Annotated in this window: 47 protein-coding genes; 12 read left to right on the top strand and 35 right to left on the bottom strand. The window is 47.1% G+C overall.

The window, feature by feature from the left end; all coding sequences use genetic code 11:
• Positions 1-108: 108 nt before the first annotated feature.
• The 13 genes from ACTRXG_RS13615 to ACTRXG_RS13675 all read right to left on the bottom strand — a co-directional run bounded on the left by ACTRXG_RS13615 (position 109) and on the right by ACTRXG_RS13675 (position 13,171).
• A complete protein-coding gene (locus tag ACTRXG_RS13615; protein WP_022795222.1) occupies positions 109-1,185 on the bottom strand; it encodes a bifunctional 3-deoxy-7-phosphoheptulonate synthase/chorismate mutase in 1,077 nt (358 codons plus the stop codon).
• A gap of 205 nt (positions 1,186-1,390) precedes the next feature.
• Positions 1,391-1,822, bottom strand: coding sequence for a YtxH domain-containing protein (locus tag ACTRXG_RS13620; RefSeq protein WP_474262993.1), 432 nt, complete (start codon positions 1,820-1,822; stop codon positions 1,391-1,393).
• A 16-nt stretch (positions 1,823-1,838) separates the two neighbouring features.
• Entirely contained in the window at positions 1,839-2,252 is a 414-nt protein-coding gene (locus ACTRXG_RS13625) for a DUF948 domain-containing protein (RefSeq protein ID WP_022795220.1), read from the bottom strand.
• 210 nt (positions 2,253-2,462) lie between these two features.
• Complete coding sequence (murC, locus tag ACTRXG_RS13630) at positions 2,463-3,773, bottom strand: UDP-N-acetylmuramate--L-alanine ligase (protein WP_474262991.1); 1,311 nt, start codon at positions 3,771-3,773, stop codon at positions 2,463-2,465.
• A 180-nt stretch (positions 3,774-3,953) separates the two neighbouring features.
• On the bottom strand, positions 3,954-4,595 hold the full coding sequence (locus ACTRXG_RS13635; RefSeq protein WP_474262989.1) for a hypothetical protein: 642 nt from the start codon (positions 4,593-4,595) through the stop codon (positions 3,954-3,956).
• A 25-nt stretch (positions 4,596-4,620) separates the two neighbouring features.
• Positions 4,621-5,721, bottom strand: coding sequence for a nicotinate phosphoribosyltransferase (locus ACTRXG_RS13640; RefSeq protein WP_474285479.1), 1,101 nt, complete (start codon positions 5,719-5,721; stop codon positions 4,621-4,623).
• A gap of 106 nt (positions 5,722-5,827) precedes the next feature.
• Complete coding sequence (locus ACTRXG_RS13645) at positions 5,828-8,416, bottom strand: DNA translocase FtsK (protein ID WP_474285480.1); 2,589 nt, start codon at positions 8,414-8,416, stop codon at positions 5,828-5,830.
• A 99-nt stretch (positions 8,417-8,515) separates the two neighbouring features.
• A complete protein-coding gene (gene ytpR / locus ACTRXG_RS13650; protein WP_474262982.1) occupies positions 8,516-9,154 on the bottom strand; it encodes a YtpR family tRNA-binding protein in 639 nt (212 codons plus the stop codon).
• A gap of 63 nt (positions 9,155-9,217) precedes the next feature.
• Positions 9,218-10,018: a DUF1444 family protein gene (locus ACTRXG_RS13655; RefSeq protein WP_474285481.1), complete on the bottom strand. Its 801-nt coding sequence runs from the start codon at positions 10,016-10,018 to the stop codon at positions 9,218-9,220.
• A 121-nt stretch (positions 10,019-10,139) separates the two neighbouring features.
• Positions 10,140-10,475, bottom strand: coding sequence for a thioredoxin family protein (locus ACTRXG_RS13660; RefSeq protein ID WP_091616835.1), 336 nt, complete (start codon positions 10,473-10,475; stop codon positions 10,140-10,142).
• Between the two features lie 37 nt (positions 10,476-10,512).
• Complete coding sequence (locus ACTRXG_RS13665; RefSeq protein ID WP_474285483.1) at positions 10,513-11,523, bottom strand: PTS sugar transporter subunit IIC; 1,011 nt, start codon at positions 11,521-11,523, stop codon at positions 10,513-10,515.
• A gap of 62 nt (positions 11,524-11,585) precedes the next feature.
• Entirely contained in the window at positions 11,586-12,095 is a 510-nt protein-coding gene (locus ACTRXG_RS13670) for a DUF84 family protein (RefSeq protein ID WP_474285485.1), read from the bottom strand.
• Positions 12,096-12,097: 2 nt separating this feature from the next.
• Positions 12,098-13,171, bottom strand: a complete 1,074-nt coding sequence (locus ACTRXG_RS13675) for a M42 family metallopeptidase (protein WP_474285486.1) — start codon at positions 13,169-13,171, stop codon at positions 12,098-12,100.
• Positions 13,172-13,324: 153 nt separating this feature from the next.
• Here ACTRXG_RS13675 and ACTRXG_RS13680 point away from each other — a divergent pair, with 153 nt between their 5' ends.
• Entirely contained in the window at positions 13,325-13,630 is a 306-nt protein-coding gene (locus tag ACTRXG_RS13680) for a PepSY domain-containing protein (protein ID WP_298785361.1), read from the top strand.
• Positions 13,631-13,731: 101 nt separating this feature from the next.
• Here ACTRXG_RS13680 and ACTRXG_RS13685 read toward each other — a convergent pair whose 3' ends face one another.
• The 6 genes from ACTRXG_RS13685 to ACTRXG_RS13710 all read right to left on the bottom strand — a co-directional run bounded on the left by ACTRXG_RS13685 (position 13,732) and on the right by ACTRXG_RS13710 (position 20,179).
• Positions 13,732-15,747: a PTS fructose transporter subunit IIABC gene (locus tag ACTRXG_RS13685; RefSeq protein ID WP_474285488.1), complete on the bottom strand. Its 2,016-nt coding sequence runs from the start codon at positions 15,745-15,747 to the stop codon at positions 13,732-13,734.
• 13 nt (positions 15,748-15,760) lie between these two features.
• On the bottom strand, positions 15,761-16,699 hold the full coding sequence (gene pfkB / locus ACTRXG_RS13690) for a 1-phosphofructokinase (RefSeq protein WP_474285489.1): 939 nt from the start codon (positions 16,697-16,699) through the stop codon (positions 15,761-15,763).
• On the bottom strand, positions 16,696-17,451 hold the full coding sequence (locus ACTRXG_RS13695) for a DeoR/GlpR family DNA-binding transcription regulator (RefSeq protein ID WP_474285491.1): 756 nt from the start codon (positions 17,449-17,451) through the stop codon (positions 16,696-16,698). The genes pfkB and ACTRXG_RS13695 overlap by 4 nt, the downstream gene beginning before the upstream one ends.
• Before the next feature lie 260 nt (positions 17,452-17,711).
• Positions 17,712-18,569, bottom strand: coding sequence for a YtnP family quorum-quenching lactonase (locus ACTRXG_RS13700; RefSeq protein ID WP_474285492.1), 858 nt, complete (start codon positions 18,567-18,569; stop codon positions 17,712-17,714).
• A gap of 46 nt (positions 18,570-18,615) precedes the next feature.
• Complete coding sequence (gene trmB / locus ACTRXG_RS13705) at positions 18,616-19,257, bottom strand: tRNA (guanosine(46)-N7)-methyltransferase TrmB (protein WP_474285493.1); 642 nt, start codon at positions 19,255-19,257, stop codon at positions 18,616-18,618.
• An 85-nt stretch (positions 19,258-19,342) separates the two neighbouring features.
• Positions 19,343-20,179 carry a phosphotransferase gene (locus ACTRXG_RS13710; protein WP_474262962.1) on the bottom strand — a complete coding sequence of 279 codons (837 nt, stop codon included), beginning with the start codon at positions 20,177-20,179 and terminating at the stop codon, positions 19,343-19,345.
• 345 nt (positions 20,180-20,524) lie between these two features.
• Between ACTRXG_RS13710 and purU the strand changes: the two genes are divergently transcribed.
• Complete coding sequence (gene purU, locus ACTRXG_RS13715) at positions 20,525-21,394, top strand: formyltetrahydrofolate deformylase (protein WP_474285495.1); 870 nt, start codon at positions 20,525-20,527, stop codon at positions 21,392-21,394.
• Positions 21,395-21,401: 7 nt separating this feature from the next.
• Here the strand turns inward: purU and ACTRXG_RS13720 are convergent, their stop codons facing one another.
• From ACTRXG_RS13720 to thpR, 4 genes are all read right to left on the bottom strand, one after another.
• Positions 21,402-22,325 (bottom strand): hypothetical protein, encoded by a 924-nt coding sequence (locus ACTRXG_RS13720; protein WP_474285496.1) that lies wholly within the window; start codon positions 22,323-22,325, stop codon positions 21,402-21,404.
• A 106-nt stretch (positions 22,326-22,431) separates the two neighbouring features.
• Complete coding sequence (locus ACTRXG_RS13725; protein ID WP_474285498.1) at positions 22,432-23,121, bottom strand: LrgB family protein; 690 nt, start codon at positions 23,119-23,121, stop codon at positions 22,432-22,434.
• Positions 23,114-23,482 (bottom strand): CidA/LrgA family protein, encoded by a 369-nt coding sequence (locus ACTRXG_RS13730; RefSeq protein WP_474285499.1) that lies wholly within the window; start codon positions 23,480-23,482, stop codon positions 23,114-23,116. Before ACTRXG_RS13730 ends, ACTRXG_RS13725 begins: the two co-directional genes overlap by 8 nt.
• 16 nt (positions 23,483-23,498) lie before the next feature.
• Positions 23,499-24,041, bottom strand: coding sequence for an RNA 2',3'-cyclic phosphodiesterase (gene thpR, locus ACTRXG_RS13735; RefSeq protein ID WP_474262954.1), 543 nt, complete (start codon positions 24,039-24,041; stop codon positions 23,499-23,501).
• A gap of 103 nt (positions 24,042-24,144) precedes the next feature.
• Here thpR and cysK point away from each other — a divergent pair, with 103 nt between their 5' ends.
• Entirely contained in the window at positions 24,145-25,080 is a 936-nt protein-coding gene (gene cysK / locus ACTRXG_RS13740) for a cysteine synthase A (protein ID WP_474285501.1), read from the top strand.
• Between the two features lie 429 nt (positions 25,081-25,509).
• On the top strand, positions 25,510-25,728 hold the full coding sequence (locus ACTRXG_RS13745) for a DeoR family transcriptional regulator (protein ID WP_091616630.1): 219 nt from the start codon (positions 25,510-25,512) through the stop codon (positions 25,726-25,728).
• A 48-nt stretch (positions 25,729-25,776) separates the two neighbouring features.
• Here ACTRXG_RS13745 and ACTRXG_RS13750 read toward each other — a convergent pair whose 3' ends face one another.
• The 6 genes from ACTRXG_RS13750 to ACTRXG_RS13775 form a co-directional block, all read right to left on the bottom strand.
• Positions 25,777-27,228 (bottom strand): xylulokinase, encoded by a 1,452-nt coding sequence (locus ACTRXG_RS13750; protein WP_474285502.1) that lies wholly within the window; start codon positions 27,226-27,228, stop codon positions 25,777-25,779.
• On the bottom strand, positions 27,218-27,964 hold the full coding sequence (locus ACTRXG_RS13755; protein WP_474262948.1) for a pseudouridine synthase: 747 nt from the start codon (positions 27,962-27,964) through the stop codon (positions 27,218-27,220). The genes ACTRXG_RS13750 and ACTRXG_RS13755 overlap by 11 nt, the downstream gene beginning before the upstream one ends.
• Complete coding sequence (locus ACTRXG_RS13760; RefSeq protein ID WP_474285503.1) at positions 27,951-28,628, bottom strand: hypothetical protein; 678 nt, start codon at positions 28,626-28,628, stop codon at positions 27,951-27,953. Before ACTRXG_RS13760 ends, ACTRXG_RS13755 begins: the two co-directional genes overlap by 14 nt.
• Before the next feature lie 106 nt (positions 28,629-28,734).
• Positions 28,735-29,886 carry a putative lipid II flippase FtsW gene (ftsW, locus tag ACTRXG_RS13765; protein ID WP_474262944.1) on the bottom strand — a complete coding sequence of 384 codons (1,152 nt, stop codon included), beginning with the start codon at positions 29,884-29,886 and terminating at the stop codon, positions 28,735-28,737.
• A 121-nt stretch (positions 29,887-30,007) separates the two neighbouring features.
• Positions 30,008-31,612, bottom strand: a complete 1,605-nt coding sequence (locus tag ACTRXG_RS13770; RefSeq protein ID WP_474262942.1) for a putative polysaccharide biosynthesis protein — start codon at positions 31,610-31,612, stop codon at positions 30,008-30,010.
• Positions 31,613-31,759: 147 nt separating this feature from the next.
• Positions 31,760-32,164, bottom strand: a complete 405-nt coding sequence (locus ACTRXG_RS13775; protein ID WP_474262940.1) for a secondary thiamine-phosphate synthase enzyme YjbQ — start codon at positions 32,162-32,164, stop codon at positions 31,760-31,762.
• Positions 32,165-32,295: 131 nt separating this feature from the next.
• Between ACTRXG_RS13775 and ACTRXG_RS13780 the strand changes: the two genes are divergently transcribed.
• Entirely contained in the window at positions 32,296-33,591 is a 1,296-nt protein-coding gene (locus ACTRXG_RS13780; protein ID WP_474281571.1) for a BaiN/RdsA family NAD(P)/FAD-dependent oxidoreductase, read from the top strand.
• Between the two features lie 22 nt (positions 33,592-33,613).
• On the opposite strand, the gene leuS is transcribed toward ACTRXG_RS13780, so the two are convergent.
• On the bottom strand, positions 33,614-36,034 hold the full coding sequence (gene leuS, locus ACTRXG_RS13785) for a leucine--tRNA ligase (protein ID WP_474285505.1): 2,421 nt from the start codon (positions 36,032-36,034) through the stop codon (positions 33,614-33,616).
• Between the two features lie 366 nt (positions 36,035-36,400).
• On the opposite strand from leuS, the gene mnmL reads away from it, so the two are divergent.
• Genes mnmL through ACTRXG_RS13800 form a run of 3 tightly spaced genes read left to right on the top strand, consistent with a single transcriptional unit; the run spans position 36,401 to position 38,571 of the window.
• Positions 36,401-37,369, top strand: coding sequence for a tRNA modification radical SAM protein MnmL/YtqA (mnmL, locus tag ACTRXG_RS13790; RefSeq protein ID WP_474285506.1), 969 nt, complete (start codon positions 36,401-36,403; stop codon positions 37,367-37,369).
• The gene (gene mnmM, locus ACTRXG_RS13795; protein ID WP_474285507.1) at positions 37,366-38,001 is read left to right on the top strand and encodes a tRNA 5-(aminomethyl)-2-thiouridylate-methyltransferase MnmM; all 636 of its coding nucleotides are present in this window, start codon (positions 37,366-37,368) and stop codon (positions 37,999-38,001) included. The genes mnmL and mnmM overlap by 4 nt, the downstream gene beginning before the upstream one ends.
• A gap of 6 nt (positions 38,002-38,007) precedes the next feature.
• A complete protein-coding gene (locus ACTRXG_RS13800; protein WP_091616611.1) occupies positions 38,008-38,571 on the top strand; it encodes a beta-class carbonic anhydrase in 564 nt (187 codons plus the stop codon).
• A gap of 42 nt (positions 38,572-38,613) precedes the next feature.
• Here the strand turns inward: ACTRXG_RS13800 and ACTRXG_RS13805 are convergent, their stop codons facing one another.
• Together ACTRXG_RS13805 and ACTRXG_RS13810 are read right to left on the bottom strand one after the other, a co-directional pair.
• A complete protein-coding gene (locus ACTRXG_RS13805) occupies positions 38,614-39,672 on the bottom strand; it encodes a tetraprenyl-beta-curcumene synthase family protein (protein ID WP_474281565.1) in 1,059 nt (352 codons plus the stop codon).
• 32 nt (positions 39,673-39,704) lie between these two features.
• Positions 39,705-40,481, bottom strand: coding sequence for a lysophospholipase (locus tag ACTRXG_RS13810; RefSeq protein WP_474262929.1), 777 nt, complete (start codon positions 40,479-40,481; stop codon positions 39,705-39,707).
• 124 nt (positions 40,482-40,605) lie between these two features.
• Here ACTRXG_RS13810 and ACTRXG_RS13815 point away from each other — a divergent pair, with 124 nt between their 5' ends.
• Complete coding sequence (locus ACTRXG_RS13815; RefSeq protein ID WP_322526227.1) at positions 40,606-41,127, top strand: gamma carbonic anhydrase; 522 nt, start codon at positions 40,606-40,608, stop codon at positions 41,125-41,127.
• Between the two features lie 16 nt (positions 41,128-41,143).
• Here ACTRXG_RS13815 and ACTRXG_RS13820 read toward each other — a convergent pair whose 3' ends face one another.
• Positions 41,144-41,269: a hypothetical protein gene (locus tag ACTRXG_RS13820; protein WP_474285509.1), complete on the bottom strand. Its 126-nt coding sequence runs from the start codon at positions 41,267-41,269 to the stop codon at positions 41,144-41,146.
• A gap of 174 nt (positions 41,270-41,443) precedes the next feature.
• Between ACTRXG_RS13820 and ACTRXG_RS13825 the strand changes: the two genes are divergently transcribed.
• Positions 41,444-42,343 carry a helix-turn-helix domain-containing protein gene (locus ACTRXG_RS13825; RefSeq protein WP_474263001.1) on the top strand — a complete coding sequence of 300 codons (900 nt, stop codon included), beginning with the start codon at positions 41,444-41,446 and terminating at the stop codon, positions 42,341-42,343.
• A gap of 46 nt (positions 42,344-42,389) precedes the next feature.
• Here ACTRXG_RS13825 and ACTRXG_RS13830 read toward each other — a convergent pair whose 3' ends face one another.
• Both ACTRXG_RS13830 and ACTRXG_RS13835 read right to left on the bottom strand, forming a co-directional pair.
• Entirely contained in the window at positions 42,390-43,034 is a 645-nt protein-coding gene (locus ACTRXG_RS13830; RefSeq protein ID WP_474285510.1) for a FusB/FusC family EF-G-binding protein, read from the bottom strand.
• Positions 43,035-43,201: 167 nt separating this feature from the next.
• Entirely contained in the window at positions 43,202-44,074 is an 873-nt protein-coding gene (locus ACTRXG_RS13835) for a LysR substrate-binding domain-containing protein (RefSeq protein ID WP_474285511.1), read from the bottom strand.
• A gap of 108 nt (positions 44,075-44,182) precedes the next feature.
• On the opposite strand from ACTRXG_RS13835, the gene ACTRXG_RS13840 reads away from it, so the two are divergent.
• Together ACTRXG_RS13840 and ACTRXG_RS13845 are read left to right on the top strand one after the other, a co-directional pair.
• Positions 44,183-45,175 carry a YeiH family protein gene (locus ACTRXG_RS13840; protein ID WP_474285513.1) on the top strand — a complete coding sequence of 331 codons (993 nt, stop codon included), beginning with the start codon at positions 44,183-44,185 and terminating at the stop codon, positions 45,173-45,175.
• Positions 45,176-45,256: 81 nt separating this feature from the next.
• Positions 45,257-46,126 (top strand): DMT family transporter, encoded by an 870-nt coding sequence (locus ACTRXG_RS13845; RefSeq protein ID WP_474285514.1) that lies wholly within the window; start codon positions 45,257-45,259, stop codon positions 46,124-46,126.
• Positions 46,127-46,221 lie beyond the last annotated feature (95 nt).

The raw sequence follows: 46,221 nt of genomic DNA on the forward strand, positions 1-46,221 counted from the left end.
GGCTTCTTTTTTCTTTCGATGGCACAACAAAGGCCTCCGAAATCCATTTTCGGAGGCCTTTGTCTACAATCTGAAGCACAGGAAGCCCTGTGCTTTTCTTGTACTGAATTATGATTTGTATAATCCGGAAGCCCGTAAAGAATCCAGGAACGATTCAAATTGAGCAAGATCCATTTGCTGAGCGGAATCAGAAAGAGCAACAGCTGGATCAGGGTGTACTTCAGCCATGACTGCATCTGCACCGATAGCAAATGCTGCACGTGCTGTTGGTTCAAGCAGATCTCTTCTGCCCGTAGAGTGTGTCACATCCACCATTACTGGAAGGTGTGTTTCTTTTTTCAGAATTGGTACTGCAGAAATATCAAGGGTGTTTCTCGTTGCTTTTTCGTACGTACGGATGCCGCGTTCGCAAAGAATAATATTTTCATTCCCTTTAGCCAGAATGTATTCAGCACCTTTAATCAATTCATCGATAGTCGAAGACATGCCACGTTTCATTAAGACAGGTTTGTCTACACCGCCCACTTCTTTTAACAGTTCAAAGTTTTGGGAGTTTCTCGCACCGACTTGAATAACGTCGAGGTAATCCAGTGACATCTCTACATCCTGCGGGCTCACAATTTCGCTGATTACTACCATATCCAGTTCATCAGCTACACGGCGCAGAATTTCAAGGCCTTCTTTACCAAGTCCCTGGAAATCGTACGGGGAAGTTCTCGGCTTGAATGCCCCGCCGCGCAGAAGGCGAATGCCCTGGCTTTTCATGAATTTAGCTACTTCATATACCTGTTCGTAGCTTTCTACGGAACAAGGACCTGCAACAAGACGCTGAGAACCGTCTCCGATTTTCTCGCCCTTCAGGTCAACAATTGTATCTTCAGGCTTTTTCTTCCGGGATACCAGCAGTTCTTTACGATTATCGTCCTCCTGAAGCTCAAGCCCTGCCTGGAAGATTTGTTTGAAAATATGCTGAACCGTAGAAGTGTAGAAAGGCCCTTCGTTATGTTCTGCAATATGATCAAGCATATGGCGCTCACGTACCGGATCGAACCGCTTCTGTCCAGACTTGCTTTTTACGTCCCCGATTTCCCGGACCAGGCGTCCACGTTCATTAATCAGTTCCAATAGCTTTACGTTCACATCATCCAATTGTTCTCTCAGGGCATCTAACTGTTCGTTACTCATACTCTCCACTCCTTCAGTCAATTACTTATCTTTTCGATTACGCCCCATTATAAACGAAGAATTCTGTTCTGTCAGCCCTTTTTTCTTTATTTCTTAAACGCTTTTAAGTGTTAAAGTATTTTTACCTTTAGAATAAGCTTTACGTCTATATTTAATTAAAAAAACATATTAAAAACCGCTGCGTTTGACGCAACGGCCTTAACTTTTACGTATTATTGCTGTTATTTTCTGTTGAATCTTTATGCAGATCGCGTACATCTTTTTTTACATCTTCTGCCGCTGCTTCTTCACTTTCATCAATACGTTCATTAAGTTCTTTGGCCAGCTCTTCAGCAGACTTTTCCTCGTTTTCTCCCGAGCTTCCTTTCACTCTTTCATATAAATGAGAAGACTGGGCAGAAACATTTTTGGCCAGCTCGCTGGACTTATCTTTAGCACGATTTGCCCAATCACTGCCTTTTTCGTACGCCTCGGAAGTTAATCCGCTTGATTTCTGTTTTACTGACTGGGTGCCTTCAGAAAGATCCTGGCGCCATTCTTCCCCGGACTTTGGAGTAAGAAGCAGCGCTGTTGACGCCCCTACAATACTTCCTATAATCGTGCCAATAATAAAGTCTTTTGTGTTGTATGAAGCCATTCTTTATCGTCCCCTTTTATTTTGTCCGTTTTTTCCAGCGGGCATACAAATCAATAAAGGCATTCCCCCACTGAATCACCTGGGTGACCTGCTCTGATTGTTTTGAAGAATAATTGGAAACGGAATCGGCTACACGGCGGAATGAGTGGTTAACATTGTCCACCGATTCCCCGACATTTTGCAGCGACCCTACAAAACCATTAATACTTTCTGTTTTAGTCTGCACGTCTTCCATAATAGTATTAGAACGGTTAAGCATAGCCTCTGATTCCCTGGTAATGCCCTGTACCTGCTGCTCTACTTGTTCCATTGTATTCCCTACGCGCTCCATCATTGTGGTAGCTGTCTTCAGCGTTTTCACGAGGAAAATAATTAGAACGGCAAAAGCGATCGCTGCAATCAGCGCGCTTATGTATCCTAAAATAGCCATATCACAATACACCTCCTGTCGCCATTTTACCACTATTTGTTTGGTTTGAAACTCCATTCTTCATAGAGGTTCTTTCTATCCCACTGTTCCCTTTCCTGGTAAAAAGTATGCCTCTTGGATGAAAAAACAATCACCTGGATGCCGGTTTATCCTCTTTTTTGATAGTAATACCAAAAAAACGGAAAGCTTTTGCTTCCCGTCCTTTCAATTTTACTGTTTGGAGGATTCAAGGTGAGCTTCATAGGCACTTTGAAACTTTTGAATGTCTCCGGCTCCCATAAATAAAAGCACAGCATCATTATGCGTTTCAAGCACCTGGATACCGTCCTCCTGAATTATTCTTGCTCCAGGAATACGCTGCTTTAAATCATCTATGCTTAAGCTTCCATCCTTTTCCCTGGCTGAGCCGAAAATATCGCAAAGGTAAACGTAGTCTGCCATCTGCAAACTGTCTGCGAAATCATCAAGAAAAGCCTTGGTTCTTGAAAACGTATGCGGCTGAAAAACAGCTGCTACCGAACGGCTAGGGTACTTTTGTTTCGCTGACTCAATGGTGGCACGGATCTCCGTAGGGTGATGGGCATAATCATCAATCAACACCTGAGACCCGGAGATTTTTTCTGTAAACCGGCGTTTTACCCCGCTGAAAGAAGCCAGCTGTTCACGGATAATAGAAGCGGGCACTTCTTCATAGTGGCAGATGGCAATAACGGCGAGCGCGTTTAAAATATGATGATTGCCATAGCCCGGAATAGTAAACCTGCCAAAACGGTCCCCGCGGATTTGTACATCAAAGCTGGTGCCGTTTTCGTCTACTAATATGTTTTCTGCATTAAAGTCATGCTTTCCTTCAATACCGTAATAAACAATTGGTACCGGAGCGTGCAGCTTTTGAAGATGCTCATCGTCACCGCAGGCCACAATACCCTTTTTTACTTTTTGAGCCATTTCATTAAATGCCTGCACGACATCGTCCACATCAGAAAAGTAGTCCGGGTGATCAAAATCAATATTTGTCATGATGGCGTAATCAGGTACATAGTTTAAAAAATGACGACGGTATTCACAGGCTTCAAACGTAAAAAAGCGGCTGTTTTCCATACCCTTTCCTGTGCCGTCACCAATCAAGTATGAGGTCGGCTTATACGCCTCGAGCACATGGGCTAAAAGACCGGTGGTGGTCGTTTTGCCGTGAGAGCCTGCCACTGCTATCGATGTAAAATTCTGAAGAAATTCTCCTAAAAACTGAGGGTATGAATGAACTTCCAGTCCTGACTGTTTTGCCTTTTTCACTTCTTCGTGTGTATCACCATAAGCTGCTGAAGCAACTACTGTCTGGCCTTCCTGGATGTTATCAGCCTGAAAAGGAAGAATAGAGATATTTTTCTTTTCAAGAGGCTGCTGGGTAAAAAACGTTTTTTCAACATCTGAGCCCTGTACAGTGTGATTCATATCGTGCAGAATCTGGGCAAGAGCACTCATACCGGATCCTTTAATTCCAATAAAATGATAATTAGACATATTGTCTTCCTCCGTTCTTTCAAAAAACCTTGCCGCCGAAACGCACAGGTGAAAGAGATCGTTTTTCATGGTGTGTATCATATGTAAACATACTTGTCTTATTATAGCAAAAACCTTTAGTTCCTCCAATGGAACGACTTGAATTGGGCAGAAAAGCCTGAATCCCGTCTTCGTTTCAGGTTAAAAACTAACAGACGGGAGCGCAAACTGCAGCCAGGAGGCCCCTTTTTCTTTATGCCATCTAATGTGTTCTTCCCTTTGGTAAGCTTTTTCCGCCTCAAGCATAAGTGCCTGAAAACCTTCGGCATCAACCCGAAGCGGTACTGCCTGTCCCAGACGGGTGTCCTCAAAGCCTACACGTGCTGTCCGAACAAGCCAGATGGAGGATACAGCCGGCTCCAAAGCAGCGTCCTGCTGCACCCGGTTTGAAAATTCCTGCCTCCCTACTGCCCTAACCCAGTAGTTTTTTTCATTCAATTCCACCGGCATCCAGGAAGCTGTTAACAGCAGACCCCCGAGCTGGAGATCCATGCGGGTCCTCTCAGTCAGCGTCTGCTTTAAGAACATATCAAATAAATGCGTTCCGATGATAGTCACATAGTCATATGAAAACCATTCCTCAAACAGCATGTCCCACGGTTTCTTTTCCACCTGGTCCACCGCGATCCCGGTCTGTTCGGCAAAAAGATGCTTGGCACGCACCTTTTCACGCAGGTTCGTATTTTCTTCTTTCCAGGCTTTAAATGCTGCAAGCAGGCTTTCGAGGCACCGGTCCGCTTCCGCCTGCCGGCGCTGTCGATGCCTTTGTATATCCGAACGCACGGCCAAGAACTCCTTTCCGGGAAAATTAATACTCTACGAACTCCATTCGATTATTAGGGCGGTATTTCCGCCCCGCTTTAGCTTCATGTTTTCCATTTAGCAATACATTGTCTCCCGTAAAACCGATATGGATTTTTAATAAACTGCTGCCAATACCATAAATATCAACAGGAACGTCTTTTGCTTCATATTCCTCAATACGGGCCGCGTTGAAACCACCACTTACCATTATTTTAACATGCTGAAATCCTTCTTCGTCCAACACTCTACGTAAGGCAAAAATCAGTTCGGGATTGGCGCCGGTAGGATTAAAAGAGCCAAGCACCTCCGGATGCCGGCAGAAATATTGATCCACCATACTGCCTGACGTATCAAGACGCACTGTCTGGAGCTCCCTGCCGAATTCCCTGGCAACCTTCAAAGAGTCGGTAATAACATCATTATTGTAATCCACCAGTGCTACGAGTTCATCTTCAGGGAATGTTTCTTTGTACGCGCGTGTCGCCTGAATAATGTCTCCCTCGAAGAGCTGGAGAAGGGCGTGCGGCATCGTGCCCATTCCCTTTTTGCCCCACCATTCACTCATCGCGTGAGTCGCCTGAGCCTTGGAGCCTCCAATAAAAGCACTGTACCCATCTCCTGCCTGCTGCGTGAAATGATCATCCCGGTCTCCCATAAAAATTACGGGCTTTTTTCTTCCGGAAATTTTTGCCGCATTCACGACATTAAAGACATTTGTAGCAACAGATGTACGCCTCGCAAGTATACCGTCGATCAGGCCTTCAAGGAAGCCGAAATCCTGGTACTTTCCTTCCACGGTCATTACCGTTTCATACGGTTCGATTTTGTTGCCGTCTTCAAGGGCATGAATAACAAGTTCTCCCGGATTGGAGGAGAAGGTTTTCACTAAAGCCACCGCTTCATCCACTCCGCATAAAACGGCGTGATCCTTTTGAAAAAACTGCATCAGCACACGTTCTTCCGGCTTGTATTTTTCTGCGATTTTTTTGGTCTTCAAAAAGTATACTGCGGAGAACCAGCCTTCCTTTACCCGTTCGTCGAATTTAAAGGTTTCGTTTGTTAATCGTTTTTGTTTTCCTTGCAGTTTGAGTTCAATTTCTTTCATAACAGCTGCTCCTTAACCTATGTATCAGAATAAGAGCCCGTGATTTTCCACGGGCTGCTTGTTTTTATTCTATTTATCATATAAAACCTTCCACGGGAAAGCAAGCCTATACCGACTGTTCCCACTCCTGCCGGGTTACTAATACATTCCTCGGCTTGCTTCCTCTCGCCTCTGAAACAATACCGCGGTTTTCCATCGTATCGATCAGCTTGGCCGCGCGATTATACCCTAAAGAAAAACGGCGCTGCAGCTGGGAGGCGGAAGCCTGCTTCTGATCAATAACGAATTCACACGCATTATCATAGAGGGGATCCTGATGCTCTTCTTTTTCGAGGTGCTTCTGCAGCTCCTCTTTTTGGAACTGATAAACAGGCTTTTTCTGTTCTTTTACAAAGTCTGTCACGGCATCTATTTCTTCATCTGTTACAAATGTTCCCTGGACACGGGTTGGTTTGGATGCTCCGTTCGGATAGAAAAGCATGTCGCCCTTGCCAATTAACCGCTCAGCGCCTCCCCCGTCCAAAATAGTCCGTGAGTCGACCTGGGAGGAGACAGAAAATGCTATTCTCGTTGGAATGTTTGCTTTAATAAGACCTGTAATGACGTCTACTGATGGACGCTGTGTCGCCACAAGCAGGTGCATGCCGCAGGCTCTTGCTTTCTGCGCAATACGGCAGATCGCATCCTCCACATCCTGGGGCGACACCATCATCAGGTCTGCCAGTTCATCAATTACAATGACAAGGTACGGCATTTTATCGGCATAGCGCCCCTGTTTTTCCATGCGCTCGTTATATTTTTTCATATCGCGCACGCCTTCGCTGGCCAGCCGCTCGTAGCGGTCTTCCATTTCCTGGACCGCCCATTTCAACGCTCCCGTGGCTTCCTTGGCATCGTTTATTACCGGTGTAATAAGGTGAGGAACCTCCCGGTACGAAGCAAGCTCCACCATTTTAGGATCGATCAGCATCCATTTGCACTCTTCCGGAGAAGATTTATACAACAAACTCAACAGAATGGAGTTGATGCAGACACTCTTTCCTGACCCTGTAGCACCTGCAATCAACCCGTGCGGCATGTTTTGCAGATCAGCTATGACAGGGTTGCCGCCGATGTCGAGACCCATGGCTACTGAGAGCGGCGATTGATGATTTTTAAATACATCCCGGCGGAGAATTTCCCGTAAAAATACCGGTGCAGATGTCGGATTGGGCACTTCAATACCAATAGCATTCTTTCCCGGGATAGGGGCTTCCATTCTTAAATCCTTCGCCGCGAGCGCCATTTTAATATCATCTGTCAGGTTAGTCACTTTTGTCACTTTTACTCCCGGCGCCGGCTGGACTTCAAACCTTGTCACCGACGGTCCTTTTGTAATCTGGGAAACCTTTGCATCCACATGAAAGTTTTTCAACGTAGTTTCAAGCTGTTCTTTCTGCTCTTCAAGCTCACTCTCGTCCTCATCTTCTTTTTTAGGAGGAATATTGAGCAGCTGAAGTGATGGCAGCTGGTATCCATTTTGTTTTGACTGCTGCTGAACAGAACGCTTATCTTTAGGATACATCATGACATTAAAAGGGGTAGATGTGGACGTCCGTTTGCTGCCATTTTGTTTTTTCGCCGGTGCTTCCGGCTTTTCTTTCACTGATGAAGGCGAAGGAGTTTTCAGCTCTGTTTTCGGTTCCTTTTTATTCACGGGCAGTTCGCTTTTTTCCGGTGCTGGCACAGGCTTGTTTTCTACTGCTGCCGGTTTTATTTCCTGCGCGTCTTCTGTGACAGACTCCGGAGGACTTTCTTCTTTCCAATGGATGGAGGCCGTCTGAGGAGCCTGCTCTTGTTCCGGCACCTCTTCTTCGACGGGGTCTTTACCTGCTTCTTCCTCCGGTACTATTTCAAACGAAGTGCCTGAGGGAAACAGCTCAGAGTCTTTTTTTTCTTCTGACTCAGGTTCGTTCTCCGATATACTGTTCTCTGCTTCCTGGCTTTTTGTTTCCGAGTCCCATTTCCCGCTTCTCTGTGCCCTGCTGATTTCCATAAAGCGGTCGGTATCTTCCTGCAGAATGGAAGGTGCCTTCCGCTTTCGTCCCGCTTCTTTCTCTTCGACCTGCTTCGTTACGGAGGAAGGCCTTCTGTCTCCCGCGCGGATTGAATTCAGGAAAGCGATATCCTCCCGAATCTGTTCCTGCACAGATGTTTCCTTTCTGTTTTCCGCCTCCGGATCTCTTAAATTACCCGGATGCAGGTCGGCCTGCTGATATCCAAATATAGGGGAAGGGATACTGCCTGCTTCAAAGTTTTTTCCCCGAAAATAGCCGGACTCCTCTGTTCCGGCCTTTTTTTCTCCTCTGGACTCAGAACGTTTAGAGTTTTTTCCGCTGCGTTCCTGTTCGGTTTCCCCGCGGTCGTGTCCAGCTGTGCGCGATTCAGCAGAGGCTCCCGAGAGCTTTGCTACGCTCGGCCGGTCAGGGGCTCGGGCGCTGCTTTTTTGTTGTTGTGCTTCCTCATAGCTTTTAGGATAAACGTTAAACATTTTCACCGGCTCAGATTCCTGATACGTCATTCTCGCTATGTATGGAGGAGGATCCTCTCCGGAGCGCTTTATACGATTTTCACGGTTGCTGTCCTCTGGCTGTTCTTCATCGTTAAAAAGAAAATGCTGCATTCTTTTCATCCATTGTTGAAAGGATGACGGCATTTTCAACCCCTCCTTTTCTTACCGGGCCTTTTTGAGTTTAATTTTCTGTACCTGCACAAGAAAAACCCCTAGCACGACTAGCGGTTTTTCATTCACTTACTACACGGAGGCCGAAACCGGGCGTTCGTGATACTGCTTATAAAAGTCCTGGCCTGTTTCATACGCATCACCGAGAACGAGGATACCTTTTTCCGTCTGCTTTTCCGGCAGGGCAAGCTCAGACACCGAGCAGATCATGCCAGTAGAAGTCACACCGCGCAGCTTCGATTTTTTTATTTTCATTCCTGACGGCATCACTGCCCCCGGTACTGCTACAGCCACCTTTTGGCCTTTATCCACATTCGGGGCCCCGCAGACAATCTGAAGCGTGTCCTCTCCTGTATCCACCTGGCAGACGCTCAATTTATCTGCGTCCGGATGCTGTTTTTTCTCGTTTACATAGCCCACCACAAATTCGGACTGGGCCGGCACCTCAAGCGAAATATCTATATTGTTTTCTTTCAGGGCTTTATTAATGAGCTGGATATGACCTGCATCCGCTGCTATTCTGCCTGTTCCTTTAATTTCTCCGTAGGAGGAGGCATTAAAAATATGATAGCCTGCTGTTTCTTTCGTTGTAGCATGGGTGAGCACGGCCACATCTCCGTGTTTTACCGTTTCACGCTGCTTTGAGTTTATTGGTTTTAATGAGATGAGAAGTACATCCCCGATTCCTTTGGGATTATAAAAAATATTCATTCGTTGTGGCTCCTTTTCGCTAACTTAACTTTTATTGTATCACAGCTTGAACGCTCCCGCGAATCAGGTTTTAGGGCGTTTTTTAGCTAAAATAAAGATCGGTTCGAATTCTCCGTTTTCATACATAAACGGAAGAGCCGTAATCGGTACCCGGCCATCATTAAAAAAGCGGAAAGCCATCTGCCCGAGTACATCGTAGCCGTTATCGTTTGTGATATCTGCAATAATAAAGACGTCGTTATGGGGAACTGCTACTGCCATATCCCCCTGCACATCTTCAGCCACACTCTGCAGTAGAGCTTCGTTTAATATGCGGCTTGCGTCATAGCCGTCATTTGTATTAATAAAATAAAACGTGTTTCCTGCAACCGTATCTTTTTTCATCGGAACTTCCAGCTTTTTTAAATTGCTCTGGGCAGCCCGGCGGATACTTTCCGTTTCCATTTGTTCGGCTTCGAGCGTTTCCTGTTCGATCAATGAATACGCTTCTCCCATATCAAGGGCGTAAAAAATTCTTGTTTCCGCTGTATGGTCGTCCCATACGAGCTCCTTCCCGTCCTTCGTCTCGGTTGGAAAAGAAGTCGAACGTATTACTGGATAAATATATTGTTCCTGACCGGAAATGGAAACATCACGTTCCATGGCACGAAATGAGGTATCGATATAATGCACAACCTCCTCCACGGCCTTTTCTCCTTCACGTTCATATTTTGCTGCCCATTTGCTTAAATCCAGATCAACTCCGGTTTTCAGCTGCTTGTGCTCGACCCGCAGGGAGCTTTGTTCATCATCATATTTAAACGTACGGGAATTGTCGTCTTTCAGTCGTTCCCGCAGTATGCGCTGTAGCTTTCGTACTTCCATTCTTAACCGCTCCTCTTGAACATTCTTAATTCCATCGTAACATGTGCAAAGGTGTACTCCCACATTCGTGCTTACTGTCAAAAAAAGACTGTCCCTTTTTTAGGGACAGCCCTTTTCAACCTTATGAATCAGCGTTGACTTTTTCCAGTGATTCATTCAGAAAATGCTGTACTTCTTCCGGTGTCTTCCGCTGCTTGCTTACAAAGCGGTGCACTTCTTCCCCGTTATGAAAAGCAAGAAAACTCGGTATGCCCATCACTCCATAATCAATGCACACATCCATAAGCTCGTCACGGTCCGCTTTGTAGAACGTAAACTGATCATACTGCTGTTCGATTTCCGGCATCGCCGGGTCAATATACGTGCAATCCGGACACCAGCCGGCGGAGAACATAATCACTGTATTGCCATTATCAATAGCTTGATTGAAAGATTCCTGGGTAGTTAAATTTTCCATTGTTTTGCCTCCTTTAAATTAATGCATACAGAAAAGGTCATCCTTCCCGTATCTTCATATCCCCCATTCTAATCCAATTTCGTTTGCGCATCCACTCTGACAAACCGAGACTGATTAACGCGGGGGCAGCGATATGAAGCAGCAGGACTGCACCGAGCACTTCAAAAGAAAACCCCATCGTCTGGAAAGTCATAATCTGGCCTACCAGACCACTCGTGCCCATGCCTGCACCTGCTGCATTATTTTCCATCATAAAGACCATTGTGGAAAAAGGGGCAACGGCCATACCGGCAAGGGTCGGCGGAATCAAAATGAGCGGCCGCCTCACAACGTTTGGAACCTGAAGCATCGATGTACCAATGCCCAGCGCGGCAAGGCCGGAAAATTTATTCTCCCGAAAGCTGCTGGCTGCAAAACCAACCATTTGTGCTGCACACCCAACAGTAGCTGCTCCTGCTGCAATACCGTTCAAATCAAGAATAATGGCAATAGCGGCGCTTGAAATCGGCGCTGTCAGGGCAAGACCCATCAATCCGGCAACTAAAATGCCCATAATAAGCGGCTGTCGTTCCGTGGCCCATACGATCACATCTCCAAACCCTGTCATAAACGACTGAATACCGGGGCCGAGAAGCTGAGCTATTCCATAGCCGGCAATAATCGTCACAAGCGGCGTTACTATAATGTCCAGACGTGTTTCTTTAGATATCAGCTTACCCAGCTCCACGGAAACGAGAGCTGCGATAAAAGCTCCTGCCGGTCCCCCGAGCTCCGCTCCGGCTGCACCCGTAGCTACTGCGGAAAAAACAACCAGCGGCGGTGCCTGCAGGCCATATGCCACCGCTACACCGATCGCCGGCCCCATTAATGAAATCGCAAGCGCACCCATGTTTTCAAAAAAAGTAATACCGAGCTGCTGACCGATAGTCTGAATGATTAAACCAATAATTAAAGACGCAAACAAGCCAAGCGCCATGTAGCTCAAAGCTGTAACTCCATATGTCTTTACACTTAAATTTACACCCTTTTTCAAAAAAAATGAACGCATCCACTCTCTCCTTTTCTTTTATTCCATTGTACCCATATTTTAATTTAATGAAAAGGCGCCGTTTAAAACCGGCGCCCCGTTTGATATATCCACTGGCCATAAAGCAGAGAGACTATATGATGAAATAATGCAGTACGGTCCACCTGGCCAGCGGTTAAGATGCCTACAGCACCTTCATTTTGATGGACATTTTCCAACTGTGTATAGTGGTCCACTGCCGTTTTTAATTCCACTCCATTGTGAACCATAACAGCAATACGTTCCGGAAGCAGTACACGAGCCCCGCCCGCCGTCCATACAGCAGTTCCATCCGTGAGTGCTCCCCAGCTGCACAAATATATATCCTTTCCTTCGGGCTGAACGCCGCCTTCAAGACCTATACCGATATCAGCATATTTTTGTGCGTGCCATGCCCGGTTTACAGCGCCTTCTCTTGTTTCCTGATCAGAAAATGGCTGGTCATTTACTCCTGAAACAGCAGACATGCCCGCCACAGAAAAGTCCGGACTCAATACCTGGCGGACAGCCGCCAACTTTACAGCATTTTCTGAACCCACCATTACTTTTCTCAACTTCAGACTCCTTTATGAATCATATCGAGCGCCTGTTGGTCCGTAGTTCGTACAAGCTTCGTCAGCAGTTCCTTTGCTGCAGCATAATCATCCACATGCAGCAGTGAAGCAGACGTGTGAATATAGCGGGAGCATACACCGATAACGGCAGATGGAATACCTTCATTGGCCATATGCACACGGCCGGCGTCTGTCCCTCCCTGGGAAATAAAGTACTGGTAGGGAATACTGTTACTTTCTGCTGTGTCGAGAACAAAGTCCCTCATGCCGCGGTGAGTAATCATCGTCTGGTCAAATATGCGCAGCAGCGCACCTTTACCCAGCTGTCCGAAGGCATCCTTCCCACCTGTGGAGTCATTCGCCGGACTTGCATCCAGCGCGTAAAAAATATCCGGCTGAATCATTTGGGCAGCCGTCTGCCCTCCACGCAGTCCTACTTCCTCCTGCACTGTAGCACCTGCATACAGCGTGTTCGGAAGGTTTTCATCCTGGACTTCTTTCATCAGTTCGAGTGCCAGTCCAACCCCGTACCGATTGTCCCAGGCCTTCGCCATAATTTTTTTCTCATCCGCCATTGGAGTGAATGGACACACCGGAGATATTGGCATTCCCGGGCGCACGCCCAGCTCTTCTGCATGCTCACGGCTGTCGGCCCCAATATCAATAAACATTTTATTTAACGGCATAGGCTTTTCACGCTGCTCCGGTTCAAGCAGGTGTGGAGGTGTGGAGCCGATCACCCCCGGCACGCTGCCTTCCTCTGTATAAATCTGCACACGCTGTGCCAGCAGAACCTGGCTCCACCAGCCGCCAAGCGTCTGAAACCGGATCATTCCGTTTTCGTCAATGGATTTGACCATAAAACCAACTTCATCCATGTGACCGGCTACCATAACCTTCGGTCCTTTCTGGTCGCTGCGCTTTACTCCAAACAAACTGCCGAGCCGGTCCTGCACGATTTCGTCACTTACCGGTTCAAGCTCTTTTTTCATATATGTACGAATCTTATGTTCAAATCCCGGGACCGCCGGTGTCTCTGTTAGATACTTAAACATGTCGAGTGTTTCCTGCTTCATAAGATACCCCTTTCGATTATCAGGCTTTGCCTAATTTTCATTTTATCGGACGAGTCACGTTTTTACCACTATTGAAAACGGGTATGTATTTGGATATACGCAATATTTGCGGTATACTGGTTAAATAAGAAATGGAAAGGCAGGGACATAATAATGAGTACAAAGAATATTCTTATTGGAGTAGGTCTTGGTGTTGCTTTGGGGATTTTGGTTAAGCAGTTCACAAAGAAAGATGAGATTTCTCCGGAAAAAGCGCTGAAGACAGTAAAAGAAAACGTGCAGGATCACCTCCCAGTTAACGGCTCCTGGATTCATATGACGCCGGAAACGTACAAAAAAGACGACCTGGAATACAAGGTTTACCGCGGCGGCCTTTCGAGCACCAATCAGGGTGAGACCCGTCAATTAGACTTTATTGTAGATGCTGAAACTGGCACTATTTTGGAACTAAGCTCTTAACTCAACATAGCCCCCGGCCCTTTTAAAGGGCCGGGGGCTTTTAATTTCCGCCTGAACAAAAAAGAGAGGCCGCATTGCTGGCGGCCTCTCTTTTATATTAGTTACGATGCTTCTTTTTTCTCTTTGGAGTCCTTGTAATCCTGCACTTCGTTTTTCGACTGCTCCAGCGGCTTCTTCAAAATAGCCAGCATAATCATCGTCACGAGCGATCCGATCAGAATAGCCAGGAAGTATAGGAAGACCCCACCACCCTGTACAGCGTTCAGGAAGAACACGAGGAAACCTCCGTGCGGCGCAAGCAGTTCTACGTTGAACAGCATCGCCAGACCGCCTGCTACTGCAGAACCGGTAATAATGGAAGGAATAACACGAAGCGGATCCGCTGCTGCAAATGGAATAGCACCTTCAGTAATGAAGAACGACCCAAGGGCATAGTTTGTATACCCAGCTGAACGCTGCTCTTTTGGAAAACGGTTCTTAAAGAACGTAACCGCAAGTGCGATACCAAGAGGCGGCACCATTCCGCCAGCCATTACAGCTGCGTGCGGGGCGTAAATCCCCTGTCCAATTAAGGCTACACCGACGGTAAAGGCCGCTTTGTTGAACGGTCCACCCATATCGATTGCCATCATGCCGCCAAGCAGAATACCAAGGAGCACCAGGTTGCTTGTACCAAGACCGGTGATCCAGTCCTGGAGAGCAGTGTTAAGAAATGCGATTGGCGTAATAAACACGTAGTACATCAGGAGACCGGTTATCAGGATATTAATAACTGGATAGAACAAAATCGTTTTAATACCATCGAGTACCTGTGGAAGCCCTGCCATTGCTTTTTTCACGCCGAGAGCGACATAGCCGCCGAGGAAACCGGCAATAATACCGCCAAGGAAACCAGCTGTTGCATCTTCAGACCCCGGAATACCCTGTGTGGCCATAAAGCCACCGACCATTGCCGGCATGAAACCAGGACGATCTGCGATGCTCATACCGATAAAGCCGGCAAGTACTGCTACGAACAATCCAAAGGCATACTGTCCGCCTATCGCGTTCAAGGCCTGGGCAAATCCATTAAACTGGTCACTTTCCGGATCTGCTGAGTTAATTCCCCAGAAGAATGAAATAGCGATAAGAATCCCGCCGCCGATAACAAATGGCAGCATGTTCGAAACCCCGTTCATCAAGTGGCGGTAAATAGCATTACCAACTGCTTTTGCTCCGCCACCGCCGCCGCCGGCAGAAGCCGGTTCTTCATCCGACGAAGAGCTTCTTCCGGAGTCCCGGTATTTCGAAAATTCCCCATTTACGGCCTGGTTAATTAACTGTTCCGGTTTACGGATTCCGTCCGTAACTTTCGTGGATAAAAGCGGTTTGCCATCAAAGCGTTCCATTTCAATTTTCGTATCGGAAGCTACGATAATCGCTTCCGCATTTGCGATTTCTTCAGAGGTAAGACGGTTTTTAACCCCACCGGAACCGTTTGTTTCCACTTTAATGGAGACACCGAGCTCTTTTGCCTTGTCCTTAAGTGCGTCTGCTGCCATATACGTGTGAGCGATACCAGTCGGGCAGCCGGTCACTGCAAGAATTCTCGGCGTACTGCTGTCTCCGGCAGCCTGAGCTGAAGAAGCTTCTGATTCTTCTTCCTCATCGCTTCCAAGCTTGTCTCTTTCTTTTGCATCCACAGCCGCCATGATTTCGTCTTCAGATTCTGCATTCAGCAGATCCTGTCGGAAGTTTTCATCCATTAACAGCGTAGACAAACGGGACAGTGTAGTTAAATGTGCTTCGTTCGCCCCTTCTGTCGCTGCAATCATGAAAAACAGATGTGCCGGCTGGCCGTCCAGTGATTCGTAATCCGCGCCTGCCTGTGAACGTCCGAATGCGATGGCCGGCGTATCCACAGCACTTGTTTTTGCGTGAGGAATGGCGATGCCTTCACCAATGCCGGTAGAGCTCTCTGATTCTCTTTTTTCAATTGCTTCTTTAAAAGCATGCCGGTCATTTAAACGGCCGGCAGTGTCAAGCTTGTTTACCAGTTCATCAATCACTCCGGCTTTGTCTGTCGAAGAGAGAGACAAAAGCACGGTATCTCTTTTTAATAGATCAGTAATTTTCATTCTGCTCACCCCTCTAAGCTTGATTAGTTTCTTCGCTCTCCAGCGAACGAATCGTTATTTTTTGACTTAGTTCTTCTACTTCTTCTTTCGTACAGAATGTTTCAGAAAACGCTGTAGCACTTCCGGAGGCTACTGCTTTGTTAAGCACCTGATCCGGAGTTAGACGTTCCGTGATTCCGGCAGCGAAGCCAGCCACCAGGGAGTCTCCTGCCCCAACGGAGTTCACGGCTTTCTGTTTTGGCACGGAAGCATGGAGAGTCTGGGATTTATTAATATATACAGCACCTTCTCCTGCCATCGATATAACGACATGCTCAATATCAAAATCCTCCAGAAGCTTTCGGCCATACACCGCAGCATCTTCCACGCTGTTTACTTCAACTTCGTACAATTCTGCCAGTTCAAGATGATTCGGCTTAACGAAATAAGGCCGGCCTTTCAACGCCTCGCCGAGCGCTTCTCCGCTCGTGTCCAAGTATACCCGGACTCCTTTGTTTTTCACCCGTTCCATCATATCCAGATAAATGGTGTGAGGAAGAGAAGAAGGAACGCTTCCCGCGAGTATTAATTCGTCTTCCTCCGTAAGCACATCCAGCTTCTGGTATAGCGCTTCCACATCCTCTTGTGTGACACCCGGGGAAGCGCCATTAATTTCTGACTCCTGACCGCCTCGGATTTTCACGTTAATTCTTGTGTCCTCTTCCACCTGTACAAAATCCGTTTGGATCTTTTCTTTTTCCAGGCTTTCTTCAATATACCGACCGGTAAAACCGCCTACAAAACCGAGCGCAGTGGACTGCTGTCCAAGTCTTTGCAGCACTCTTGAGACGTTAATACCTTTGCCGCCTGGATATTTCAAATCATTTTTCGAACGGTGGATGCTCCCTGGAATGAACTCTTCCAGCTCTATTACATAATCGATCGCCGGGTTCAGCGTTACTGTGTATATCATGTACTCACGACCTTCACATCTGTGTATTTCTTCAAGTTTGTCCGTTCATCGTCCCGCAGTCTGTCCGACGTAATAACTTCCGCTAAAGCGAGTTCACCAATGTTTGCAAACGTGATAGAACCAACCTTCGAATGATCCGCCAGCACATAGCTCCTTTCCGCAAGGTCGAGCGCTGTCCGCTTAACCACTGCTTCATCCGGATCCGGGGTTGTATACCCGTGAACGGGATGAACGCCGTTAATGCCGAGAAAGCAGGCATCAAAACAAAATTCCCTCAATGCCTCTATAGCTTTAATTCCTACCAGTGCCCCTGTTCCCTGCTTGCCTTTACCTCCGATGACATACGTTTCAATGCCTCTTTCAAGCAAAAGCGGTACATGGGGGATGCCATTGGTCACTACGACAAGATCCCGGTCCGCCAAATAAGGAATCATCTCCAGGGTCGTCGTTCCGGCGTCTAAAAAAAGGCATTCTCCAGGTTCAAGCAGGGATGCTGCAGCTTCTGCAATCTTTTTCTTTTCCCATTGGTTTACGCTGCTCTTTTCTGCGATAGTTGGTTCATTCCGGCGGTGCCTTGAGAGAGAAGCTCCTCCGTGGATACGTTTAATCTGCTCATCAGATTCCAGTTTGGATAAATCTCTTCGAACCGTTGCTTCTGAAGCACCTGTTAATTCCACCAGTTCATGAATGGAGGCAGTATCTTTAGTTTTTAAAATCTCGATGATTGTTTCCCTGCGCTCCGTGTGAAGCATCCTCTTCTCTCTCCCTTCCGGCTCCGCCGTATAAGCAACAGGCATCTGCGAAAGCTGTGATCGTTTTCTGCGTCTGCTTGTTTGATTAACTTCATTGTACACGCTTACTTAATCATAATCAATCAATTTTATTCAAAAACAATCAATTATTTTTGTTTTTTGATTGAAAATGACATTTTCACCCTTTGAAACCTTCACATATTTTCAAACGAAAAAAGCACGCCTCTTTTTTCAGAGACGTGCTTGAAGGTTTACAAATGTTATCCGCTTCCATTCAGCTTTTCCCGGGTCACTGCTTCGATTACCTCTCCCGATGGATTAAACTTTAAAGCGCGGTACAGTTCATCGTGGTAGAACGTAAACCATGCCTGGCGCTGACAGCCCCAGTTCATGTAGTGCTCTTTCATGTACACGGAGTCCATCGGATAGTCATCATAAGCTGTCACCCAGAGAACATTCTGATGGGCATGCGTGGGCATATTGTCAGCCATGTGAATCAGCGTGCTGCTTTCATCTTCAATCAGGATAATGCTCGTTCCGGCGCTGTGTCCGCCTGTATGAACCATCCTTATATTTTCGGTAAGCTGCAGCTCTGACTCAAACGTCTCCACCTGGTGGGCCACCGGCTTCCAGTTTTTTTCCCAATACGTGTTCTCTGAACGGATGTTTGGATTTTTCATTTCCTCCCATTCCGTTTCCGAGACATGAATGACCGCATTTCGAAATACCGGAACGCTCTGCCCCTGTTCTTCCCGGGCAAGCCCCGAGGCATGGTCAAAATGCATATGCGTCATCAGTACAGCGTCAATATCCGAGGCGTAAAGATTCATTCTTCTCAGGCTCTGCTCGACATTTGATTCTTCCGTTACGCCGTAGTTACGCTGCTGCTTTTTGCTGAGCCGGCCGTTGCCAAGGCCTGCGTCGACCAGTATGTTTCTGCCCTCTCCCTGAATAAGCAGCGGGTCGGTAGGCATCGGCACCTGATTGTTATCATTCACCGGGTACTTTTTGGACCACAGGGGTTTTGGCACCACCCCGAACACGGCGCCCCCATCCATGTTGGTTACTCCGCCTTCAAGCCATGTAATTGTATAATTACCTATGGTTAACTGATTCATGACAGCAGTGCCTCCTTTTCATAAAAGAAAGCGCCTATCGAACACATTACGGTCTCACCGCTTCTGTAAAGTAAATAGGCTCTCCCTTCGCGTAAAACTTCTCTTCATATTCTGTCATCACGTTTCCTTCGGCTTCTTCACTTTCATGGAGGTTAAGACGCACTTTCCTCAGGGCAAAACCAAAGGTGGAAAGAGAAGAAAGGGAGTATTCAAACAGCCCCTGATTGTCAGTTTTCATCTGGACTGTGCCCCCGGGCACCAGGATCTGCTTATACAGCTCCAGAAAATCAGGGTGAGTCAGCCGCCGTTTTTCATGGCGCTTTTTCGGCCAGGGGTCGGTAAAGTTAATATAAATAGCTGCCACCGAGGAAGGCTCAAAGTAATCCATTACATGGCGAACATCCCCGTGAATGAACGCAAGATTCGCCGGCTGCTTGAATAAAGCACGCTGCACCCCTGTTGCAAGAACACTTTCATACATTTCCATCCCGATAAAATTAATCTCCGGATGCTTGATACTGTTGTCGCTTAAGTATTTCCCTTTGCCCGTACCTACTTCTAAATGAATAGGCTGCTCGTTTCCAAATCTTTTTTGCCAGTCTTTATTCACCTGTTCCGCTGTTGTGACCACCAGTTCCGGGTGTTCCTGTAAAAACTCGTGAGCCCACGGCTTATGACGGAGTCTCATCGTACTTTTCCCTCTTTCTTCATATAATAACTATATATTTAACATATAAAATCCGCTGAAAACGCAGTGACGTTCCAGCGGATTTTTATATTTGCAATGAGTCCCGGTCCAACACAGCTTCAAGCTGTTCTTTATAAAACTCTGCTTCTTTTATCCGGTTCGTAAGTATTGCCTGCTGGGCGTGGTCAAGCAGGTGGCTGATAATCTGCCAGCGCATCCGCCTTTGTAAATGGGGGGTTAAAGGAAGACCGTATCCCTGAAGCCAGTCGTCCCATTCCTCTTTTGGAATGTATTCATACAGGATAAGGGCCAGGTCGAGCGCCGGGTCGCTGACGGTGGCATTGTCCCAGTCCACTAAATACAAATCTCCGTTGGCATCAAACATCCAATTATTATGGTTCATATCACCGTGACAGACCACGAGACGGGGAGGCTGGACTTCACCCGATGTCCCTGCAAGTTCTTCGAGAGCCGCTGCCATTGAAGTTGTAATATACGGAAGCTGCTCCTGCTGCTCTCTTAATACAGCGATTGTCGCTTCCGGCGTGCGGGCATGGTTTCCTATTCTCTTAAACATATCCAGCAGTTCGCTCGACGAATGAATTTTGGATAGCAGCTGAGCCACACGTGTATTATCCATATCGCCGCCTGTTAATTCGCGGCCGTCAACCCAGCGCTGAGCGGTAATTACGTCACCGTTAGCCTGGCGCTTTGTCCAAAGCAGTTTAGGCACTATTCCTTCTGCCGAAAGCACAGCAAGAAATGGAGAAGAATTTCTTTTCAGAAATAACACTTGTTCCCCGGCACGCGCGAGGTACGCTTCTCCTGAAGAGCCACCGGCTGGTTCAATCGTCCATCCGTCTCCCATCAGCAGTTCCAATACTTTCACCTTCGATCTATCATAGTGGTCTGAATATTTCATAGCCGATCCTTTTTAACAATATTTTATTCCCATGCTTGTCTTATTTTATTTAATTGTATGTATAAAATACCCTCTATGAAATGATCTCCTCTACTTCTCGTGCGGGTAAAAGTGTTTCTGTTTACGTTTTTAATTTTACAGCGAATCGTTCTTAATAATAGCAAACATTGAATTTATAAGTCAATCGACCAAAATACTTGTGACCGACCTCTCAGATGCTCTTCTTCCGAATATCTTCTATTTAATCCCGCTTCGTAACTTCCCCTTTTTTTCCATCATTCAGAGTGGTATAGTAATTCCGTTCATTATTACATGACAACTGCTTATCTGAAGGAGGACGTTACTATGTCAGACCGCTCATTCGGTAATGGCCGGCTGCTGATTACCTGCCCGGACCAGCCGGGGATTGTAGCCGCTATATCTGATTTCCTGCACCAGCATGGTGCTAATATTATTCATTCTGCCCAGCATACAAATGATCCAGAGGGCGGACGTTTTTTTATGAGAATCGTCTTCTCCATTTCTCCGTATCCGGACAAATTTTACCAGGTAAAAGAAGAGTTTCTTCCTATCGCTGAACATTTTGGCATGGAATGGTCTTTAGAGCGCGAAGACCGCAAAAAAAGTGTTGCGATTTTCATCTCCAAAGAAGACCACTGTTTAACAGAATTATTGTGGAGATGGCGTTCCGGAGAACTTCCTATTCACATCAGCTGCGTTATCAGTAACCATACGACGCTGAAAAATGTGGTCGAAAGCTATGAAATTCCTTTTTATCACATTCCCATAGAGAAAAACGCTAAGCCCGAAGCAGAAAATAAAATACTACGTACACTTGAGAAGTATCCGATTGATTTCCTTGTCCTGGCCCGTTACATGCAAATACTGTCGCCGGATTTTGTCGCTCACTACCCGGCAAAAATAATTAATATTCATCACTCATTTCTTCCCGCCTTTATCGGAGCGAATCCTTACAGGCAGGCTTTCGAGCGTGGCGTAAAGCTAATAGGGGCTACTGCCCATTACGTGACCAACGATCTGGATGAAGGGCCGATTATTGAACAGGACGTACTTCGGGTTAATCACCAGTACAATGCCAACGATTTAAAAATTACCGGGCGCAATGCTGAAAAAATTGCGCTGGCAAGAGCCGTTACCTGGCATGCAGAAGACCGCGTTATTGTCGATGACAATAAAACGATTGTTTTTCGATAGCCCCTTCTTATTCGTCATACTCGCCCGGAGAGTAGATTTCGCTCCGGAGTACAGAAACGGTCGCAGTCTGCTCCATCAGCGCTTCAGCAGAAAACAGCTGCCGGTTTTTCACCGGAGATGGATTGGTGATGCGCTTTTCCATCCATCGTTTGTACTCACGTTTGTCTGCTGTATGAGCATATAAAATTTCACGATTATCAATGATCGAAGCGGGAGAAACAACCGTCGCCTGAGCGGGGAAGGTGGTCCCCGCTTGTTTTAATACGGCTTCCACTACATTCATTGTTCTTTTCAAGGCAAGCACCGGGCTGACAAAGGTATGCTGGTTCTGGTTCACATACTCCTTCCAGAATCTGCTGTCTGCCGGCTCAAATACACTATACATTGTGCCTTCTAAAATGTGTATAACGTCTATTCCGACAGGACCGATGATTGTAATAGCGCCCTCCATGGTGGTCTGCTTTGTATGGAATACTGGATAATACATAACAAAATACGTATCGGGGAGCTCCCGGAGCAGGGTGCGCAGGCGATAGTCATATTTCAATTTCGGATCCATCATCGAAATTTCGGAAATGGTGGAGGAAGCCCATTCCAATTGGATCAAAAACCAGTTATCGTAAAAAATATCCTTCAGTTCCTCGAGCGTTTTTCCTTTAAAAAACAAATAGGCATCCTTCTCGTTTATTTCCACCTCTTCTTCATTTTCATGCTTCCACCACTTTAAGCGGTTCACTGCTTTTCCCATTCGGTTGTTTTTCTCCAGCGGATCCTCCTCCGGTGCCTTTGGGGCCGATTTGTTTGCGATCATCCAATCTGTTTTCATTCGCTTCCAGTATGCCTGCTTCGCTGATAAAAATTCCGCATTTTGATGTAGAAAATGATGTTCATAACGCGAAGCGTAATCTTTCATTTTTATTAATTGAGCCATTCAACTCTCCCTTCTCCCCGTCGCAGCATTTTCACGGCATTTGCGCAAAAAAACTGCGGAACTCCGCTTTTATTATAATATCGTCATCGTCTGAGTATTATTCACGTTAAAGGAATAAATTACCTGCCAATGGAGCCAAAAAGGCAACAATAACAGCGCTGACTGTCATGGCTACCGAACTGACAGCTCCTTCTGTTTCACTGTTTTCAAGCGACTTGGCTGTTCCTATTGCATGAGCGGCACTGCCCATACCTATTCCTTTAGCGACCGGGTCCGTCACGCCAATTACCTCCATCACCCTCGCGTGAACAACTACCCCGCCAATGCCCGCTACCATAACAAACATTGCCGCTAAAGGTGCATCACCACCGAGTGTCGTTGTGATATCCATTGCTACCGGTGTCGTGACCGACTTAGGCAGTACCGCTGCCACCCATTCTTTTGACGCGCCAGCTGCCGCTGTAAACACAAGCCCGGAAACAATACCTATAACTGCTCCTGTCCCGATGCCGCTGAGAATTGGGAGCAGATACCTTTTTAACAGGTGCCTTTGTTGATAAAGCGGACAGGCAAGCGCCACTACTGCCGGCCCAAGCAGTGATTCTATCCACTGGCCTCCGTTCATGTAGACACTGTACGGAATTCTAGAAACCAATAAGAACAATATGATAACAATAGTACCGGTAACGATTGGAAGCATCAGTGGAACAGGAAACCACCGGTACGTCCTTTTAGAAGCAGCGTACACTGCTATCGTTCCCGCAATGGCCGCTGCTGCTGTCCACCATTCACTCACGAGACCTCTCTCCTTTTTTCAATAAATACTGTGTCACCCACGAGCCTGTTCCCATCACAAGAAGCGTACTGATAAACACAGCGGCTACCAGTCCGGCTCCAAGCAGCGAAAACAGCTCTCCATGCACCACCAGCCCGGCAGTCACCGGCAAAAAAAGCAGGGGCATATTCCCAAGCAGCAGTCCGGACCCATCCTGAAGCCACTTTGGAGTAGCTGCCGTAAAAACAAAAGCCGCAAGCAAAAGCAGCATGCCAATAATACTTCCGGGGATCGGAAGCTGCAGCACATCCTGGACCCAGGTGCCCATCCAGTAAAATACATATAAAACTACTATGTGAATTACAATTCTAACTAAACGCATATGGTCCCCTCTTTTACTAAGTCAATTCCGCCCAATGTACTGTTTCATATTTTACACTCCGTCCTGGATGAATGCGATAAAGGTGAAGGTGAGCAGCCTCGAAAAATATAGTTTCCGGAAGCGGCACCGCCGGCCATGCGAATTCGAGTTCTTTAATCCGCTTTTTGGCCAGGGTCATATGAGGACGATACGGACGCTGTCCGGTCTTCATTCCCATACCATTCAATTGAGTTTTCCATTCTTTATATAAAGAAAACAGGCCCTCTTCTGCCTCTACCCTTGTATATAAAACGTTCTCCCGCCCTTTTGGACCGAAGGAATCCACGCCATTGAGACTGAGTCCGGGCTGGCACGGTAATTTCACTTCATTCATCTTTTTTTCAATGGTGCCCACCTCTTCCGGGGAAAGCTGTCCAAAAAAGTGGAGCGTAATGTGAAAATCCTGGGGATGTACCCACTGCTTAAAAGGCAGATCGTTTTTTACCTGGGAACTCCAATTTCCCCATACGGATCTCGCCTTCTCTGGAACCGGCAGGCCAAGAAAATAATGATTATCCATTGATTTCTCTCCCTTCCTTGCATCAAAGCTGTTATGAACGAATAAGCGCTGTAAATGTGTTAGAATATACGAATGAATGATAGGAAAAGGATGTGTAACAATCATGCGTGTAGCAAATAATATGTCAGAACTAGTCGGCGATACGCCTTTAGTTAAATTAAACCGTCTTCCGGATACCGGAGGAGCAGACGTATACTTGAAGCTTGAATTTCAAAACCCGAGCGGAAGCGTGAAGGACCGGGCCGCAAAAAATATGCTGAAGCAGGCCGAAGAAGAAGGAAAAATCAACGAAAATACTACTATTATAGAACCGACTTCAGGAAATACCGGTATTGGCCTTGCTATGAACGCCGCTGCGCGGGGCTACCGGGCAATACTGGTTATGCCGGACACGATGTCCCAGGAAAGAATTAACCTGTTGAAGGCTTACGGGGCAGAAGTAGAACTCACGCCGGGTGATAAGAAAATGCCCGGGGCCATTGCCCGTGCTCATGAGCTCGTAGAGACAATTGCTGACAGCTTCATGCCTATGCAGTTTGAAAACGAAGCCAACTCGGATGCCCACCGGGAAAGTACAGCACTTGAAATTGAAGAAGCGATGAAAGAAATCGGCAAACCGCTGGCTGGCTTCATTGCCGCATCCGGTACGGGAGGCACTGTAACAGGAACCGGGGAAAAATTAAAAGAGCTGTACCCCGACGTTCAAATTCACGTCGTGGAACCATTTGGCTCTCCGGTTCTTTCCGGCGGAAAGCCCGGGCCCCATAAGCTTGTCGGCACCAGTCCAGGGTTTATACCGCCAATTTTGAATCAGGATATATATGACCACATTTACAAAATTACCGATGAAGATGCCTATAAAACTACAAGGGCTCTCGCCGGCCAGGAAGGTATTTTGGTCGGCCCCTCTTCAGGTGCTGCCTGCTTTGCTGCCATGGAAACAGCCAAACAGATGTCACCGGATCAGGTTGTCGTTGCCATTGCCTGCGATACCGGCGAACGGTATTTATCCACTGACCTTTTCCGATTCGATGACTAAAATATCTTTACTCAAGGCGCCTTTACACAAAAAGGTGTCTTTTTTTTACATAATTTTTACATTTGTCTTTCTGTGAAATAAAGCAGGCGGTTTTCTCGATCGTTCTGCTTTTTGAAGATCAATAGCGTACAATCCTGCATATTATTTGTCATTTCATTCGCTTTTTATTTTCATTCGCAGATGAATGGAGCAGTTTTTTGACAAAAATTTTGCGATATATAAATAAATAGTATAAACTATTAATTACAGGGACGCTTACAAAATATTTTGAATACTCTCATCTTACCCGCTGCTGAGTTTCTTTTCAGAAAGTTTTACAGAGCAGCTGACGCAGAAACAGTCGAAGCCATCAAATATAATTCCTACTTACGTGCGCAGTCCCGGGCATGTCTTCAAGTGCCATAAATTCATTGGCTAAGGAGTGGTTTTTTGAGAACGTCCACCGACCGAATGATAACCCGTATTAAGTCTATCTATCTCTATATTAAAAAGAGAGGAACGGTGACCACCGGGGAATTGGTTGACGAATTCGGAATTACACAGCGCACTATTCAGCGTGACCTGAACGTGCTCGAATACAATGAATTGGTCAGCAGCCCTTCAAGAGGGGCCTGGACGACGACTGCCCGAAAAGTAAAAGCTTCCTGAAATGATTATATCTGTGCCTGGCGCCGGAATTAAATTTCCGGCGCTTTTTCACGTATCAAAAAGCCCCCGCATTCTTCCGGCTGCTTCAGTGAAAAGGCGCTCCTTCTGCTCTAATTCTTCTTTTTTCGATACGTCAGGGGCGACAATAATTTCTTCTTTATCTATACCCTGCACAGTCCTCGCTGCCTTCTCCCACGAGCATGTATGAATCGCTCTAACGCCGCATGCAGCCGCTCCAAATGAAGCAAGACGCTCCTGTTCAGAACTCACCTGCACCCTGCACTGAAAAACATCTGCCACTGTCTGGCAAAAAGCTCTGCTTTTAGTGCCGCCGCCAACAAGAAAGAGCGTCGAGGAAGTGATCCCGGCCTGAACAAAGGTCTGCTTTAAAGAAAAAGCCAGACCTTCAAGCACCGACCTGGCCATATGTATCTGCGTCACCTGACCATCGATGCCGATAAATGCGCCCCTGGCTTTCTCATCAATTACCGGATTTCTTTCACCATTTAAATACGGGATAAACAAGAGCCGACCGGGCACAGAAACCGGTTCGGCCATCAGCTTTTCAAAGGCTTCGAAGTTGCCTCCGCACCACGTATGCACCGCCCATTGATGAACATTTCCCATGTTAAGCAGAGGCATGATTTTAATAAACCGGCCATGCTGAGGCGCAGCCAGATAAAATACACTGCCTTCTTCTGCTACGGCCGGCGTATCGGCAGGGACCGCCGTCCAGCCTGTTGTTCCTGCGTACGCGTAGCCCTGGTCATTACCCGCATGAGCACTGGCAGCAAGAGTCACCGCGCCTCCGTCCCCGAGGCCGCAGTAAACAGGGGTTCCAGCTGGTATGCCCGTCTGACTGGCAGCTTCCTTTAATACATAGCCTGCTGTTTCTTCGGGCTCCAGAAGAAGGGGAAGCTGGCTTCGGGAAATTCCGCTTCCTTCCCACAGCTTTTCTTCCCAAGCTCTTGTATGTATGTTCATCATTCCTGTCACAGTGCCGTTTACCGGATCGCAGACTGATGATCCCGTTAAATGGTAAATTAAATAATCCTTAGAACCAAAGAGTACCTGGTCCCACCGCTCTGGGGCTTCGTCCGCCAGCCACTTCATTAGAGGAGTGGTCGCTTTCCAGTCGTTTCCTGTAAACGCCGTCACAACGTCCGGAGGCAAATGCCTCTTTGTTAGTCCCCTGCTTCCTCTGGTATCAGAATAAAGAACCGCCGTTTCTGCTCTTCCATCTTTAAAAGGGATAAAGTTCTCCATCTGTCCCGTGCACACGACTCCATCAACGTCCAGGTTAATCCCCTTACTCTTCAGAGTACTGCATGCTTTTCTAAAGCTCTGCCACCAATCTGAGGGCTTCTGTTCGTAATTCCCTCCGTCGGTATATGTTTGGACAGGCTCTGATGCACTGCCTTCCACCTGGCCTCCGCAGTCCAGGACCATTACTTTTAAAGACGTCGTTCCCAGATCTGCACTCAGCAGTCTACAGCTCATCACTGCCCGCTCCCTCTGATTTTTCGCCGACGCTGTCCCGAAGCAGCTGAATTTCATCATCATTTAACTCCCGGTACTCTCCCGGCAGTAGATCCTCGTCGAGCGACAGCTGTCCGAATGATTCTCTTTTTAAATAAACGACTTCATTGCCTACTGCCTCAAACATCCGTTTCACCTGGTGAAATTTCCCTTCGGTTACTTCCACATACACTTCCCGGTGGGTATCGGGCACTCTTCGCAGAACGGCAGGCTTACAAACATAGCCGTCATCAAGCTTTACACCCTTTTTGAAATGTTCAATATTCTTTTCTTCTATCGGCTGCTCGAGTACCGCCCGGTATATTTTTACCACCCCATGCTTCGGTGACGTAAGAAAATGGTTAAGCTTGCCGTCGTTAGTCAGCAGAAGCAATCCTTCGGTGTCAATATCAAGCCTGCCCACTGGAAAAGGTTCTCTTACCGCGTCTTCCTGTTCCAGAATATCCAGAACCGTATCATGAACGCTGTCTTCTGTGGCGCTGATGACCCCTGCAGGCTTATGCATTAGAAAATAAACAAATTCGGTGTAGTGAATGTCCTCACCGAATACGCTGACCCGCTGCTCTTCAGGATCCACCTGGACCGCCCCGTTGTTCACCGGCGCCCCGTCGACAAAAACGCCCCCTTTTTTCAGCATTTTTTTTACTTCCTTGCGGGTCCCATAGCCTAGTTCCGCCAGTAATTTATCCATTCTCATGCCGATCACCTCTTTCCATCTGTTCGAGAATTCCTGCAGCAAATCCTCCGTGCGAGCCGTTCATGTGAGCTTCAATAACTCCGGCCGGAATCTGACGGAGAACAGCCTTTTGGACTGTTTGTGATACATTCTGCTCCTGCAGCCGTTTTTCAAGATTCACTATCATCCGCAGCGTCTCTTCCACCGCTGCCTTATTTGCCGTTTCCACCTCCTGCTCGCTTCCCTCTATGACTGTGAATGCATCCCCGAGACAGCTTTGGAGATATTTTCGGTCACTGCTTCTGGAGCTGTTAACGACAAAGACATTTTCTTCACTGCCGGCCGTGGCTCTTTCAGCGTGCCCTGCGAATTTGGCTGCGGCCTTACGTACATGGGCAGGCACTTCCACCTGCTCTGTGTAAAGCGACGTTGCCGGGATATATATAACAGTTCCCTCAGCCAGATACGGGCCGTGCCAGTAGATAAAATCTTTAATTCCATCCGGGGGCAGTGCTAAAAATATATAGGGATAACGGGGAAGCTCCAGTTCATCCACCCGTGAAATCTGCTTTGTTGTTTCTCTCATCCAGGCCTTTTCCCCGCCCCGGTACATCACAGAGACAGATAAAGGCTCACTTTTCACTGCTACAAGCTTCGCCAGTCTCCCGGCTCCCACTACTAACATTTTTGTTCCTCCAATACATTTCGATGAGTTTCCTTTAACACCTCAAAGCAGGTGCCCGTCCTCCAGTCTGAAAAAGAGACGTTGCTGTTAACAACGTCTCTTTACATTATGCGGAAGTTGGTTTATTGATCCCCTGATTCTGTACCCGGGCAAGCCGGTTGTTATTTCTGGAGATGTTTGCCAAAAGCCCAAGCATCGCCAGCGTTATCAACAAAGAGGAGCCTCCGTAGCTCAGAAGTGGAAATGGAAGGCCGGTAATCGGCATCATGCCCGCTACGGCTCCAGCATTAATAACAGCCTGGCTGAGAAGCTGAAAAACAATACCAAAAGCGAGAAGAGTGCCAAATTGTCCTTTAGCATTAAGCCCGATTTTTATGCCCCGCCAGGCGATAACACCCAACAGACCTACTACAAGCAGAACCCCGAAAATCCCGAGCTCTTCGGCAATGATAGGAATAATAAAGTCTGTGTGCGCCTCGGGAAGATAATTCATTTTTTGCACACTCTCTCCCAGTCCCACACCGAACAGCCCGCCATGGGCAATCGCAATGTAGCCCTGAATCAGCTGATAACTCCCTCCGCCTACAGCATCTGCATTCGCAAATGGGTCCATAAAGGATACCAGCCGGGCCAGGCGGTACGGTTCTGTCAGCGCAATATAAGCAAATAAAGCTGCAGCCACTCCTCCGAGCATAAACATATGCCGAAACTTTGCTCCTGATAAAAAGACAATTACAATTGTTGTCATCATCAGGGCCGCGGCTGTCCCGACGTCAGGCTGCATCACAATAAATCCAAGCAGCACAGCGACAACGACAAGCGGAGGCATGACCCCTTTCATAAACGAGTCAATATACTTTTGTTTCTGGGAATAAACCTGAGCCAGATAAATAATCAAACTCAATTTTACAAATTCCGCGGGCTGAATGTTTATCGGGCCAAAGCCGATCCAGCTTTTCGCCCCATTTACTTCATTACCTATTACAAGTACGAGCATAAGTAAAAAAATGGATAATCCTATCAATAAAGGCGTTGTTTTTTTCCACTTTTCATAAGGCACATGCATCATGAAAGCAAACACACCTACTCCTATAATAAAAAACATTATCTGCCGCTTAAGAAAAAAGGCCGCATCATCATAAGCCCTCATTCCGAGCGGAAAGCTTGCGCTGTACACCATAATGATGCCAAACAGTGTTAAGAGCGCGACCGCACCGATCAAGAGCCAGTCGTAATCTTTATATCTCCACGTTTTCATGTTTCACCTCTAATGCCGCGCTGTTTTTGGGCGGCTTGATGCGTTTGTCTCATTTCCATAAAGTGTATTAATTATATCACCATACCTGCCTGAACAAAAGATTAGAAAGCAGCAGTTTTATCTATGCCGAAAAGCGTTTTCCAAGTACTTTTTCCGCCAGGCCGCTTTTCATGGCAAGGGCCATAAACAGCACACCGCCGACAACAACACTGATGATTTCCACCATAAATAAATCCACCCAGCCGCTTCCTGCAAATAAAACTTCCATGCCGTTTCTTGTAATTAAGACGCCAACGCCCATTACTGCAGATAGCAGAACTACTGTACCTGCCCGGCGCGAGACGCCTCCGAAATGAAAACCGGTAAACTTCGCAATCGCCCAGGCGTTAAATATTACTCCACATGTAAATCCAATAATCGTGCTGTAAATTCCACCGACCGGTCCAAGAAGCAAAAGAAGTACATACGCACTGATAATTTTCACCAGTAAACCGAGCAGCAGGGAGGCAATGGCATATTTCTGGCGGTTGATTCCCTGCAGCACTGCTGCACTCACCGAGAAAAGGGAGAAAACGATCGCCGCATACGCATAATGCTGCAGCACGTAGCTGCCTATTTCCAGTGACTCTGTTCCAAACAGTACGCCAAATGTCGGCCTTGCAAGCAGCGACAGTCCAACCGCGGCAGGCACCGATAAAAACAAAATCACCTGGTACGTCTGCGTAATCTGGCGCTGAAGCAGATCCTGGTCATTGCCTGTAAAGGATTTTGTGATGGTTGGGATAAGGGTGATTGACATTGCGGTGGCTATTGCTACCGGTATGAGAATCAGCTTATGTGAAGACCCTGCGAACGCTCCGTAGGCGGTCTGAATCTGCCCGGACGTCCAATCACCGGTCTGCTCCAACGCCCGGGTAAAGGTGAACATGTCCACCATCTGAAACAGTGGAATGGCCAGTCCGACGAGGGACAACGGCAGAGCGTACCGGATAAGTTCACTGTACATGCTTGTTAACGGAAGATCACTCGACACCGTGCTTCCAGCCTGTTCCCGCTGCAAAAAGCGCTGTCTTTTTTTCCAGTAAAAAATCAGTACGGCCATGCTGGCCAGCCCACCGACAAACGCACCGAAGGTGGCAAAGCCAATAGCTGTTCCAAGATTTCCATCGACAGCATACAGAATAAACAAAGCCATAGCCAAAATGAATACGATACGCACCACCTGCTCTATAACCTGGGAAACCGCTGTCGGCCCCATCGACTGGTGGCCCTGAAAAAACCCCCTCATGATTGCCATCGTTGGAATTATCATTAAAGCAAAGCTGACCATGCGGATCGTAAATACAATATCATCTGACGTAAAAGCTTCACTTGAATCAAATGATATTAAATTTACGATAAGCGGAGCACCGAAAAATAAAATAAGGAACGCGGCAATCCCGGTCAGAGTCATAAAAAAAAGACCCGACTTAAACAACCTTCGGCCTGTTTCAAAATCCCCCATCGCATTATATTTGGATACAAACTTTGACATAGCCATTGGTATCCCAAGCGTAGCTACACTAAGCATTAATGTGTACGGCTGGTAGCCGTATTGATAAAGCGCGATCCCCTGCTGGCCAACCATAGCTGCGAAAGGAAATATGTAAATCATTCCTAAAAATTTTGAAATAAACGTCGCTATGCTTAAAAGAAGCGTTCCCCGCAAAAATTTTGAATCAGACATTCTTATGTTCAGCTCCATCGTGTAATCGTCTTTTGCTTTCTATGCGAATTTTACCATACTATTTTCCATTCTGGCGTCCATTTACCTGAAAATTAATACCGGAGGCAAAAGAAAGCGCCCGTTCTGGATAAACGGGCGTGCTTTTTATTATACGTCACTTAATCCTTTAATATAAAACGTTCGCTTTCGAGGACCGTCAAATTCACAAAAATAGATGCCCTGCCATGTCCCCAGCACGAGCTCTCCCTGCTCTACAATGATCGTCTGCTGCGTCCCCACCGTACTTGCTTTTAAGTGTGAAGCAGAGTTTCCCTCGGCATGCCGGTATTTTTCATGCTCCCAGGGATACACTTCATCGAGCCGCATGAGCATATCACGCTGGACGTTTGGATCAGCGTTTTCATTTACAGTAATTCCGGCCGTCGTATGCGGGGAATAGACGATCACCGCCCCGTGGTCGAGCCCCTCCTCCTTCACATACGTACGGATCTTCTCGGTAACATCTATCATCTCTGCATGTTCATTTGTAGATAGCTCAAGCTTTCGCAGCATTGGAGCCGCCTCCTTTATCCTTGTGTAAAAATAAATTTTCTCTTATGATACAATACAGCTATTATAACCGATTACGAAGCATTTTAATCTTCATGAGCTATGCTTCGCACTCGTAAGGAGAGAATGAATAAATGACGAACGTCATTGTTATCGGCGGCGGCCCTGCAGGATTAATGGCCTCGGTTGCTGCCGCAGAGCACGGCGCCGATGTTACATTAATAGATAAGGGATCCAAGCTTGGAAGAAAGCTCGCCATTTCCGGCGGCGGCCGCTGCAACGTCACGAACCGCATGGAACGAAAAGAGCTGATCGAACACATTCCCGGTAACGGCAAATTTATGCACAGCCCGTTTTCCATCTTTGATAATGAAAATATTATCCGCTTTTTCGAAAATCTTGGTATCGACCTGAAGGAAGAAGACATGGGCCGAATGTTTCCTATTAACGATAAAGCTATTACTGTCGTAAATACGCTGCTTGACGAAATGGAACGGCTCGGGGTCCAGACACGAACCAATACCAAAGTCGCTTCCATCGATTACGGCGATACCCAGGTCCAGGGGCTTTATTTAGAGGACGGCACCTACCTTCAGGCTGACCGTGTTATTATTGCCTCCGGAGGCAAGTCCGTGCCCAAAACCGGTTCCACTGGGGATGGCTATCCCTGGGCGGAGGCGGCCGGGCATACAATTACGGAGCTGTATCCGACGGAGGTGCCTATTACTTCTCCCGCCGCTTATATACAGGACCGCACGCTTCAGGGAATTTCGCTTTCCGGCGTTGCCCTTACTGTTTACCGGCCGGGCGGCAAAGCTATTAAAACCCATACCGGTGACATGATTTTCACCCATTTTGGTGTTTCCGGACCAATCGGACTGAGATGCAGCCAGTATGTGGTGAAAGCCTTAAAAAAATACAAAGCTGATCAGATAGAGCTCAGCCTTTCCCTATATCCCGAGGAAAATCATGAATCCATGTTTCAGCGCCTTGTCTCGCTGAAAAAAACTCATGAAGCAAAAACGGTTAAAAATGCCCTGAAGGGTCTTACCACGGAACGACTGCTGATGTTTTTCCTGCAGGAAGCAGGCATTTCCAGCACCATGATCATCGGTGAGGCAGCGAATAAAAAACTGCGTGCCCTTGCTCTCTTTTTTACCGATTTTCGTTTTCCGGCAGATGGAACGCTTTCCATCGAAGAAGCATTTGTAACCGGCGGCGGGGTGTCCATCAAAGAAGTGTTTCCAAAACGGCTTGAATCCAGGCTGAAAAGCGGATTATTTTTCTGCGGGGAAATTTTAGACATTCACGGCTACACTGGCGGCTTTAACATCACCTGTGCCTTCTCCACCGGCTATACCGCTGGAAAATCGGCATCCGAGCAGCTAACTGCGCAATCCGAAACGCCTCCTTCCTATTCAAAAAGCTGACCGCTCATGCGGCCAGCTTTTTTTAATTAGCTACAATGTTTACAAGCTTCCCTGGAATGGCAATGACTTTTCGCACTGTCTTCCCTTCAAGCTCCTGCACAATCTTTTCCTGTTCCATGGCCGTTGATTCAAGGTCCTTCTCATCAGCATCTCTTGGGACAACTGCTTTTGCCCGGAGCTTCCCGTTAACCTGAATGATTATTTCAACTTCCTCTTCAATAAGCATTTGCTCATCGTGTACTGGCCAGCTGCTTCGTGAAATCGAACGCTCTTCCCCGAGACGGCTCCACAGCTCTTCGGACAGGTGAGGAGCGATAGCGCTCAACAGCTGCAGAAACCCTTTTAATTCCTGTTTCGGCAGCGTCTCCTGCTTGTTCGCTTCGTTGACAAAGACCATCAGCTGACTGATACCGGTATTAAACCGCAGTTCAGTGAATTCTTCGGTGACCTTTTTCACCGTCTGATGATACGTACGTGCAAACGATTCCGATGCTTCCTCCTCCCGAATCTCCGGACGGATAGAGCCTTCGTCGGTTACAATTAAGCGCCAGACCCGGTCCAGGAAACGTCTCGCTCCGTCCAGGCCGCTGTTGGACCAGGCAATTGAAGCGTCAAGCGGGCCCATGAACATTTCATACAACCGCAGCGTATCTGCCCCGTGGGTACGAATAATTTCATCCGGGTTCACGACATTCCCTTTTGATTTACTCATTTTTTCATTGTTTTCCCCGAGAATCATTCCCTGGTTGTACAGCCGCTGGAACGGCTCTTTTGTAGGTACTACTCCGATATCATATAAAAACTTGTGCCAAAACCGTGCGTACAGCAGATGAAGCACTGCGTGTTCCGCGCCGCCGATATATAAATCAACCGGCAGCCATTTCTCAAGCGCTTCTTTGGAAGCAAGCTCTTCATCGTTATCCGGATCAGCAAAACGCAGGAAGTACCAGCAGCTGCCGGCCCACTGCGGCATAGTGTTTGTTTCCCGGCGTCCCTTCATGCCTGTTTCCGGGTCAGTGACCTCCAGCCATTCCGTATTGGTGGCAAGCGGCGATTCGCCGGTGCCTGAAGGACGGAACTCATCCATTTCCGGAAGCTCGAGCGGCAGTTCTTCTTTCGGAAGCGTCGTCATCGAACCGTCCTCCCAGTGAATAACCGGAATCGGCTCTCCCCAGTACCGTTGGCGGCTGAAGAGCCAGTCACGCAGACGGTAGGTTGTTTTTTTTCGGCCAATATCTTTTTCTTCAAGCCATTCGAGCATTTTTCCAATAGCTTCGTCTTTATATAAACCGTTCAGAAACTCGGACCTTACGTGCGGTCCGTCCTCCGTATACGCTTCTTTGGATGTGTCTCCGCCTTCAACTACTTCCACAATCGGAAGATCAAATGTTTTCGCAAATTCGTAGTCCCGCTCATCGTGCGCTGGCACAGCCATAATCGCTCCACTGCCGTATGTAGCGAGAACGTAATCAGCAATCCAGATCGGCATTTGTTCACCATTCACCGGGTTGATCGCGTAGGAGCCTGTAAATACGCCGGATTTTTCCTTTTGCAGCTCAGTGCGTTCAAGATCACTTTTCATAGCTGCCTCGTGCTGGTACTTCTCTACAGCTTCCTTCTGCTCCGGCGCAGTAATTTCCTCTACATACTCATGCTCCGGGGCAAACACACAGTAGGTTGCACCGAACAATGTATCCGGACGGGTCGTAAATACATCAAACGAAAGATCCTTCCCTTCAACGTGAAAAGTCAGCTCCGCTCCTTCCGAACGGCCGATCCAGTTGCGCTGCATTTCTTTAATGCTGTCCGGCCACTCCAGGCCGTCCAGGTCTTCAAGCAGACGATCAGCATAGGCTGTAATCTTGAGCATCCACTGCTTCATCGGCCGGCGTTCCACTGGATGTCCGCCGCGCTCACTTTTCCCATCGATCACTTCTTCATTGGCGAGAACTGTTCCAAGCGCCGGGCACCAGTTGACTGGCACTTCGTCAATGTACGCGAGACCGTGTTCATAAAGCTTTGTAAAAATCCACTGAGTCCATTTGTAGTAATCGGGGTCTGTCGTGTTAATTTCTCTCGCCCAGTCATAGGAGAATCCCAGTTCCTTAATTTGGCGTTTGAAATTGGCAATGTTTGCCTGGGTGAATTCCCGCGGGTTTTTCCCGGTATCGAGTGCAAATTGCTCCGCCGGAAGGCCAAAAGCGTCCCAGCCCATCGGATGCAGCACATCGTAGCCCTGCATGCGTTTCATTCTTGAGGTGATGTCTGTTGCTGTGTAGCCTTCGGGGTGGCCTACGTGCAGGCCGGCTCCGGAAGGATAAGGAAACATATCCAGTGCATAATATTTCGGGGCGCCGGTATCTGCGTTGGATACGGAAAAGATTTCATTTTCCTCCCAGTATGACTGCCATTTAGGTTCTATTTGTTGGTGGGGATATGCCATGATTGTCGTTCCTCCTTTAAATAGTTGGAGCATCTGTACTGATTTTATCTGTAAAAAAAGCCTCTCTCCCAGCTGGAAAGCAGGGACGAGAGGCTTAAATTCCACGAAACAAACGGCGGGACGCGCACACGCCACTCAAGTGCGTTTCCGACTCTGACGCTTCGCTCACCCGTTTTCGTCAAGCGTCTGCTGGGTGCATAACGATAAACAAAGTACGCCGATATTCAATACTTGATATTTTATGAATTTATCCCCCTGCTGTCAAGCCTTTCTACGTGGTTCTTTTCCTTTGCACTTTGGGAATACAGGCAAAACATGCTAAAATAAGAAAGAATATTTTATGCACGATGGAAGGAGAGGCTCTTCATGAGCTCGGAATTATCTAACGAACAGCCGCTTGTCTGGGGAGAGAAGCGGTATCATACATGGAATCATAATTTAAAGGAATCATTCGGCCATAAAATCTTTAAAGTACCGCTCGACGGTGGATTTGACTGCCCGAACCGTGACGGAAACGTCGCTCACGGCGGCTGCACGTTTTGTTCTGCGGCAGGATCCGGGGATTTTGCCGGCAACCGTGCCGACGATGTGGTGACCCAGTTTCATGAAATTAAAGACCGTATGCACAAGAAATGGAAAAACGGAAAATACATTGGTTATTTCCAGGCATTCAGCAATACTTACGCCCCTGTTGAAGAACTGCGGGAAATGTACGAAGCAGTACTCGCCCAGGATAACGTCGTTGGTCTTTCCATTGCGACGCGCCCGGACTGCCTCCCGGACGATGTAGTCGAATACCTGGCCGAGCTGAATGAACGCACCTACCTGTGGGTCGAGCTCGGGCTGCAGACAGTGCATGAAACGACTGCTGAAACAATCAACCGGGCTCACGACTTTGAGTGCTATAAAGAAGGCGTCGACAAGCTCCGCAAGCATAACATCCGCGTATGCTCCCATATTATTAACGGCCTTCCACAGGAGGACCATCAAATGATGATGGAAACAGCCCAGGCCGTGGCTGACCTGGACGTTCAGGGTATTAAAATTCATCTGCTCCACCTGCTGAAAAAGACACCGATGGTCAAGCAGTATGAAAAAGGGATGGTGGAGTTTCTCGGCCGGGATGAGTACGTCAGTCTTGTCGTGGATCAGCTCGAAATTCTGCCGCCTGATATGCTCATTCACCGCATCACCGGTGACGGGCCGACAGAGCTTCTTATCGGACCGATGTGGAGCGTGAACAAGTTTGAAGTACTAAATGAAATTCATAAAGAACAGGTTCGCAGACACAGCTGGCAGGGAAAATATTATCAGCCTGCCCCGGCAGCTTTATGACTTTGCCGAAAGCCGTGGCTTTCGCCCATTGGATGATTGCACAAAATATCCGTTCCGGGGACACTGTAATTGATGCCACTTGTGGAAATGGTGGGGATACCGCCTTTCTGGCAGAGGCGGTGTCTCCTTCCGGTCATGTGCATGCCTTTGACATTCAAAGCGAAGCCATCCAGGCTACATACGCACGATTACAAAAGAAAAGCCTGGAGCCATACGTCACGCTGCATCACTGCAGTCATGAATACGCAGCGTCTCTGCTCACTGATGAGGAAAAAACTAGCATCCGTGCAGCCGTTTTTAACCTCGGTTATCTGCCGGGGAGCGATAAACAGATTGTGACGTCTGCTTCTTCTACAACTGCAGCGGTTCTTTCTTATCTTCATACGTTCCCGTCAGGCGTTCCGGTTATCGTGGTCATTTATCACGGCCACCCGGGAGGAAATGCAGAACGTACAGCCGTTGAGAACCTTGCTGCTGAATTTTCGGAAGACGAAGTACGGGTGCTGCGGTACAGCCTGGAATTTCAGGAAAAGACGCCCCCCTATGTGTTAACCTTTGAAAAAACAGCAGAAGAAACTCCTTATTTATCCAAATTAGTTCAAGCTTATTCACATATATCTACGAAGGGATGATGAATCATGTCAGAAGTGGTGAAATCTATTTTAGAGCACAATCAGCAGTTTGTTCAAAACAAAGAATATGAAGCTTTTCAAACGGATAAATTCCCAAATAAGCGTATCGTCGTTTTAACGTGTATGGATACCCGGCTCATTGAACTGCTCCCTAAAGCTATGGGCATCCAGAATGGGGATGCAAAGCTGATCCGTAACGCCGGGGCAATGATTACGGATCCATATGATAGTATTACCCGCAGTATTCTGGTTGCCTTATACGAATTAAAAGCAGAAGAGGTCCTGATTGTCGGCCATTACGGATGCGGCATGACTGGTCTTCAGGCCGGCCAGGTGCTTGAAAAAGCGTACGACCGCGGAGTTTCATCCGATGCAGAGGCAGTGATGCATGCTGAGGGAGTCTCCGTGCACGAATGGCTGCGCGGCTTTTCGGATGTGGAGGACAATGTGCATCAATCGGTCCAGGTTATGAGAAATCATCCGCTTCTCCCACCGGGAACCCCAGTGCACGGCCTTGTTATTTCTCCGGAGACCGGAGAACTGACGTCGCTTGATACGGCTGATATGTAAAGAAGAACCGCCTTTTCTTTTTCGGAAGAGGCGGTTCTTTGTTTATATTTTTTTCCGGTACATCCATGAGTTCCAATAGTAAATAAGCGAGGTGATGCCGCCAAAGCGGAGCAGATGCTTTGCCTGCTGCTTCATTGTTTCATTTGCCTGTACTTTTTCATCGGACAAATAAATGGAGAGAAGACCTTTGTTTAGCTGTTTATGAAACCCGGCCTCCGGCAGCTTGGCTACTTTTTTGTCGGCCTCGGACTTGAAAAATTCCAGCCGGGACATCATATGGCCGGCTGAGGCGTATTTTTCGGTGAAATTCAGAGAGCCCTGCTCCACGTCCTCCTCCTGGTCAATAAAGTAATCAAGCAGAATGTGCATTCCCTGTACATAAGGAAAATGGGCTTCTTTAATCGATTTCGCCTGAAGCTCTGCAAGCGGCGAACGGGCAGCGTACCCGGCCAGTGCATAGATACCGAGCGTCGATCCGGACGCAGCGCAAAATTCATACCAGGCCATCGGCGGAATCCGGTCTTTAAAGTGCTCATAAAGCTCAATCAGCTTTGCTTCACGCTCATTGACATCAATATGCTTGTATATCTGCATCTCCCTGTAATACATGGACAGCTCCTCCATATACGGCTGAGCACCAGAAAGGCCCGGGAAGCTCTGCAGAGCAGACTGGCACGTTTCAACCAATTCTGCTAAAAAGCCGCCGTCCCCTTCCCCTTTTTTCTTTTTAAGGTAATCCTGCTGACTGGCTCCGGGATCCAGGGCATGCTTCAAGGCTTCATGAATATCACGATAAAAGGTTACGCCCTCCTCCTGGCTCATATCACAGATACTATCCAAATAATCGCTGATATTTTGATAGGCTACAATAAAACGCAGTAACTCGCCCCGGATATGCTCCGGGGCAATCAATGCATAGAGCGATCCACCTTCGTAATGAAAGGTTTTTTCATCAATTGCTTCAAGCGCTGCCTGGCGGTATAAATTATCCGGGATCTGCTCTGCTTTCTGCTTCCATTCGCTTAAATACTGGCGGGCAGCCGGCAGGGTCTGCTTCACCCCGTAATACATAATAGTTGGTATAGACGTTGGTGCTGACATTTCAAAAGGCCTCCTTGATTGGCTGGTTCATATTAGGAATGCTGGTTCATAAAGTGAATGATATATCTTACTACTCGTTCCTGCTCCGGCTCATTTAATATTTCATGATAAAGATTATTCCATATTTTGATCGTCCGTTCAGATGTATGCAGCCGGTTGAACCAACGGACAGTCGCTTCTTTATCAACAATATAATCCTCTCCGGCCTGCATAACCAGAAGTGGAGTATCCGGAAAGCTTTCCGGCTGCGCCAGACTGATCCGCATCGACCGGATCATTTCCTGGTACCAGCGGACGGTGACCGTATCATTCACCAATTCATCCCTTTGGTATTCTGCTCTTGTTTCCGGATTTCTTGTTAGATACTCGGCCTGGATGCCGGTCCGGAGAGGTTTACCCGGCATAAGCCGGTGCGCCAGCCTCCCGGAGAGCTCCCGGATCCTGTTTGGATATTCGTATAATCCGAGTGCCGGAGAGGATAAAATAATTCCTTTCACCGGCATGTACCGCTCGGATACCGCCCGAATGACAATTAATCCTCCCATACTGTGCCCAAGCATAAAAATAGGCAGCTTAAAGGAAGCTGCTTCTCTGTACCATTCATATACTGTATCTGTGTATTCACGGAAGCTGTCTATATGTCCTCTTCGTCCTTCAGTTTCCCCATGTCCCGGCAGATCTCCGGTTATCACATGCAGATGCTGGCGCTTCAATACATGGATCAGCCATTCATACCGCCGGTAGTGTTCTCCTGATCCATGAACCAGCACAACAACTCCACGCGGGCGGTCCACTAATCTTTTTTCCACTATTATCGCCCCCTTTTTCCTCAATCCAGTACCCCGGGAAATATATCTTTCTTTATTTTACTATTATTTTTGCTACACTTGCATTAGAAATGCAGAATAAATTTCGGAAAGTGTGGGTTTTTTTATGATTTATCCGTACAACAACCAGTACCCTTCCATTGCTCCCACTGTTTTTTTAGCAGATTTCACGGTCATCACTGGTGACGTTACCATCGGCGAAGAATCGAGCATTTGGTTTCACACCGTTATTCGCGGGGACGTAGCACCTACGCTGATTGGCAGCAGAGTCAATGTACAGGATCAATGCCTGCTGCACCAAAGCCCGAAGCATCCTTTGATTATTGAAGACGACGTTACTGTCGGTCATCAGGTGATGCTTCATTCCGCCATTGTAAGAAAGAAGGCACTCATCGGCATGGGGTCTACAGTGCTTGACGGTGCAGAGATCGGTGAAGGAGCGTTCATCGGTGCCGGCAGCCTGGTCCCGCCCGGAAAAACGATTCCTGCCGGCGTACTTGCCTTTGGACGTCCGGCCAAAGTCGTTCGTGACCTCACTGAAGAGGACAAAGAAGACATGGAGCGTATCCGCCTCGAATATGTTGAGAAAGCCAAGCAGTATAAAGAAACAAGCCGCAGGCATCAATGATGTCCGCGGCTTGTTTTTAATATTGATGTGGGATGTCTCTCGTTATAATTTCACCTGCCACCGGCGCTGCCTGCTGAACCGGTACAGCTGTTGCCATCATTATTACAATGAACGCAGCATTCCATAAACCTGCCTTTTTCATTTCTTCACCTCTTTATTATATGTTCGTTTTAGTATATTCGAACTATAAAAAGAGTGTTTTCCGCTTCTGACTCCAAAATCGATCAATTTCCTAAGACTTTCCTCTTTTTTCTACAGATTTCTTCCCGTAAAATAATTATAGGAATATTTGAGAGATAGGGAGAGAACTATATTGATGGATTTTTCACGGGTGGGAAATAAAATACAGGAGCTGCGAAAATACCGGGGCTACACACAAAAGGAGCTTGCCAAAGATATTTGTACCCAGGCGCAGATCAGTAAAATTGAGAAGGGGACCATCGTTCCATATTCAAGCACCATGTTTTATATTGCTGAACGGCTCGGAGCCAGCATGTATTACTTTTTTGAAGAAGCGTTAACAGACCGCAGCGACTACGTCCGCTCTGTATTCAGTATGCTTGAAACGTGCCGGTTCGAGCATGATTACGTTTCGATGCGGGAGCTTCTTTCCAGGGAGGAAGACAACCCCATTTTTAAAATCGGCTATTATGAGCAGTACATGCTTTGGCATAAAGCTATTTGCGCCTACGAACTGGACAAGGATCCGGAGCGGGCTCTCGAACTGGCTTCTTCTGCCCTCGATGCGTACCACAAAGGAATTTATACGGAACGTAAGGGTGAAATCATAAACGCCATGGCGATTATTTACAACCTTGAACACGAATACAAAAAAGCTGCGGACGTATGCCGGAAAGCGCTGCAGGACCATCAGAGCCTGGTGCACCCGGAGAATAAATACATTGAATTAAAGCTGACATATACTTTAACTAAAGCGCTGACCTATCAGGGCGCTTACCAGCAATCCATCGACTGGTGTTCAAAGGGAATCAACCGCTGCATTGACCTTCAGAACAGCTACGTTTTAGGGGAACTGCTTTATCAGCGGGGCCAAAATCTTCTGGTGCTGGGATTTGATGAATCCGCTCTTCAGGACTGGGATCAAGCGTGTTCCATCTTTGATACGATGAAGCAAATCGGCCTCGCAGACCACATCCGTCAGGAAATCGACGATTATACAAGAGACGGGACCATCCATCTGCATACACTGCAATAATATATAAAAGCCGGGGGAAACGTTCCTTACCCGGCTTTTATAGTATTCACTTTTTCAAATGGTACATGAACGTTTCAAGCTGCCGGAGATCCGTAATATTTTCATTGCACCTGCGACTGTCCCGGCAGATATAGTTGCCCCGGCTCGTATATGTTTCTTTTCCGGCCTTCACTACTGCCATAAAAAGCCCTGTCTCCTCCTGTTTGCTGCAGATCGTACAGATGCCTTTTCCAGGAGTATTCCGAAATGTCCCAAACACACCCGTCAATCTCCTCTGGTCCGTAGTAATAATATATTTTCGTTCTGCGCGGATGTCATTCCAGCCCAGATAAGATATATTTTTCAGTTCCTCATCTTCCAATGATGGCATTGTCAGCTTTTTCGCCTTTGGAAACAGCTTTTTAATCCGTTCTACAGTTACAGCCGGGAATGGAACAACATACATTTTCAACTCACCGAGCATCTGCTCTGCCTGAGTGCTGTCCTCTACATAAAGAATCTTTTCTAACAGGCGTTCCTGCTCATCGTTCATCGAATGAAAGCTGTTAATAATTTGATCAAAGGCACTGTGCTTTAATGCACTGATTACATCAGCATCTTTTACTGTAGCGTGCGCATGGGCGAATTTCCATACATGCTCTTTAATAAAATTAAACTGATCATTGCGCAAAAATGGTTCAATTTGAATCATTTACCCATTCCTCATTTCAGTATAGTAAGCTTCCGTTTTTATGTTGAACAGAATGCTTTATACAGCGGTGAATATAAAACCATCATCAGTAATTCCCCTAAGATTGCGGTATTAGTATACAACAAATTAGTTTTTGTAGAAAACTATAAAAAAGAAGGCAACGGACGTCAGTAATTCTCTGTCAGGCATCGGATCATAAACTGAATATTTTTTGTCCGCTCTGTTCTTTTTGGAAGTACATAGGAAAAAAACCTTTTTGCATCGATGCCTTCAATGGATAAAAGCTCCAGGGAGTTGTGTTTTTGTTCTTCTTCAATCGCTGCTTCTGATAACAAAGATAAGCCAAGACCGCTTTTAACAGCTTCTTTAACCCCCTGCGTGCTGCTGATCATCAGAAGTGAACGTATACGTATCCCGTTTGCATTCATCACATAATCAAACGATTCCCTGGTCCCGGATCCCTTTTCGCGCACCACCCATTTCTGGTCCTGCAGCTCCTCCCGGGTTCGAGGCGAAAAGGAATTGGATGTATTCTTAACTACCGCCAGGCGATCCGTCTGAAACGGTGTCAGCGTAACATCGGCAGCCCTGCTGTGCCCTTCCACCAGGCCGATATCGACTTTCAGCGTCCGGACCAGCTGAATGATTTCCTCTGTATTAGCAATAGTCACTTCAAACTGAATTCCTTCATACTCACCCTGCATTCTGGCCATTACTTTTGGGAGCACGTATTCCCCAATCGTAAAGCTGGCCCCGATATGAATGGTTCCGCTCACTTCCTCGTGCATCGTATATATAGCTTCCTTCATATGGACGTAGGTGCCCATCAACTGACGGGCATGATCCAAAAACACCTCCCCCTCCCTTGTGAGCATCAATGATTTTGTTGTCCGCTGAAAAAGCGGAGCAAGAAATTCCTGTTCAAGATTTTTTATATGCACGCTTACAGTCGGCTGGGAGAGGGAGAGCACCTCCGAAGCTTTTGTAAAATTTTTTTCCTCCACGACGGTCAAAAAAGTTTTTAATTCGTCAATATGCATAGGCCCTCCCATTTATTAATAATATTAATTAATTTCATTATATATATTTGTTTTTATAATAAAAAGAGCAGGAGTACAATAGCGTTAATGATTAGGAGTTGAAGACTAATGAAACGATTTGTTTCTTCCATTCCCACGCTAACGTCCGGACTTATTTTTACGTTTATTGCTGCTGTGCTCAGCAGCGCACTAGCGGAGTCCGCTCCATTCTCAGCGATGGGCGCGCTTGTTACTGCAATACTTTTAGGCGTATGCTGGCGCTTCACCGCAGGAGTGCCCGATCGTGCGCTCCCCGGAATCACTTTTTCAAGCAGGCACTTGCTTAGGCTCGGCATTATTTTCCTCGGGGCCCGCCTGCATTTAGGAGATATTTATGAATCCGGATTTAACGCCTTTTTTATCGCTGCTTCCGGGTTACTAATTGCGCTTTTTGTCATTTACTTTGCTGCCAGAGCTTTAAAGATAGATAAAACGCTCAGTCTGTTAACAGCCTGCGGTACAGCTATCTGCGGAGCTTCAGCTATCGCAGCCATTGCCCCGATTGTAAAAGCAGAACATAAAACTACTACTGCGAGCATCGCGATTATCGCCGTGGTTGGTACTTTTTTTTCTGTTTCCTATGCTTTTCTGTTTCCGTTTCTGGGGATGAATGCATATGAATATGGCGTTTTATCCGGAGGAACTCTCCATGAAGTGGCTCACGCTGTAGCGGCATCTGAAGCCGGCGGTACAGTCTCGGAAGACCACGCCCTGATCATTAAATTAACGAGAGTTGCACTTCTCATCCCGGTAGCACTTGTAGTTGCCATGCTTCAAAGCCGTAAAGAAAAGCGGGCCTCCCATACAATTCCGGTTCCATGGTTTATTTTCGGATTTTTAGCAGTGAGTCTGGCCAATACCTTTAATCTGCTCAGCGATTCGGCAGCTGCTTTTATGGTCTCAGCTTCATATATTTTTCTTGGCATGGCTATGGCTGGCTTTGGAATGCAGATGCCTGCTGCTTCTTTTAAAACCATTAGTTCAAAGATGTTTATCGTGGCAGTTTGCGGCTCGCTTTTATTATCCTTTTTCGGCTACGTTCTTATTGAAGTTATGCTTTAAACTGACCGTTGATGCAAAATCTGTTTGAAGCAGCTTCTTTAAGGGTAAACAATTATATTCACACTACCGCGGAGGCTGACAATGAAATTTTCAGGCACGATTTTAGTCGTAATGGCTGCGGTACTATGGGGTATTTCAGGTGGATTGGCAGATATACTATTACATAAGGGCTGGGACCCGTTAGTTATTTCATTTTACCGGGGGGCTGTAGGTTTTGTCTGTATTTTTATATGGTTCCTTCTACGGATTCGACAGACCGGGTCCCCCTCCGCCCGCTTATTTATATGGGCCGCTCTCGCCGGGGCAGGCGTCGCCGGCAATTTCACCTTTTACTTTCTTAGTATCGAGGCCTCGAGCGTAGCAATTGCTGCTACGCTAATGTATACCGCACCTATATTTGTATTTTTGATTTCTTTTTTTCTAAAGCAGGAGCCCTCTACTTTTTTCAAATGGGGATGTATTGCAGTAGTGCTTGTAGGAATTTTTCTCCTAACAGGTGCTTATGACACAAGCGGTTCTTCGGTTACACTTGCAGGCGCTGCTGCCGGCCTCAGTGCCGGCCTTTCATACGCGTTGTTTATTTTTGGATTTAAATACGCCTCTGCAGTCGGCAGACCCGAAACCTCTTTAACGATCGCTTTTTTTGTTTTTTGTGTAATTCTTCTGATGGTTGTCGACCAACAGGAAGCAGTATCCGTTTTAACATCCAGTGATATTGGGTGGTTTCTACTGCTCGGGCTCGTTGGTGCAGGCATTTCCTTTGTACTGTACGTTATCGGTATCAAGCTGACTACTCCGGTTACTGCTTCAATGGTTGCCATGGCAGAGCCGGTCACCGCTTCTTTGTTTGGCGTTGTTCTGCTTGGAGATAGTCTGGCAATCATTCAGGCCCTGGGTATCGTTATCATCCTTGTTTCTATTACTGCATTTAGCGTGCGCCAGTCAGCCTAAAAAAGCAGCTCCCAAAGGTGAACTATAACCCGAATGATGGACACGATAAAAAAGTGCCCATCATTCGGGTTTTTTCTATTTTCCACCCCTCATTG

This window comes from Marinococcus sp. LNSP9103-4 (genome assembly GCF_056034345.1).

Coding starts and splice junctions, on each gene's coding strand:
- ACTRXG_RS13615 (WP_022795222.1), bottom strand. CDS start 1,185: ATGAGTAACGAACAGTTAGATGCCCTGAGAGAACAATTGGATGATGTG.
- ACTRXG_RS13620 (WP_474262993.1), bottom strand. CDS start 1,822: ATGGCTTCATACAACACAAAAGACTTTATTATTGGCACGATTATAGGA.
- ACTRXG_RS13625 (WP_022795220.1), bottom strand. CDS start 2,252: ATGGCTATTTTAGGATACATAAGCGCGCTGATTGCAGCGATCGCTTTT.
- murC (WP_474262991.1), bottom strand. CDS start 3,773: ATGTCTAATTATCATTTTATTGGAATTAAAGGATCCGGTATGAGTGCT.
- ACTRXG_RS13640 (WP_474285479.1), bottom strand. CDS start 5,721: ATGAAAGAAATTGAACTCAAACTGCAAGGAAAACAAAAACGATTAACA.
- ACTRXG_RS13645 (WP_474285480.1), bottom strand. CDS start 8,416: ATGCCGTCATCCTTTCAACAATGGATGAAAAGAATGCAGCATTTTCTT.
- ytpR (WP_474262982.1), bottom strand. CDS start 9,154: ATGAATATTTTTTATAATCCCAAAGGAATCGGGGATGTACTTCTCATC.
- ACTRXG_RS13655 (WP_474285481.1), bottom strand. CDS start 10,018: ATGGAAGTACGAAAGCTACAGCGCATACTGCGGGAACGACTGAAAGAC.
- ACTRXG_RS13660 (WP_091616835.1), bottom strand. CDS start 10,475: ATGGAAAATTTAACTACCCAGGAATCTTTCAATCAAGCTATTGATAAT.
- ACTRXG_RS13665 (WP_474285483.1), bottom strand. CDS start 11,523: ATGCGTTCATTTTTTTTGAAAAAGGGTGTAAATTTAAGTGTAAAGACA.
- ACTRXG_RS13675 (WP_474285486.1), bottom strand. CDS start 13,171: ATGAAGCAGGAAACACTCGACATGTTTAAGTATCTAACAGAGACACCG.
- ACTRXG_RS13680 (WP_298785361.1), top strand. CDS start 13,325: ATGAGTACAAAGAATATTCTTATTGGAGTAGGTCTTGGTGTTGCTTTG.
- ACTRXG_RS13685 (WP_474285488.1), bottom strand. CDS start 15,747: ATGAAAATTACTGATCTATTAAAAAGAGATACCGTGCTTTTGTCTCTC.
- pfkB (WP_474285489.1), bottom strand. CDS start 16,699: ATGATATACACAGTAACGCTGAACCCGGCGATCGATTATGTAATAGAG.
- ACTRXG_RS13695 (WP_474285491.1), bottom strand. CDS start 17,451: ATGCTTCACACGGAGCGCAGGGAAACAATCATCGAGATTTTAAAAACT.
- ACTRXG_RS13700 (WP_474285492.1), bottom strand. CDS start 18,569: ATGAATCAGTTAACCATAGGTAATTATACAATTACATGGCTTGAAGGC.
- trmB (WP_474285493.1), bottom strand. CDS start 19,257: ATGAGACTCCGTCATAAGCCGTGGGCTCACGAGTTTTTACAGGAACAC.
- ACTRXG_RS13710 (WP_474262962.1), bottom strand. CDS start 20,179: ATGAAATATTCAGACCACTATGATAGATCGAAGGTGAAAGTATTGGAA.
- purU (WP_474285495.1), top strand. CDS start 20,525: ATGTCAGACCGCTCATTCGGTAATGGCCGGCTGCTGATTACCTGCCCG.
- ACTRXG_RS13720 (WP_474285496.1), bottom strand. CDS start 22,325: ATGGCTCAATTAATAAAAATGAAAGATTACGCTTCGCGTTATGAACAT.
- ACTRXG_RS13730 (WP_474285499.1), bottom strand. CDS start 23,482: ATGCGTTTAGTTAGAATTGTAATTCACATAGTAGTTTTATATGTATTT.
- thpR (WP_474262954.1), bottom strand. CDS start 24,041: ATGGATAATCATTATTTTCTTGGCCTGCCGGTTCCAGAGAAGGCGAGA.
- cysK (WP_474285501.1), top strand. CDS start 24,145: ATGCGTGTAGCAAATAATATGTCAGAACTAGTCGGCGATACGCCTTTA.
- ACTRXG_RS13750 (WP_474285502.1), bottom strand. CDS start 27,228: ATGAGCTGTAGACTGCTGAGTGCAGATCTGGGAACGACGTCTTTAAAA.
- ACTRXG_RS13755 (WP_474262948.1), bottom strand. CDS start 27,964: ATGAGAATGGATAAATTACTGGCGGAACTAGGCTATGGGACCCGCAAG.
- ACTRXG_RS13760 (WP_474285503.1), bottom strand. CDS start 28,628: ATGTTAGTAGTGGGAGCCGGGAGACTGGCGAAGCTTGTAGCAGTGAAA.
- ftsW (WP_474262944.1), bottom strand. CDS start 29,886: ATGAAAACGTGGAGATATAAAGATTACGACTGGCTCTTGATCGGTGCG.
- ACTRXG_RS13770 (WP_474262942.1), bottom strand. CDS start 31,612: ATGTCTGATTCAAAATTTTTGCGGGGAACGCTTCTTTTAAGCATAGCG.
- ACTRXG_RS13775 (WP_474262940.1), bottom strand. CDS start 32,164: ATGCTGCGAAAGCTTGAGCTATCTACAAATGAACATGCAGAGATGATA.
- ACTRXG_RS13780 (WP_474281571.1), top strand. CDS start 32,296: ATGACGAACGTCATTGTTATCGGCGGCGGCCCTGCAGGATTAATGGCC.
- leuS (WP_474285505.1), bottom strand. CDS start 36,034: ATGGCATATCCCCACCAACAAATAGAACCTAAATGGCAGTCATACTGG.
- mnmL (WP_474285506.1), top strand. CDS start 36,401: ATGAGCTCGGAATTATCTAACGAACAGCCGCTTGTCTGGGGAGAGAAG.
- mnmM (WP_474285507.1), top strand. CDS start 37,366: ATGACTTTGCCGAAAGCCGTGGCTTTCGCCCATTGGATGATTGCACAA.
- ACTRXG_RS13800 (WP_091616611.1), top strand. CDS start 38,008: ATGTCAGAAGTGGTGAAATCTATTTTAGAGCACAATCAGCAGTTTGTT.
- ACTRXG_RS13805 (WP_474281565.1), bottom strand. CDS start 39,672: ATGTCAGCACCAACGTCTATACCAACTATTATGTATTACGGGGTGAAG.
- ACTRXG_RS13815 (WP_322526227.1), top strand. CDS start 40,606: ATGATTTATCCGTACAACAACCAGTACCCTTCCATTGCTCCCACTGTT.
- ACTRXG_RS13820 (WP_474285509.1), bottom strand. CDS start 41,269: ATGAAAAAGGCAGGTTTATGGAATGCTGCGTTCATTGTAATAATGATG.
- ACTRXG_RS13825 (WP_474263001.1), top strand. CDS start 41,444: ATGGATTTTTCACGGGTGGGAAATAAAATACAGGAGCTGCGAAAATAC.
- ACTRXG_RS13830 (WP_474285510.1), bottom strand. CDS start 43,034: ATGATTCAAATTGAACCATTTTTGCGCAATGATCAGTTTAATTTTATT.
- ACTRXG_RS13835 (WP_474285511.1), bottom strand. CDS start 44,074: ATGCATATTGACGAATTAAAAACTTTTTTGACCGTCGTGGAGGAAAAA.
- ACTRXG_RS13840 (WP_474285513.1), top strand. CDS start 44,183: ATGAAACGATTTGTTTCTTCCATTCCCACGCTAACGTCCGGACTTATT.
- ACTRXG_RS13845 (WP_474285514.1), top strand. CDS start 45,257: ATGAAATTTTCAGGCACGATTTTAGTCGTAATGGCTGCGGTACTATGG.